The sequence below is a fragment of the Rhodococcus sp. MEB032 genome, assembly GCF_030208925.1.
GTDB classification, from domain to species: Bacteria; Actinomycetota; Actinomycetes; order Mycobacteriales; family Mycobacteriaceae; genus Rhodococcus_F; species Rhodococcus_F qingshengii.
This window is the reverse complement of sequence record NZ_JARVSY010000002.1, coordinates 57,672-114,082: the sequence shown is the minus strand read 5'-3', so window position 1 is coordinate 114,082 and position 56,411 is coordinate 57,672. Positions and strand designations below refer to the sequence as shown.

Here is a 56,411-nt window from a genome sequence, read left to right as displayed (position 1 = left end):
CGCCTCATCGCTGCACACTCCGCGACCGTGGACTGGCTCACGACTGTCTTGGCCGAAGAGGCACTCGGTGGACCGGCAGCTTTGCGCCGCACACCGATGCAAGCTGCCACCGGCGCGGCGATACGGCTGGTCAACGTTCCGGTCTCCTGGTCCACCCGCAGTCTCGACCGTGCCATCGACGCTGTTCGCACCTCACCGCCGGTACTGGGTGAGCTGATCAGCTGGGGCGCATATGCCGGTGACGTGACTGTGAAAACACTCTCGGCCAGTAGGGATGCGGCCATCGCCACGGCTGAGAAGGTCACTCGCCGAGAAGGTGCTGACGGTGCCGCCGACGTCTTCCGTTCGGTACGGAAGTCGAGTGGGCTACTCGACCCCACTGAACTTCCCATCGAAGACTTCGACGAACTCAACGTCACCCAAGCCGTCTCCGCCGTGAAGGAACTGACCGACGCCGCACAGGTGCGGGACATCGTTGCGTACGAGGAAGCGCACAAGAACCGACACGGCGTCGTATCCGCTGCCCAGGCAAGACTCGCAGCGATCGCCCAGGAAGTCGTCGGAATCAACTAGAGCGTTCAATCGACATATCGAGAGTCCGACTCTCGGAACCGCGAGCACTGGACCTCGTGAAAGCGGGATTCGCGGCCAGGGGCACCCGAGACCGTCAAGAAGATGACAGCGGCTCTCGAAGCCCTCTGATCAGTTCGACGCGCGCGGAATCGAGAATTTCCTCGGAGAGCGGGGAACCCTTGGTAGCTCGCGAAAGAACCAGTGCACCGAGCATGGTGGAGAGCCGGAGGAGACCGACAGCTTCGTCGTCGGCAAGAGCTGCGGCAAAATCCCCCACTCCCTCCGTGTACACCCGACGGGCCTCGCTGTCTGCAGGCTCGCGCGCCATGTCGGCGGCGAGCGCAGCAGCGGGGCATCCGTCTGCCGGGTTGTCGCGATGCGCCACCGAGAGATAGGTATCGATCAAAGCTTTTCGGGCGGAGTCACGTTGCCCTGCATACTCTTCGAGTCCCGCAGAGTGCAGCTGAGCCAGTTCCTTGAAGGCGTGGGTGGTCGCTTCGTCGATGAGAGCGTCCTTGGACGCGAACTGCTTGTAGAAGCCACCGTGGGTCAGCCCCGACGCCTTCATCAGGTCGGCGACGCTGAGGTGAGTGCCCTTCTCTCGGAACAGTCGGGCTGCGGTTTCCACGACGCGCCGACGGTTCTCTTCCGCTTGTTGCTGCGATACGCGGCCCATCACAACGCCTTCCAGTTTGGATTTCACTTGACATCTATCCTAGCCGACACTTAGATTTGATTCATAATCTAAATGTCACGAGCAATCACAATACTGGGAGAATCATGGACCTGAACAAGACGGTTGCGGTCGTCACAGGAGCCAATCGCGGGCTCGGACGCCATCTGGCTGCGGGACTCGTCGAGCGCGGCGCAAAGGTGTACGCGGCTGCGCGCAATCCGGAAACTGTCGATCTACCCGGCGTCATCCCCCTGAGGTTGGACGTGACGGACGCCGAATCGATAACCGCCGCCGCGCAAATCGCATCGGATGTGACCTTGCTGGTCAACAACGCAGGTATCTCTACCTCGGCGCCCTTGATCGGGGGCGACATCGATGACATTCGACGAGAGATGGACGTCAACTTCTACGGCCCGCTCGCCGTGACCCGGGCGTTTGCTCCCGTCATCGAAAACAACGACGGCGGAACAATACTCAACGTTCTGTCGGTGCTGTCCTGGTTCCATCCAGCCGCGCTCGGGTCTTACGCGTCGTCGAAGGCAGCGGCCTGGGCGATGACCGACGCCGTTCGAGAAGAACTTGCGCCGCGCAAAATCTCCGTATCGGCACTGCATGTCGCATACATGGATACCGACATGGCCGCTGGCGTACCCGCCGAACAGAAGATCGATCCTGCCGACGTCGCCGCGCAAGCACTGGACGGTATCGAAAGCGGGCTCGCCGAGATCCTCGCTGACGACACCACCCGGTACGTCAAGGGGAGTCTGTCCTCGTCGAACTCCGAGTAAGCAAGGGACTGCAGACGAGTGACGCTTACCCCACCGTTTTGAGGCTGGCCAATCTGCTCAGGATCGGTGCCCGCCAAGCTGCGAGGTCTTCCGGACCGTTCTCTTCCCACAACTCGTACAACTCCGAAGTGTCACTGTCGGAAACTGCACGCTCGAGTGCGGCGAGGACCCAACTCTTCTGCTCCGGGCTCAAGGTGCTGACGTACCCGGCGGCGTCAATTCCATCCAGCTGCACAGGCTTCGGCGCAACGCCGTGCGCAACCGCAAGAATCTCGGCGACGGCAATTGCTGTTTGAGCATCATCGGCATCGAGATAACCGCCATCGGGGTGGCTAGCGTAATCGTCGATGTCGTAGTCACCCGCCTGTACTGCGCTGAGCAGGTCGCCCGCTACGTCGTTGTCGAAAGGTCCTGAACCCCAAGTCCCCATGCTGTCTCTCCGATCCGTACCCGGCGCACCTGTCGTAAAGATATTAGTGAATCACCGGCTTCGGCGAGGATCCTCGGGCTGGAAGTACTGCGTTCGCCGGAAATCGACATCAGCGCAACGGCACGCGAATGATGCGGTCATCACCGGGGTTGGGGTCGCCGCGTCCGTCGGTGTTGTTCGTCAGTATCCACAGCGACCCGTCCGGTGCGACTACAACATCACGGAGGCGCCCGTATTCGTCGACGAATTGCTCGTCGGCGGTCGCGGGATCGGTCAAGGGCACCGTGCGGAGTCGCTCACCACGAAGATTGGCGATGTAGATCGTGCCGTCGTGGATGGCGATTCCGCTGGGGCTGGCATCATCCGGTGACCATTGTTGGAGCGGGTCGATGAATCCGTCTTCACCCGCAATCCCTTCGACCTCGGGCCACCCGTAGTTTCCGCCTGCTTCGATCTTGTTGAGCTCGTCCCAGGTGTCCTGCCCGAACTCGCTGGCGTACATCGTGCCGTCCTCGGTCCAGGCAATGCCCTGAGAGTTCCGGTGACCGTAGCTGTAGACAAGCGAGTTCGGAAATGGATTATCTAGCGGCACATCGCCATCCGGAGTCATTCGAAGGATTTTCCCGGACATCGAGTCGAGGTCCTGAGCTCTGTCTCGACTACCGGCATCACCGACGGTCACGTACAGCATCCCGTCCGGGCCGAACGCGATGCGACCACCGTTGTGGTAGTTGGCCGAAGCGAGCCCGTCGAGAATCGTCTCGGCCGGCCCGAGCGCGAATTCCCCCGGAGCACCGATGATGTCGAAGCGTTCGATCCGGTTCTCCCCGTTCGCGGTGAAGTACGCGTACAGGCGGTTTTCACGTACTGCGATCCCTAGTAAACCGCCCTCACCTCTGGGGCTGACGCCGTCGACGACTCCCACCTCGCGGCTGTTTCCGCCGGCGTCGAGTTCGAGGATTCGCGCGCTGTCGCGCTCACTGACAAGTGGTGTGTCGCCGTGGAATGCGATCGACCAGGGCGCGTCCACGCCGTCGGCGACGGTCTCGGGTTCACCGAAGGCCGCGGCGGGCGCCGATCGTGTTGTCGCGCTTGCCTGCGGACGGGGCCCTTCAGGATCCTCGCTACCGCAAGCCGTCAGGAAGGCCGAGACGAGCACGGCGGCGCCCAGTCCTCGGATCTGTCGTCGTGTCATGGGCGCGTCTCCCGGGTTCAGGCAGTCTTTGCGCCGACGGTAGCGCGCAATCGGCCACACCGGGAGTCCCTTCGAGTACCCCCAACGACCGGGACTCCCTCGCAGGCGACGGGCGTGATGCCCTGGACGGGTGCGCCACGACATGCGCGTCGTCAACAGAAAGAGAACTGACCACCTCATGATTTCCGCCCCGACCGTCGAAGAAACCGGCCGCCTGCCGCTCGTGATCTACGTGCTGGCCGTCGGAGTTTTCTTGATGGGTACAACCGAATTCGTCGTCGCCGGCATTCTTCCCGAAATCGCGGGTGACCTCGGTACGTCGATCGCGAACGTCGGCCTGATGATCACCGTCTTCGCGATCGGAATGATCGTCGGCACGCCGGCGATGGCGATCTTGACACTCAGGGTTCCCCGACGCGTGACCTTGAGCTCGGCTCTGATTGTTTTCGCGATCGGACACGTCATCGTCGCGCTCTCGTCCAACTTCGGACTCATTCTCGGCGCCCGCTTCCTCACAGCCGTGGCGACGGGCGCCTTCTGGGCAGTCGCTGCAGTGGTCGGAGCAAAAGCGGCAGGCCCGGCGTCTTCCTCGCGCGCGCTCGGCATCGTCTTGGGTGGAGGCATGCTCGCGAACGTCATCGGTGTTCCGCTCGGCGCTCTGGCCGGTCAGACCATCGGCTGGCGCGGTCCTTTCTGGGCCCTCGCCGCCCTCGCACTCGTTGCCGCGGCCGTCGTGCACCGATTGGTACCCGCCGACACCGAATCCGGTGCGGTGCCGTCCTGGCGAGCGGAGATCGCGAGCCTACGGGACGGACGCATCTGGCTCGTTCTGCCCGGTTGCGCCGTCGTGTGCGGGTCGTCGCTGGCGGCGTACAGCTTCATCTCTCCGCTGTTGACCGAGAACACGGGACTTGCTGCGTCGGCAGTGCCGCTAGTGCTTGTCGGCTACGGACTCGGCGCGTTCGTCGGCTCCAATCTCGGCGGTCGACTCGGTGCGAAGCATCAGTACGGGGTCTTGTTCGTCTCGGCAGCGATGACGTTTCTCGTGCTCGGGGCGCTCTGCCTCTTCTCGCACAACGTGATCGTGACGGTGTTTCTCGTAGTCATGCTGGGACTATTCGGCATGTCGACCAATCCCATCCTGATCGGGATGGCTGTGCGTTATGCCGATCAGGCGCCGACGATGGCCTCTGCTCTCAGCACCTCGTCGTTCAATCTGGGCACGGCGGTCGGCTCCTGGATCGCCGGGTTTGCGTTCGCCTCGAGTCTCGGCGCCACTGGGCCGGTGTTGGTAGGCACCGGTGTTGCCGCTCTCTACTTTCTGCCGCTGATAATCCTGTTGCGCAAGGAACGCACGAAGCGCACCACCGTCGAAGTCGTCAACTGACGACCCGATCAACCGTCGCGCAGTTCGTCAGCCGTCCGTCAGCGACCGCTCCGACACGTGAGGCGAAGAGTCCGCATTCTCGCTGGCTGCCAACGAAGCGAGTAACTGCATCCGTTCCGCGGACGGCGATCCCGGCTCTGCGGTGTAGATCGTGAGCGTCAACCCCGGCTCGGCGGCCATCTCCAAACCTTCGAAGGCAAGCGTCAGCTCCCCCACGGCGGAGTGGTGAAATGTCTTGAATCCGGTGCCGTGATGGCGGACGTCGTGCGCGCCCCACCGACGCCCGAATTCCTCACTCCGAGTGCTGAGTTCACCGATCAGATCGTGCAATTCCTTGTTGTGAGGATCTCGCCCGGCCTCGGTTCGCAGAATCGAGACGGTCACCTCGGCAAACTCGTTCCAGTCCGGATAAAACTCGAAAGCCCTATCGTCGAGGAACGTGAAGCGCGCGATGTTCGGGGGCTGCCCCGGCATGTCGTAGAGGTCCTTGTAGAAAGCACGCGCGAGTGGGTTGACAGCAAGAAGATCCATGCGACCGTTCCGCACGAAAGCGGGTCCCGCGGTGACTGCATCGAGCGCCCACTGCAGGCTCTGATGGGGCTTCCAGCCCTTCGCATTTCGCCGACGCGGGGGTCTGGCTACCGGGCTTGCCGCGTGCGCGAGATCAAAAAGGTGGGCGCGCTCGGCGTCGTCGAGTCGTAAGGCCTTCGCGATACTGTCGAGTACACCCGGCGATGCGCCGCTGATCGCTCCGCGCTCGAGCCTCGTGTAGTACTCGACGCTCACGCCGGCGAGGGTTGCCACTTCACTTCGACGTAGACCGTCCACGCGGCGGTTCGATCCGGCCGGAAGTCCAACTTGTTCGGGCGTGACTCGGGCGCGCCGCGAGGTCAGGAATTCGCGTACTTGCGCTCGATCGTCCATGCCATCGAGCGTAAGTCAGTGACCGGTAGCGAGGGAGTCCCTCGCAGTACCACTATCGCGCGGGACTCCCGCACGCCGCCAAATCGTGATCAGGTTGAAGTGACACGAGAAAACCGATGGTGAGGAGCCACGTCATGCGCGCTGTCGTCATGCATGCCCCCGGCGACGTCCGGGTCGAAGAGATCGAAGCGCCGGTGATCGTCGAACCGACCGACGCGATCATTCGCGTTACAGCCACCTGCGTCTGCGGTTCCGACCTCTGGCCGTACCGCGGCATCGAAGAGCTGAATGGCCCGACGCCGATGGGACACGAATACGTGGGCGTCGTCGAACAGGTCGGCCCCGACGTCAACGACATCGAAGTTGGGGACTTCGTCGTGGGCTCGTTCGTCGCGTCGGACAACACCTGCGAAATCTGCGAGGCCGGCTTTCAGTCTCGCTGTATCCACCAGGTCATGATGGGCTCGGTCGGCACCCAATCCGAATACGCTCGCATCCCGCTCGCGGACGGCACCCTCGTCCCTGTCCACGGAGAGCCGACCGAGCGGCAGGCCCGCAGCCTCCTTGCAGCCTCCGACGTACTCGGCACCGGTTGGTTCGCCGCAGTAGCTGCGGAAGCCGGACCTGGCAAAACGGTCGCCGTCGTCGGCGACGGCGCAGTCGGACTTTTGGCGATCCTCGCTGCCAGACAACTCGGCGCCGAGCGGATCATTGCCATGTCACGTCACGCCGACCGGCAGGCACTCGCCACACAATTCGGCGCCACCGACATCGTCGAAGAGCGGGGCGACGCGGGCATCGCGAAGATCAAGGAACTCACCGGCGGCTACGGCGCCCACTCGACCGTCGAAGCCGTAGGTACCCAAGAATCGATGATGCAGGCTATCGGAGCTACCCGCCCCGGCGGACATGTCGGCTACGTCGGGGTATCCCACGGCGTCGAACTCGACGGCATGAACCTGTTCTTCGCGACGGTGAGCCTGCTCGGCGGTCCCGCGCCGGTCAGGCGATTCCTACCCGAACTGATCGAGCTCATCATGACCGACCAGATCGACCCAGGCATCGTCTTCGACCTCACTCTCCCGTTGGAGGACGCCGCCGCCGGCTACCGGGCGATGGACGAGCGGCGCGCCACCAAAGTGCTACTCACCCTCTGACCGATACCAAAGGCTCACGAGACAGAACTGGGCTCTACACGCCGGTCGAGGAACGTCTCGGCTACCAACGAGAGGCGCTCTTGGTCGACCGATCAGCATGTTCACTGATCACACCGAATGCGTATGATGCCGAAGGTGAGGACGGGCACTTCAATTGGTGCGCAGCTGCTTTGATCGTAGAGGACGCTACGCGACTGATATGCGCCCCCACCAGCGGAAACCAATTGTACGAGTGAATGTTTCATTGAGAGCGACTCGGCGCTACTTTGTAGCAACGGCACTCGTCTCTACCTACGGTTGCGTACTGAATTCCTTGTGGGGCAGGCTTTCTTGTGTACTGCTGACGAGCCGTATCTGCTGACGAATCGTATTGCTGACGAACCAAGGTCGGAGAACAATGGGTCACTACAAAAGCAACGTGCGTGATATCGAGTTCAATCTGTTCGAGGTGCTCGGGATCGGCGAACTGTTGGATGCCGGCGCTTACGGGGACCTCGACACCGACACTGTGCGCAACATTCTTGCGGAAGTAGCGAGACTGGCAGAAGGCCCGGTCGCCGCGTCCTTCGCCGACGCGGATCGGAACCCTGTCGAATTCGACGCACCCAATCACGCAGTTGTGGTCCCGGAACCTCTACGCAAGACGGTCGAGGCGGTGAACGAGGCCGGTTGGTCGCGACTCGGCCTACCAGAAGGCATGGGTGGTGTTCCTGCTCCTGCACCGTTGGTCTGGGCGATCGGCGAAATGTTGGTCGCGGCAAACGGATCCGCAAGCTTTTTCAACATGGGTCCACTGATGGCGAGCGTGCTCTACACCATCGGGAACGAACAGCAAAAACATTGGGCCAAAGAGGGATTCGAGCGCGGATGGGCCGGGACGATGGTGCTCACCGAACCAGACGCGGGATCCGATGTAGGCGCAGGCCGAACAAAGGCAATCGCGCAGGACGACGGCACGTGGCACATCGAGGGCGTCAAGCGGTTCATCTCCGGCGGCGACGTCGGAGACACGGCCGAGAACCTCTTCCACTTGGTGCTTGCCCGGCCCGAGGGCGCCGGTCCAGGAACCAAAGGTTTGAGCCTGTTCTACGTTCCGAAGTCCCATTTCAACTCGGACACACTTGAACTGGGAGAGCGCAACGGTGTGTACGTCACCGGCGTCGAGCACAAGATGGGCCTCAAGTCTTCCCCAACTTGCGAGCTCACCTTCGGAGCGACGGACGTTCCTGCCGTCGGCTGGCTCGTGGGTGATGTCCACAACGGTATCGCCCAGATGTTCCAGGTCATCGAGAATGCTCGAATGATGGTGGGCACCAAGGCTACCGGAACACTGTCCACCGGCTATCTCAACGCCCTCGAGTACGCAAAAGAACGAATTCAAGGCGCAGACCTCACCGAGCTGACAAACAAGACCGCGCCCCGCGTGGCCATTACGCACCACCCCGACGTCCGACGCAGCCTGGCGATGCAGAAGGCCTACGCCGAAGGCCTCCGAGCGGTCTACCTCTACACCGCCGCACACCAGAATGCCGATGTCGCCGAGTTGGTTTCGGGTGCGGATGCCGAATTGGCGGCGCGGGTCAACGATCTGCTGCTGCCGATCGTCAAGGGCGTCGGCTCCGAGAAGGCCTACGAACTGCTCACCGAGAGCCTGCAGACCCTGGGCGGCTCCGGTTATCTTCAGGACTACCCCATCGAGCAGTACATCCGCGATGCCAAGATCGACACCCTGTACGAGGGCACCACGGCAATCCAGGCGCAGGACTTCTTCTTTCGAAAGATCGCACGCGACCGCGGCGTTGCACTCGCTCACGTAGCCGGTCGCATACGAGAGTTCATCGACAGTGAGGCCGGGAACGGTCGACTCAAGGCCGAGCGAGTCCTACTCGAGACCGCCTTGACCGACGTGCAGGAGATGGCCGGGACGCTCACCGGGTATCTGATGGCTTCTCAGGACCAACCCTCCGAGTTGTACAAGATAGGCCTCGGCTCGGTGCGCTTTCTGTACGCGGTAGGCGACCTGCTCATCGGATGGCGCCTGTTGGTGCAAGCGGAAGTCGCGTTGGCAGCCTTGGACCGTGACGCGTCGGCAAAGGACCGGTCGTTCTATCGGGGCAAGGTGGTGATCGCGTCGTACTTCGCCAAGAACATCCTGCCCGTCCTGGCGTCGACCAAAGAAATCCTGGGTTCCCTCGACAACGAGATCATGGAACTCGAGGAAGACGCATTCTGACAACGTGCCATAGTGAAAGCATGTATCTGCCCGACTTCGACTACGTGGGAGTCTGGAGCTTTCCGATCATGGGGCCGGATGCACCAGACGACGCTCCCGCCAACGTCGTCGAGGCGTGCCAGGCTGTCGGCAGGGATCTGCAATGCCGCTGGCACGGCCCTGATACGTACATGCAGAACTGCGTGTGGACGGTGTCGATGCTCGATGACGGTCACTGCCACCTCGCGCTCGACGCTGGACCACGGCCAAAGGGCAAGAGTGCAGGAACCAGTCCCCTGATCGGCGTCAGGGTCGTCGGGCCGCACATCGAACAGCCTGTACAGGAGTTGACGGCCCTGATCGCCGGCGAAGTCCAGGACGAGCTGGCCGGCGGATTTCCCTTTGTGCACTGGCCCATCGAGAAGGACCGACTCTTGATGCCGACATTGCGTGGCGGACGCGCGGTATGGGTGGTTCGCAGCGCTGATCGCATTGTCTCCGAGATCGGCGAACTCTGCCCGAGATGAAAATGCTTGCTGCGTGATTCAAACGTGGTCGTGAACCGGCGACGGAATCTTGTTGGAACGATAAGAGTCTGCGCTCCGGTTCGGCCGCCAGAGACGCCAGTGTTTCGCGGACAACCGGAACGGGAGATGGTCTTGTAGGTGACGAGCACCGGACGACAACCGTTCGTCTGCAGGCAGGTTGAGCCACAGGGACAGTGAGGATGTCGCGTTGCCGAGGGTTGCGCGTATGCCTGACTCGCCGAGAATCCGGCCGTATCCATCCACGGCAAAGCGGCCGAACGCGTCGGGCGTGATGTCGGGATACGGCGCATGGGTGTCCGGGTCGATCAGGCGTACGGGCGCACTGTAGGTCAGTGCCGCCAAAGAACGTCCGTGGGTTGTGACCGCATCGGAACCAACGAGGGCATCGAGCGCTTCGTTGACAGAACCAGGTGGGACGTTCCATTCGGTATGGGTTTGCGCTTTGTAGCGGGGCCCACCGAGGATCCCAGTGGCAAGCTCTGTCAATTGCGCGGTCGGCGCGGGTGGCCCGCCCTGGCGGATCTCTAATGTCCACGACGGCAACGACACTGGTTCGATGCAGGCTTCCAGAAATGTCTGCAGGCGTTGAAATGCCACGTCGGGGCGCTTGACTCGAAGCGAGTGTGCACCACTGGGCAGCCCGTCGTATGTCACTACCTCGGGCAATGTGATGTCCGGTGTCCGCGCCGTCACAGGTTAGCCAATCGCGAAAGCACTACCCCGGCTGGTTCCTCCGTCGCGTGGCGATAGCCAGTACCGGCCCACAGGTGCATTCGCTCGGGATCTGCCTGCGCAACAGCGGCTTTGCGCATCGGGTTGGTCAGGTGATGGATGGCCGGGTACCCGATGGGCGCTTGTGCGTCGTAGCGATCGATGAACTCGTTCCGAAGCGCCCGTGCAGGACGTCCCGTGAAAGCTCTTGTGACGACCGTGTTCCCGCGGGACGTGTCGGCCAGAGCTGCCTTGTGCGGAGCCGAGGCACCACTCTCCTCGGTGCGCAGCAGCACAGTACCGACCACTGCCGCGTCCGCTCCGGCACGTAAGGCAGCAGCGACGTCGGCGGAGGTCGCCAGTCCACCGGCCGCCAATAGCGGAACAGAGGTGCGATGACGGATTTGTGCGATCAGTTCGGTGATCGGTGTTTCTGCCGGAACCTCCAGAGGAGTGAGCGTTCCGGAGTGACCACCGGCAGCTGACGATTGCACGACAAGCAGATCGGCACCGGCTTCGACGGCAAGGAGCGCTTCTGCCGCTGAGGTAACCGTCAACACGACCAGCGAACCGGCAGCGCGCAGCGCATTGACGACGACAGGGCTGGGAATGCCGAAGGTGAAGCTCACTACCGGAACCGGGCTGGCCAGAAGCAGGTCGATCTTGTCCGCGAAATAGTCGTCGTCTTCGACCGGCTCACCGTCAGCCAGTGTGATGCCATAGCGATCCGCCTCGACCTGGATCGCCCTGGCATAGGCACGGTAGGCATCGACATCGACAGGCACCGGGTTGGGCGCAAAAACGTTGACACCGAACGACACTCCCTCGGCGCGCACGGCGTCGATCTGTTCGGACAGAGCCTGAGGCGTCTTGTACCCGGCGGCGAGGAAGCCGAGACCGCCTGCGCGAGAGGCAGCAGCAACAAGTGCCGGTGTGGAAGCGCCGCCGGCCATGGGCGCTGCGATGACAGGGACCTTCAGGTCGAGATCGGTTGTGAGTGCGCTCATTCGAACATCTCCAGTCCTACGTCGGATAGTGCTCCGGCCGTTTCGTCATCTGACATCAAAAACTACCTCCTCAGTCGAGGTGGCTGTCCGAGGGTCCGCATCGAGATCGGAAGGGAATCGGAACCGCAAAACCGCGGCGGCCACTGCCGCGCCCAGAACGACGGCCGCACCCAACAGCAGAGCGTCGCGATACCCGTCTCGCAGCAACGGAGTGACAACGAGTGGGCCGAGAATCTGACCGACGCTGTATCCAGCGGTCAGCAACGCCACGGCGCGTGGGAACTGCAGGTGCGCGCCGATTGCCAACACAATTGACCCGATACCAAGGAAGGTGACACCGAACAGGAAAGCTGAAATCAGTGCGGGGCCGACGCCTCCGATCACAGCAGGAAGCGCTATGCCCACCGCCTGAATCAACAGGGCAACGAGAAGCAGAGTCGGCCTCGACCAACGCAGGCTGAGCCAAGCCCACAGGGCGCACGAGGGAAATGCGGCCAGACCGACCACTATCCAAGCGCCGCTGCCGACCCATTCTGGAGCGGCGAGATCGATTGCGGCAACAAGGAACGTGCCCGCGATGATGTAGCCGATGCCTTCCAGGAAATAGCTGATGAACAAGGCAGTGAACCCGCGTTGGGGAGTGGGAGTTCCCGGCGCGTCCGGTGTGATGACCGGACGCGGTTCCGGCGTCAATCCCCAGGCTGCGACCGCACACACCACTGCAAGGGCCGCAGATGCGAGCCAGGCTGTGCTCCAGGTACCGATGAAGCGGACGACGAACACGAGGACCCCGGACAGGGCGATACCCAGCCCAACTCCGCCGAATCCCCATCCGGCCAGGAATTGGGACTGCCCCCGAAGGTGCGCGTGCAAAGCGCTGACGGCGATCATGAACACGAGGGCACTGGCAATGCCTGCGACGAGCCGCAGGGCGAACCAGATGGATCCGTCGTGGGTAGTGGGCATGAGCGCCAAAGTCGCGATGAGGACCACCAACGACGTGCGCATCACCGCTGCCGAGCGCACCGCGCCGGGAATGAGGATTCCCGCGAGCGCGCCGATGAGGTACCCAACGTAGTTCGCTGTCGCCAGGGTGGCGCCGAGCGAGGCGGACAGACCGGCCTGCGTGTGCATCAACGGCAGAATCGGTGTGTACACGAATCGACCGATTCCCATGCTCGCCGCCAGCGCAGCGGCAGCTTGGACAGCGTGCGCTCGCGGGTCGACACCGTTGTGGACTGTGGTCATGGTCTTATCGTGTGCCCCGGCCGCACCGGACCGCCACGACCGCTTTCCTCCTGACTGATAGGCACAACCTCCCACCGCACGTAGCATGAAGGATCGTGGAGCTGCGTCAGCTGAGATACTTCGAGGTCGTCGCCGAGGAACTGCACTTCGGCCGAGCCGCGGCACGACTACTGATAGCCGGGCCGTCATTGTCGCAGCAGATCATGGCACTCGAGCGCGATCTCGGCGTCAAGCTGTTCGTCCGCGACCGCCGTTCCGTCGCTCTGACGCCAGCCGGCGCGGCGCTGCTCCCCGATGTCCGTGCGCTACTCGAGAGTGCCGAGAATCTGCGACGCCGCGCGGAGCGTCTGTCCGGAGCGGAGCCCGTCCGGATCGGCTACGTCAATTGGCTCCCCACGGATCTGATCGCGCGCACTTCAGGGGTCGCGCAACTGCACGTCGACGCCTGGGTGGTGCCTTCGCACGCGCAGGCCGCGCGGGTAGCGGACGGCAGCCTCGACCTGGCGATCGCCTGGGTGCGGAAAACCGATGTCGCCCAACATGCTCTGAGCGCAAGACTGCTCGGTGCGGATCGGCTCTACGCCGTCTCCACCGGAGAGGACACCACACCGGTGCGGGCACGCGACGTCGTCGTGCTCGTCGACGACGACACCACCTCCTGGTATTCGTGGAACGTCTTCGCCGAAGAATTCGCTCGCGATACCGGCGCACAGATCATGCGCATCAACGACGGTGGTATCACCGGCCCGGCATTCTTCGATCACGTCCGTGCCGTCGGCCGTCCGGTCGTCAACTCGCCCAAAGGGCAGACCATCACGCTGCCGAGCGATCTCACGGCACGCCCGATGATCGACCCGGCGGCAATCTGGACGTGGTCACTCCTGTGTCGTGAGAACGAAACGCGCCCTGCCGTTCTCGCGGCCGTCGACGCTCTCACCCGCGGCGTCACTGATCTCGGAATCCACGAGGACGGGAGATGGCTACCCATGGACGATCCTTACCGGAGGACTCGATGACACGACGCGCTATTCGAGTTTTCTGGGGACGACGGCCGGAATCGGCGCAGGCCGTGGCCTCCCGGTGGCGTCGGACGTTGGAGCAAGTCGAATTCCTGTTGCCCGAGGTGGTCGACGGGTCGTGGCAACAGATCCATTCCGCTGGACCTGCTACTGCCGTGACCGTCGACCAGTTGGCACAGGCCCTCGAGAACGCGCAGGCCGCCGAAGACTGGTCGGATCGTCTGGGAATCGGATTGAGGCTCGTAGCCAGTGGAGGGCCCGAATGGGGGCTCGAACTCTCCGGCTTGGCGGGCGGCGAACCTGAAATCGTCCTTCAGTCGATGATTATTGCCGTCAGCGCGCCGGACACCGCCGAAGTTCCTGAGACAGAACTACTTCGGATGCTCGCCGCGGTGTGGGAACCGGACTTCGGAGATGTCACCGACGACGACATCCTCGACGCTCTCGAAGACGAGTCCGACTATCGCGTCGGTGATCCCGTGATCGGCCGAGTCGGCTACCTCTCGTCCGCTCGCGCTGACGCGATCCCGGGTGACCTCGCAGCAGGCGTTGCCGCGTTACCGGGCGGCGTGTTGCTACAGATCGGGGCCGTCGATGGGGTCGTTCGGGCGTACGAGCGCCTGCGCGAGACCGGCGCACTCGATCCGCTTCCGCGTCCACTGGACCGCGCAGTCCTCTGAAGACGGTTACCGTTTGTCGAGTTTGGGTAGCCCGGGCGTCGGAACGAACTCTCACCGCGGCACTACCGCCGAAAAATGAACCGAAAGGCCCACCGCATGGTTGACGTCACCCGCAAATTCACCGCCGAGGTACCGATCGAAAAGGCTGCGGCGTTTCTCCGCGACTTCGCCAATGCGCCGACGTGGGATCCGGGCACCGAGAGCTGCACGCAGATCTCCGACGGTCCTGTCGGCGTCGGAACCCAGTGGCACAACGTGTCCAAGCTGTTCGGCGTCACCACGGAACTGACGTACACGCTGGTGACCGACGAGCTGAATCACGTTGTTCTCGAAGGAAAGAACAAGACTGCCACCAGTACCGACGACATCACCTTGACTTCGGTGGGTCCGAACTCGACCGAGATCGAATATCACGCGAACGTCGAGTTCAACGGTGCCGCCAAGATTGCGTCGCCTCTCCTGAAGGCGGGATTCGAAGCCAAAGTGGCACCGGAGACGGTGAAGAAGATGACGGAAGCCCTCGAAGCGCTCTGACAAGTCCGTCAGGTTCTTGTCACTGTGTGTTGCCGCCGCTCGCGCCACCGTTGCGAGCTTCGATGGCATCGATGGACTTCGTGAACGACTTTCCCAGCACTTGGGTGCCGACGAGTCCGAGTACCGACGCCAGGAGCTTTCCCTTGAGGTTCTTGCCGTCCCGGACCACGACGGCATCGACATCGGTCAGACCCGTCGGTTGCCGGGTCAGCGTGTAGGTATGGCTCGACGCCCCGCCCCACAGGTTGGAGTCGGTGGTTGTCATCACGACGCGGTGCGGGTCGGTCCAGTCGTAGTGCAGACGCTCCCAGATACCACTGGAGCCCTCGGTGACATCAGCATCGTGGGGTCCTTGTTGGTGCACTTTCAGGTAGCTGTCCGCACTGCGGCCGAAGATTTCCTCACGGCCCGGGCCGAAGTCGGTCAGGCCGGCAAGGACCTGTTCGGGCGTCGCAGTGGTCGTCTTGTGAAGATGGATCGTGGTCATGGCGCCTTCTTTCAACTGTGGATGATCCGGTGCTGAAAAAGCCGGGAAGTGACTCATCCAGCACACCACTCACACGAAATGAATGAAAGAGAATTGCTCGCCCTGTCTCGATCCGCTGTCTCGATCCGCTATTCGACGCCGCGCCGGCTGGCAGTGATTGCGCCGTGCGGCCTGTAGCCGCTCCCCGTCCGGGTATGGGTCTCGATCACGTCGAAACCCGCTGTGACCAGCACCTCGGCAAGTTCGGTCACCGGCCATCGATAACCAGTCGTCGCGGCATGATCAAAAGGCTCTACCGTTGTGCCTTCGAAGAAGCCCACCAGCAACCCACCACCTGGGCGGATCACGCGCGCGAATTCAGCGAGCGGTGCCTCGATATCTTGCGGGTGATGGTGAATGAGCGAGTACCAGGACAGCACGCCGCCCAGTGAATTCGTTTTCGCGTCCAACGCCTCGAAGCCCCCGACCTCGAAGGAAAGATCCGGGTATTGGTTGCGTGCTCGTTCGACGAACTCGGGCACTAGATCGATCCCGCTCACAGCCAGCCCGCTCTGGGCCAGGAAGTCTGTCCACTGCCCCGGCCCGCACCCGGCGTCGAGCACGGGGCCGGTCAAAGTGGCAGCCCAGCTGGTCACCAGGGCCCGATCAGATACGTGCGTCGAATCCATCGAGCCGAAGAGGTCCGTGTACTCCTGGGATCTGGCCGAATACGACTTTCGGACTACGTCGCGGCGCGTTGCACTCGAATTCTCCACGCCGTCAATGATTATCGATGTGCACCATTCCTTCGCCACAACTCGCCGAACCGAAGGTTCATACTCTGTTGAAGGCCTACGGTCACGACCGGAAACTGAGGTCACACGGTGGAAGAGAAAGAACTGGCGGCGAAGATCCGCGAACTACTCAGTGCCCGATCGGCCGAGTCGAGCATCTGCCCCTCCGACGTGGCCCGCGCAGCAGCACCCGACAATTGGCGTCCGCTGATGGAACCCGTCCGAGAGGCTGCCCGCCACATGGTGGCCCACGGCGAAGTGCAGATCACCCAAGGCGGCGAAGTCGTCGACCCGGAATCCGTACGAGGTCCGATCAGGATTCGGTGGGCTCGTTGATCAACCGCGTGACTTCTGGCGGCACTGCTCTCGCAGCGTGTATCAGCGGAAACGGTCCAGATGCTCACGCAGGAACGCATCCAGGCTTCGTGGCTCACGCCCCAGGACACGTGCCACCGTGTCGGTGGGTGACTCCGGGCGCGAGACGGCAAGTTGCTGGATCTCCAGAATGTGCTCGGCCAGCCACGGAGGCATGTGGGCATGATCGACGAGGTTTTGCCGAAGTTCGTGCGGTGGCAGGTCGATATATTGGACGGGGCGATCGAGCATGCGGGTCAGAGAATCGGCGATGCCGCCGTAGCCGACTGCCTCGCTGCCCGTCAGGACATAGGTACCGCCGGCGAGGTCGGCGCGTGTGAGCACGGCCGCGGCGACGTCACCGATATCTCGGCAGTCGATCCAGTTGCACGGCGCGTCCCGCATCGCGCCCAGAATCACCCCTTGCGCAGCCACCGCCGGAGCCAGGAGCAACAGATTCTGCATGAACGCATAAGGGCGGAGCAGAGTGTGGCGGATCCCGGATGCACGCAGGTGTTCGCCGACGGCGTGGTGGCCGCGGGAGAGAGCGATGGGGGAGTCGGCCGCGGCGGCGGGGTCGGAGATCTTGACGATGTGTTCGACGCCGCTCTCGGCGGCTATGTCTATCACACGCGTTTCGAGCTCGACCTGTTCGAGGCCGTTGGCCATGGCGAGGAAAAGTTGTTCGGCCCCTTCGAAAGCCGTGCGCAGCGAAGTTGAGTCTGCGGCATCGGCCGGCACTACTTCGACCAAACCGTCGGCCAAGTCGCCGAGGTGGGCGCGCAGCCTGTCCGGGTCGCGGGACAGCGCTCGGCTCGGCACACCCGAGGATGCGAGACTGTGTAGCAACGCGCCGCCTGTGGTTCCGGACGCTCCCATGATGACGATCATCGTGTTCCTTTCGGTCTTCCCCGGGAAGCCGGGGATCGTTGACATGTGTTGTCTGTCAGGGATTCTGACGGCGCCATCGCCAGCTGACGATGACGGCAGCGACAGCGGCAGATATCGGTAGATCGAGTTGCAGGCGAGCAAGCCAAGCAGTGTCGACCACGCTCGTGTGAGCTGGTAGCCAACGGGAGGCGAACCACCCGACGAGACCAGCAATCACAGCGGCTCCGACGGCAAGAATTGCCGCCACCATGATGCGAGGCAGGGCCGTGGTCCATGGCCGTGACCTCCCGCGACGCTGCAGCCAGGAGCCGATCAGCAACGCCACCACTGCCGACGTGCCCGCGATGGACGTAAATGCCGCCATCGTGAGGCCTGATTGGCCGGATGCGACTCCGCCCGCACCCGCCATCAGCGCAGGGGCAAGGTAGGCGACCAGCACCTCTCTCCACAGGATGAAAGTTCGTGCGCCGCGACGATCGGCAACCGGGTCGAGTCGATTGGAATCGGTTATCTCCCTTTCGTTTTCGCGACGGATCGGTGGGGTGAGTCCGGACATGAAGGAGACCAACTTTCCGATTATAATTAGGTGACTAACTATTTGGGTATGAAAAGAGAAGTCTCTGTCGAGAATTGACGACGATTCGAATCGCTACGCGAATACTTGGAATCCCAGCCGACTACTCCGCAGTCAGCGCACCGATACCGCGAACGACCCGCGAGAGCAGATCCAGAAAGACCGCTCGCTCGTCGACAGTGAGCTCGTCGACCATTTCCTCGAGACGAGCAAAGTGCTCGGGCGCCATGTCACGTAACCGCTGAGCGCCACGAGCAGTCAGGACGACCACCGCACCACGCCCGTCCTCCGCGGACGGACGTCGAGCGACCAAACCCTCCTGCTCGAGCCCATCGACCAGGCCGGTGACCGTGGCCCGCGAGACGCCGAGATCAGCGGCCAGACGTGAGGGAGATTTCTCCCCGTCGTGGTCTTCCAGATCCGCAAGCAGTCGGTAACGGCCGGTCGACAGCCCATACCTCGCGAAGTGAACCTCAGTCGCTCGACCGAGTCGCGCGCCCGCCGAGATCAGCCGCACCGCAACCAGCACCGCCTGCGGATCGGACCCGAGGCCGTAATGCTCCAACTGCCGCCGCGCCTGATCCAAAGTGGGTGAGTCGTGATCGGTTCCGTCCACTGCCATGCAACTAATATGGCACCTAACTACATTCTGGTCAACCCTCCACCAGAGCTAGCTTCAAACGCCGAACAATACCTGCGGGGCCGCATGGCAGTCCGGGTGATTGCCGGGATACGGCAGGACCTTCTCGAGGGCGAGCCCAATCGCAAAGGCCGTCTGGTCGTCGTACGGTCGCGTAACTATCTGTGTGCCCGTGGGGATTCCGTTCCGAGCGAAACCTGTGGGGATTGTCAGCACCGGGCAGCTACTCAGGATGTTGAAGGTGATGGCCGGTACAGCCTCGAGGTAGAACTCCAATTCTGTTCCAGCCACATTGATTCCGCGTTCGACGTAGTCGTCGCCGGCAAGAAAGCCCTCCGTCGCCACTGCCGGAGTGATCAACGCGTCATAGGTATCGAACAGGGATCCGATCGATGAATACAGTTCGGCTTCGATCGCGAGCCCGTCGAGGAAAGTCGCATCACCACGAGTGCGACGTGCCCATCGCGCGAATTCCTTCGCGTACTCCGTGACCTTGTCGGGGTGCGCGGACGCTTCGGCAGAGATCGAAGCACCGAACACGTGGTCGTAGTGAATGGCGGCCGCGCGCATGACGGCAGTGCGGGACAGGTCGACTTCGATGATCGCCGCGCGTGCGCCCAGCGCAGTGAGGGTGTCCACCAACTTGGCGGTGTTGGCGGCAACGTCCGGATCAACCGGCCAGTCACCCAACGCGGGGATCACGGCGATACGCATTCCTGTCAACGAATGCGTTGCGAGGCCGGACAGCGGCGATGCCGGTACATGCGAGGCAATGTCAGTGGAGGTCGGTCCCGCGATGACCGACTGCATTGTGAGGCAATCACTTACGGTGCGAGCCATCGGACCGCAGTGGCAGTAGTGATCGAGATTGAAGGGCGGATCAACGGGGACACGGCCATGCGGTGGCTTGAACCCGACAATTCCGTTGAACGACGACGGAGTTCGGATCGATCCTGCAACATCGGAACCGGTAGCCAAGTGCGTCATACCGGTGGCAAGTGCGACTGCCGATCCACCGGAAGACCCACCGGAGGAGTATTTCGGGTTCCACGGATTGCGAGTGACGCCCCACAACTCGGACTGTGTGAACGCGGCCGAGGAGAATTCGGGCGCCGTCGATCGCGCGTGGACGATGGCACCGGCGTCGATGATTCTCTGCACGAAAGTGGAAGTGTGAGTGGCGATCACATCCTCATAGACCTTGGACCCTTGAGTCCAAGGTTGTCCTTGCACCGGTTCATCCTCTTTCACCACAACGGGAACGCCGGCGAGCGGAAGGCTGACATCCGAGCCGCGGGCGTAGTGGCGTTCCGCTGACTTCGCTTGTGCTCGTGCGGTATCGAAGAAAGTGTGTCCCAATGCGTTCAAGGTTGGGTTGAGCGCCTCGATACGTTCGATGGTGGACTCGAGCACGTCCACCGGAGAAAGCGATTTGTCCCGGTAGCGTTCGAGCATCTCGGCCACATCCATGAATGCCGAAACGGGTGTCTGGTGCATATCTGTGGTCCTGCCTCTATAGAGGTTTGTGTGGGCGACTAGTTTGTCAGTTCGCGCTCTGCCACGACGGGACTGCGGAATGTCGCGAGCAGCATTGCGAGAGTGGCAATTCCCGCGGCTGTCCAGAAGACCGTTTCGGAACCGGAGTGGTCGTGAATGCGTCCGCCCGCGAACGCACCGAGCGCGATGCTTGCATTGAAGACTGCAACCCACAGAGCAGAAGCGGCCTCGCGGTGAACGGGAGCGGCTTGTGCGATCCATGTTTGAGTACTCACCGATACACCACCGTAGAAGAGGCCCCAAGCCGCCATGAGCAGAGCAGCTGCGATCAAGGTGGTAGCCGAGATCGGAAACAGGGCGAGTGTGACCGCTACTCCCGCACTGAGGATGACGACCACAGCCTTCGGGGACTTTGCAGCGGATGGCCCGGCGATGAAGTTGCCGACGACGCCCAGAACCCCGTAGATCAAGAGCATCGTGCCGATCTGTGCAGGGCTCAACCCTGCGAAGAACTCCAGCCCCGGACGCACATAGGTGTACGCCGCGAAATGAGCGGTGACGATGAGCGCGGTAATCGCGAATCCGACCCGGACTCCTGGGTTCCGAAAGGCCGCCACGAGACTCCCGAGCGACAAGGCCCGATCAGCTGGCATCGTGGGTAGGACAGCGATCATGGCGATCGCGATCAGCGTCGCCGCGCAGCTGAGAGTCCAGAATGCCACGCTCCACCCGGCCGCTGCTCCGATATACGTCCCCGCGGGGACACCGAGAACTGAGGCGACCGCGATTCCGCTGAAGATGATCGTGGTCGCCAACCCGACGGATCTGGTCTCCACCAACCTGGGAGCCAGGCTTGCGGCGAGCGCCCAGACTCCACCCATGCTCACGCCTAGAAGGACGCGAGCCACAGCGAGGACAACGAAGCTCGGAGCAAGGGCCGTGAGGGCGTTCGCCGCTGCGACTAACAGCATCAAGACGATGAGCGTCGACCGACGATCGAAGCGCCGGGTCACGATGGGCACAAACGGGGCAGTGGCCGCTGCCACCAATCCGGTAATGGCCAGTGAGAGCCCGATGGTCCCTTCGCTTTCCACCAGGTCAGCACCGATCGGGGTGAGTAGCCCGACCGGCATCATCTCTGCCGCGACAACGATGAAGGTGGACGCTGCGATCAGCGCGACCGCAGCCCAGTGGTTCTCAATGGTGTGTGCGTGGGTTGAGGACGTGGACGCAGGGCTGTTCTGTACAGATGCGGAGTGGGGCATGTAACCAGAGAAGCTCCTGCACGCCGATGGATCAACGGCGAATCGCTCATCCAACCATTAGCTCAATTCATCGATGAGCCATGATGGAGTGGTCGAATGAGTCCAGGGTCGGAGTGAATATGTCGGAGCCCCCGATGCGTGAGATCGAGTGCTTCCTCGTTCTCGCTGAAGAACTGCACTTCGGTCGCACCGGCGAGCGGCTGTTCATCTCCCAGAGCCGAGTGAGTCAGCTGATCAGCGCGTTGGAGCGTCGTATCGGCACCAGCCTGGTAGCGCGGACCAGTCGCCGCGTTCACCTGACTGAGTTCGGCGCCGAATTTCTTGCGTCGTTGGCTCCCGCCCATCGGGCGCTCGTCGGAGTAATCGAGGACGCTCAATCGAGAGCACGCAACACGCCGACGCCGTTTCGGGTGGGTTTCCAAGGAGCAATTTACGATTCGATTGCGGCTGCTGTCTCTCGTTTCGAGATACAACATCCGCAAACATGCGTGACCATCAAAGAGTTACCCCTGGGTGATCCGTTCAGTGATGTACTCGCCGGGCGAATCGATGCGGCAGTGGCCCTTCTCCCCGTAGATGAGCCGGAACTGACAACCGGGCTCGTCTTTTCTCGACAGCCCCAGACCCTCGCCGTCTCAGTCCATCACCCGTTCAGCGAACTGGGCGTGATCGACGCCGAGCAGTTGGCGCAGATCTGTCTCGTACCCATCACCGGCCCCGCCCCCGACTATTGGCAGCGTGTGAATTCCCCGAGCACGACGCCGGGCGGAGCCACGATTACCACGCAGGGTGGGGCGAGCACCGTTCAGGAAGGCCTGTCGCAGGTCGCATTCAGTCAGGTCGGCCTCATCCTCTGCGCTGCAACCGCTGCATACAGCCAGCGCTCGGACATCACATTCGTACCGATCAACGGATTACCCGAATCTGCTTTGGGTCTCGTGTGGCGTACCGATCTCGAAAGCCCACGACTTCGCGCTTTCGCGAAAGCGATCGAGGAAGCACACACCTGTCCCTCCTGACGTCGATCAGTAAGTCGCGGAAGGAGTCCGGGGCATTGAGATGCATCGTGTGTGAGATGATCGCGCCATGTCTGCGATCACCGACTACTTCACCGCGCGCACGGATGAGCATGCCACCTCTGCCCTCGAGGGACTCGTCGACTTGGAACCAGAGGTGATGGAGGCGAACGCAGCTTCTCGCCCGCGGATCCAGTTGGCTGCGAGTGGGACTCCAGTTCTGCAGGCGAAAGGCGTCGATCCAGTTGTCGCGCTCGGCCGACTGGAAGCAGCCCTCACCGCTCGCCCCTACGACGAAGTTGCAAAAGGTCCACGCTGCGGGAAACTCGTCGCGATGAGCGACGACGGCGACACCCTCGTGCTCACGGTTACCGACGAATTGCGTGATGCACTAGCGGAATTGAACGCAGAAGGCGTCGCGGCCGCTGCGGCCGCCTGGGCGATCGACGAGACCAGTGAACCGTCGGAGGACTCAGTGCCGTTCCTGACCGCCTTCGTCGAACTAGCGACCAGAGCTGTGGCTCAGGGCGAACGAATGTACGGCTACGTCGTCATTTGAGCTTCGCAACTCCGCCGATCTGAACAGACAGGTCGATCGTCTTCGACTCCCGACTTACCGTCAGCCCGGGATCTGCCGGGCCAGATCGTTGCGGTCGAAGTCGGAGAACTGCTGGGTGTCAGTGCAGTATCCACAGCTCGCTCCGAAGAACTCGGTGCGAGCGTTCGGATCGTCGAGTAGCCAGTACCGCAGCCACGCCGTGCTCGGCCCGCGCATATCGCCGCCGTTGATCGCCGTACCGAAGTGCGTGGCGCCGCGCAGTTCCAGATACTCGGCAGGCACGTGGTCTGCGTCCTCGTACATCGCCCGCACGATCGCCGGCCAAACGATTGCGTCGGCCTGGCCGGCCAGATAGAGAACGGGCTCGTCGATGAGATCGACATCATTGAGCGGGCCTGGTTGGATCGCGACGGCGGTGTCGACGCGGTCGTCGATCGCCGCGTTGATCGCCGCAGACCCGCCCTGCGAGTGCCCCACCGCACCAATATGTTCCAGGTCGACTTTGCCGAAGAAGACGCTCGACGGGCTGGCCGCTTTGTCCGCGATGAGGTCGATTCCCGACCGCATGGTGATGGCGAAATTGCTTGCCGGGGTATTGGCGGCGACCACGATGAATCCGTGGCTGGCGTAGTGGCGCAGCAAAGAGGTGTACGCACCGGGGAGCACACCGGTCCCGTTCCCCCAGATCACAACAGGGTGCTTCTCGCCGCGCGCGCCGAGCTGGCGCGGGTAGTACAGAGTGTGCACCAGCCCGATCGAGACGTTCGGCGTGTACGGCCCTGCACTCGCCCAATCGTGCCCGACGCTCGGGATGCCGGGCGCATCGGCAGCCGCTGTTCCGGTTGCGCCCGTGAGTCCTAGCGTCGCGCACAACGCAACCGCCGCTGCAGCATTCACGAAATGTTTCAGAGACTTTCGCATGAAAGTCAACCTTTCGAAGTTGATCCGGAGTGACGTGTATTACATATTCACGGGAAGGCAACCCGTCGGCTTTGTTTCAGGAAACGGACTATCCCAGAAGTGTTGTGTCTGTGGACAAAATCATCGTTCTCGGTGGATGCCCGGGCGACGCGAATACCCAGAGCGCAAGGTCGAGATCGCCTCGGCCTACGGCTTCCGCGCGGATTGCTCGGCACACAGCCGTAGGAAATGTTCGACGATCTGCGTGTTCTGGCCGTCCCTTGCCACGGCTGCGATCTTCCGTGGGGGCAGTTCGAATATCTCGCCCACAGTGCACCCGCGTTCGGATGCTCGCTCGGCACTGGAGAGTTCGAGGATGACAGCACCGATCCCTTCGTACGCGAAATCCGCGAAGGCATCGCGGTGCTGTGACCTCATCACGAATGCGTGGTCGATTCGCGGTTCGATCGACCGCAGATGGCGATAGACATCGGAAGTTTCGAACCGTGGTGCGACAACCAAGCCGATGCGCATGAGATCTTCGCCGATGAATACCCCGTCCACCGGTGGCGGGGTACCGGGCGGGCAGACGAGCCGCAACTTGTGGTCCGGAAGGCGCACCGTGCGCGTCCCGGGAACACCGGTGGGCAGCGACTCCATTATTGCCACGTCAGCGGTGCCTGCCATGACCGGGTGAATCGCATCGGCCACGGACGACCCAGGCGGATCCGAGATGGTGATCCTCAGGTTCGGCACCTCCGTGCGCAGCGCTCCGAGCAGTACCGCTGCGGGATCGTCCGCAAGGCTCGCTGTCGTGGCAACACTGAGGTGGGGGACTGCTGACAGTAAGAACTCGCGCTCGACCACTAATCGGTCGAGCGCGGCCAGCGCTTCGCGTGCTGGATCGATGAGATTCCGTCCGCGCGCAGTCAGCGTCGCGCCGGTCCGGCCTCGATTGAAAAGCCGTCCTCCGACGCGTCTTTCGAGCCGCGCAATTGATTGAGAGACGCTCGATGTTCCCGTGAACTGATTTGCCGCTGCCGCCGTGATACTGCCGTGTTCGACGACGGCAAGGAAGTCTTGTAGCTGCCGCGGATCGATTCGCGGGGTGGCGGACTCTCCGAACTTGCTCATCCGGCGTTCCCCATTCCACCTTCGTCACGTAATCGGCTGGTCGTCTCGATAAACGCTTGTGCCGCAGGCGATGGCGTCGAACCGTGGAACATCCAGATATCACGAGTGAGAGGGGGCCGAGTACGACACAGCACCACACCTTCTCCGACTGTATCGGCGACAGATTCGGGAAGGAAAGCGACGCCGACTCCCGCGCGTACAAGTGGGATCATCGAAGCCACAGAGATAGTCTCCGCAACCACCGCCTCGTCCACAGTGCCTTCGCCCAGGCGTTCCGCCAACAGTCGCCGAGTGACATCGTCACGCGGGCTGGTGATCAATCCGATTCGCAACAGATCCGTCAACGCCGCTGCCCCCTCGCCTTCACTTCGTGCGGCCGGCACCAGCGCAACGATTTGTTGCCGGCCGAGAAGGATACGTTCAACGCCCTCGTCGAACACCTCGTCCACCCCGAGGCCGATATCAGCCTGACCCGAGGCGACCACCGTTCCGATTCCGTCGGTGTCATTGCTGAGCATCGTCACCGCAACGTTCGGAAATTTGCTTTTGAACGCACCCAGGGCCGTGGCCGCTGGATCACGCGCCAGTGTTCGCGGACACACGACCGTCAGCCGACCCCGCTGCACGACGTTCAATGGATGCAAAGCGTGATCCAAATCCCGGTATGCCCGAAGTACTTGGGCCGCCGGACCTGTGAGATCGCGTCCAGCGTCGGTCAGGGTGACTCCCCGCGAGCCACGGCGGACGAGCGTCAGGCCGCACTCTTTCTCCATTCTGGCGAGAGCCTCCGAGATTGTCGGCTGGCTGACCCCCAGTCCGCGAGCCGCAGCGGAAATGCTGCCCCGATCAGCAAGGGCGAGAAAGTATTCCAGATGACGCCGGTCCATTCGGGGTTCCCTTCTCGTGGCAGTCCTCGCGCGCGCCCGATTTTGCGCCCGTCAGGCATAGGGAAACCCTATGGCATACCTCTCGAATGTAGCGTAGACGGGAAGAAGAATCCCGTGATCTGCTTCACATATGAACGCAGTGAGCAACAACCCGGGGAGCTTCGACCAGAGGCACCCGTCTGCTTTTGTCGAGCACCTATCGCCGCCTGCGAGCACCACGGAGGAGGCGCCGAAATGACCGAAACCATCACCGCAAGTTCGCCATCCGGTGCTACGTCACCCCGTTCTGCGAGGCGGGCACGCTCTGAGCCGAAGCCCGCTCGACAGCGTCGATCCGGTACGCGACTCACCATCGGGGTACGACTGGCCCAGGTCGCGCTGCTTCTGGTCCTACTCGGAGCGTGGCAGCTCGTCGCATCGCAAGGTTGGATCGAGCCAGTTCTGGCCAAAACGCCAGGCGAGGCCTGGGCCTACTTCACCGCAGCGGTGCAGTCGGGCGAGATTTCGTCGAACTTGCGTGCCACGATGACTGCCGTCGTGATCGCGTGGATCCTCGCTAGCGCAGTCGGGGTGGCGGTCGGACTCTCTCTCGGACTGCTTCCGACCCTCGAACGCATCATGAGTCCGTTCCTGGATGCGGCGAATGCCATGCCACGTCTTGCGCTGGCGCCTCTGCTTATCGTCATCTTCGGGATCACGATGACGGCGAAGGTCGCTCTCGCGTTCACACTCGTCTTCTTCATCGTCTGCTCGAGTGCACGAGCCGGTGTGAAGTCAGTGGACGACGAATGGCTCCGACTATCCACTGTCCTGAATGCCAGTAAGACACAGGTGTTCTGGCACATCCTCCTCCCCGTCGCAACACCTGGCATTTTTGCCGGTCTTCGGTTGGGGCTGATCTATTCGCTACTTGGCGTTGTCGGTTCGGAACTGATCTCGTCACGGGACGGGCTGGGCCAGCTTGTGTCGATCTACTCGGCCCAGTTCCGGATGGAAGCGGTCTACGCGATCCTCATACTTCTCGCAATCGTCGCAGTCGTCCTCAACCAGGTCATGAACTTCGCCGAGCGCTACCTCCTTCGGTGGCAGCCGCCGGCTCGACGATGACAGGAATCATCATGGATACCAACGTGATTACACCCGCCGTACAACTCGACGGACTGACGATATCCTTCCCCTCACCCGACGGGTCGACGAAAACTGTGGTCGACAATCTCGACCTCACCATCCCTCGCGGACAGTTCGTGAGCTTGGTCGGCAGGAGCGGTTGCGGAAAGACCACTCTGCTCAACGCGCTCGCTGGATTGGTAGACGCAACAGAAGGGAAGACCGAGGTCCTCGGCACAGCGCCATTCGACGCCCGTTCCCGGATGGGCTTCATGATGGCCCGAGATGCGCTGTTCCCGTGGCGAACAGCGCAGAAGAACGTCGAATACGGTCTCGAATTGAGGGGAGTACCCAAGGCGGAGAGACGAACTCAATCCGCGCGCTGGCTTGCGGCCGTTCAAATGTCCGAGGCGTCACGGCTGTGGACTTGGCAACTCTCCCAAGGGATGCGCCAGCGTGTCGCGTTGGCCCGAACGTGGGCACTGGATCCGGACATCTTGTTGATGGACGAACCCTTTGCCGCCCTCGATGCGCAAACCCGAGTCGAAGTACAGCGAGAATTCCTCGAGCTTTGGCAGTCCGAGGTCGGCCGGACGGTCATCTTCGTAACCCACGACCTCGGCGAAGCCATCTGTCTGTCCGACCGCGTTCTGCTGCTCGGGGCCGGCCGGGTGATCGACGACGTCAGCATTGACATCGAACGCCCCCGCGAACTCGAAACCCTCACCGCCGAACCTCGATACATCGAAATCTTCAACCGGCTGCGTGGTCAGCTCGACCACTGATGTGCCCAGCCAACTCAGATTGATTTCTGATGCGCCCAGCCATCAAGGAACAGGAATCCCATGAAACTTCGACCTTTTGTCGGCACAGTCATTGCAGCGTCCCTACTGCTTTCCGCGTGTGGAGGGGGAGGGCGTCCGAACGACGGTAGCGTCGCCATCGGGGTCTACCCTGCGAGTGCTTTGTCCCTACCTGTCTACGTCGCCGTCCAACAAGGAATGTTCGACAAGGAAGGCCTCCACGTCGAGCTCATCGACGGAAAGAACGGGCCCGAACTCATCAGCGGTCTCATCGGCGGTACAACCGATCTCGCGGTCGGTGCACCCGGAACCGTCGTGCCGGCCATAGAGCAAGGGCAGAGTCTGCGGCCACTGTCCCCGTACGGGTCGATCGATCTTGCGATCGCCGTGACGAAAGACAGCGGCATCACCACCATCGAGGATTTGCCCGGCAAGCGGATCGCCATACCGTCACGTGGCGGCGCGGCCGAGCAATTCGTCAATCAGCTTCTCGCAGAACGACACATCGACGCCTCCACGGTGCAATTCATCGCAGCGGCACCTACCGCGAGTCAGATACCACTCGCACGAAAGGGCGACATAGATGCCGCCGTTCTCACCGCTGCCAGCCAGGCCGTATTCGACGCTCAAGGAATACCGATGACGGCGATTACAGAAGTAGACCCGGTGGGCTCTGACGGCGTGAGTTCATACGGCCTGGGCACGGTGCTCGTCACGACAGCCACATTCGCTGAATCCGATGCTGCTGCCCCCGTGTGTGCGGCGCTCGAGGCCGCAGCAGGGTGGATAGCCGATCCCGCGAACGAGCAAGCAGGAGCTCAACTTCTCACCGAGCGAATGAATGTTCCTGCTGACAAAGCCAACCAGGTGTGGGCTTCGCAGAAGACCCTCTGGCCGGTCGAGATTTCAGCCGACCGATGGACCCAGAACGTCAGATGGGTGAACAACCAGACCTCGGGCAAGTCCGACGCAGACGTCCCTTTCGACCCCTCTGCTGACCAACGCCTCCCATACACAATCCAGTTCGTCTACCACGAGAGAGAAGAAACGATGACACAACTCGCTGACCAGTCAACACAATCCGAGTCCCAGCACGATCGCCGGCAGCTCACCGAGGCTTGGTCTGCAGTCACCGACAGCCTTGCGACATTCGGTTCGACCGCTGCCGCTACCGGATCGCCGCTGGACAGCGCCGAAGGTGTACGGCACGCACTTCGCCTGTTCGGATACCTCGCCGAGATGAACATCGAGCGCCAAGACGTGCTCCGGCCTGAACTCTTCACCCTGATGTCACCGATGCGAAAGTTCTGGGGAGACGGCATCGACGTCGACTACTGGACTGCGATGATCGACCCCAACGAGACATATCGCATTCACGGTAACCGTGGCACAGTGCCCTACGTCGCCGTCCTCGCCAATCGTGTGGGCGCGTCTGGGACCGACAGGGTCGCCGACAACATCGTCATCGACGACAAGGTGTGTGACGCGGACGGCAACTTCGAGATCTTCGTCGCACAAGAGCTGGAGGGGCGCAGCGGCATTCGGCTGGATGAGCGCTGCTTCGACGTTGTAGTGCGTGTGTATCACAAGACGCGTAACGCGGAGATCGATCCCGTTCTCCACATCGAGCGCCTCGGTCCGCCGCCTGGTGCACGCCCCGATCTCGACACGGCGTGGCTGGCCCAGCGCCTCACGAAACTTGCTCGTGGCATGGACGTGAGCCTTCGACGCAGTCTTCAGCTCATCGAAACACTCAGTCAGTCTCCCAACGAGATTCGCGTGACCTCGGAGCAACGAGGGTGGGGAGACTTCTACGGCACCAGCTCCAACCAATACATTGCCGGCTGGTGGTCACTGAAAGACGCTACTGCCGTCGATATTACATTCACTCTCCCGGACTGCACCTACTTCGGAGTGATGCTGTACAACCACTGGTTCGAGTCCTTCGAGTACCGCGACCACACCGTCAATCTCAACGACGCGCACTTCGAGCGCAATGACGATGGAACCGTGACAATCCGAATCGGGGGAGTAGAAGGTGACAGAAATCGATTGAACCCCTGCAACCACACCGAAGGCATCTTGTTGGCGCGCTGCCTGGAGCCCGCTGAGGATGTCACTTCGCCTCATGTGGAGATCATTCGATGACCGACGAAGTAGACCTGCCGTTGGCAGGTGTCCGAGTAGTGGAGATCGGTCAACTGATCGCAATACCCAGCGCCGGGCAGCAGTTGTCCGATCTCGGCGCCGAGGTCATCAAGCTCGAGCCTCCAGGTGGTGAACCGGCCCGACAAATCGACGCCGACTACGCGCGCGGCATCTTCTACGGGTACAACCGTGGAAAGCGTTCAATCTGCCTCGACCTCAAAGACTCCGCCGATCTGCAGCGAGCTCGGGATCTGATCGCGTCGAGCGACATCTTGCTGCACAATCTTCGCCCGGGAACCCTCGATCGATTGGGATTCTCCTCTGCCGAACTCCAACGCCTGCGACCGGAAATCATCGCCGTCTCGGTGAGCGGGTACGGGGCGGAAGGCCCGTCCGCCACCCGCGCGGGGCTCGACATCGCTGCGCAAGCAGAGAGCGGACTGATGTCGGTGACGGGTGAGGCGGATAGCCCGCCACAACGTGTGGGCGCACCGGTCATAGATCATGCAACGAGCTACGTTGTCGCTCAAGCGGTACTGGCAGCGCTACTTCGACGTGAGCGCACCGGCAAAGGATCGTCCGTCCGAGTCTCCCTGCTGGACGTCGCAATCCACTTGCAGACCGCCAACTGGATCGAGTGGCAGGTATCCGGAAAGCCCATGAGTCGCAAAGGGAACGGACAACCGAGCGTCGCACCGGCGGCAGACGTCTTTCGTGCCGTCGACGGCGAGCTGGTGATCAGCGGATACCAACCGCAAGCCTGGATTGAACTGTGCAAGGCAATCGACCTGCCGGAGTTGGCCGACGACCCGCGGTTCACCACCAACGCGCTGCGCGTGGAAAACCGTGCAGACCTCGTCGCCACGATCGAGAAGCAGCTTTGCCATCGCAGCGCCGCTGAGGCAGTAGAGCATCTCACTGCGGCCGGAGTGGTTGCCGCAGTTGTGCGTGACTACGACCAGGTAATTTGCGCCGACGATGTGATCGCGAACCGTACCTTCATCCCCGGCACCAACGAACATGGCGAACAGTATTTGACGCCTGCCATGCCCTATCGCGCCGAACCTCCGATGGCACGAACTGAACTTTCACAGGTTCCGGCCTTGAACGAGTGGACAACATCGACGCGCTGAATGCGCCGTTCGGGTCGAAATTGACTTTGCACCAACGTAACTGACAAACAGATAGCCATGCACCATCGAGGAGATGTCCAGTGCTGACCACCGCATTTACCGAGACGTTCGGAGTTCGCCACCCAATCGTGCAGGGCGGCATGCAATGGGTGGGGAGAGCAGAACTCGTAGCGGCAGTTGCAAACGCCGGCGCGCTCGGCATGCTCACTGCCCTGACACAGCCGACACCTGACGATCTTGCCCGAGAAATATCCCGAACGCGCGAGCTCACCGACCAACCGTTCGGAGTCAATCTCACAATCCTCCCCACGATCACGCCCCCGCCCTACGATGAGTATCGCAACGTGATCATCGACTGCGGAGTGAAAGTCGTCGAGACAGCCGGATCGTCTCCCGCGCCCCATCTGCCGCACTTTCACGGCGCAGGCATCAAGGTTCTCCACAAGTGCACCAGCGTCCGCCACGCGGTCAAAGCCCAGGCCCTCGGTGTCGACGGCATCAGCATCGACGGGTTCGAATGTGCCGGGCATCCAGGGGAAGACGACGTACCGGGTCTCGTCCTCATCGCTGCAGCAGCAGAGCGGATCAGCATTCCCATGATCGCGTCCGGTGGATTTGCCGACGCGCGAGGATTGGTGGCCGCCCTGGCGCTCGGCGCCGACGGCATCAACATGGGTACCCGGTTCATGTGCACCGAGGAGTCTCCGATTCACCGCAACATCAAAGAGGCGATAGTCGCTGCCTCGGAGGTCGACACGGAACTGATTTTCAGGTCACTACGCAATACCGCACGGGTAGCACGCAACAGCATCAGCGAAGAAGTTGTCGAAATTCTCTCCAGTGGTGGCAAATTCGAAGACGTTCGACATCTTGTGGCCGGTGCGCGGGGCCGAGCGGTGTTCGACAGCGGCGACCAGGAGGCTGGCATCTGGACGGCTGGCACTGTGCAAGGATTGATTCACGACATCCCCACAGTGGGTGAATTGGTGGAACGAATTGTCACAGAGGCCGAAGCACTGATTGCGGGTCGGCTTGCCGATCTCCTGGACCCTGTCAGCGCTTGACGCTGTCCGAACCCACTGGGCGCTACCGTCGGCCAGTTCTTCGCGAATGCCCCTGCCGTCACGCTCGCCGACCCGCATGCCGCCTACACCTCGTCCTCGATGCGTCGTGCGGTGACGGTGAGCTCTTCGCGATCGCCTCGCGGCTTGTCATCGCCGTTCGATCGTTTCGGGTGCATCCGGACGATCATTGACGTCAGGACGAGGAAAGGAGGTGTACTCCGAATTGCTTGGGGTCATCAGAGTGACGACCGCAAGGATTTCGATCGGCACCGAACACGATCTACTCGACGTTGTGGCCATGGGGCTACCAAAACATCACCGTCGGCCCGCAGCAGCTCCCCCATTACGTCCACCGACATTTCTTGGCTTCGACTGCATACAGCAAGGACGAGAGCCCGGCGCGCCCGTCCCGACTGTGCGATCGTCGAAGTCGTCTCACAACCCTTTCAAGGCACCTAGTCCCTATGGCGCTAGGATCCCCGCAACAATCTTGCGCTTGACCGAATACTGGAGTCCCACGAGCCCGATAGCGTTCGCGATAGAATCCGATGTTTCGCTCGCATCGTCCGGGGCACACCGAAGGGGAATCAAGAGCATGCATGCGGTACCGACCCGGAGGGTGAAATTCGTTGCAGCGGGATTGATCATCGCTGTGGCTACTGCTGGTGCTATCGGTGTATCGAAGATCTTCGCTGCACGCCCATCCTCTGCGAACGTCGAAGAGACCATCACGAAAGCGGAACGTGGACGGCACAATCCAGCGTGTGAACCCATCCCGTCGAGGCCCGATGTGGCTGCGTTGCGTCGCTCTTCTGACGCGTCGGTTCGTTTGACGAACGTGGTACAGACTGCTGCGGAGCTCTTGCGAGTCAACGGAGCGGCTTGGGGGCCCCAAGTCGCTGTCGGTACTGAGCTATCCATTGATGAAGCTTTCGAGAACGCCGGTTCGATTCCCGGAGATGCGATAGTCGCAGAAGCGGAGTGGCTTCGTCAGGCGCAACGAGATGGACTCTACGACGACGCAGATCGTTCGCTCGATTCGCTTGTCCGACACATCGAGTCGACAACCATCACGGACGTCGACCTCGGCAGCCATCTGGGGCCGAATTGGCCCGCAGTAATCGATGTCGTCGGGACTGTCGCCGCGATCGGGTTCGAGGAGTACGTGAGCAAGGTGCGCGCGTCACCCCCGATGAGAGCAGCTGACGCGCTCGACCTTCGATCCGCGTTGCGGGAGAACACGGTAGCCCTCGGCCTGGAGGCGGAATGGGACGGTGCTCAGGAGTTGGTCGCTCTCTACTTTCAAGGATGCACTTCGGCCGCGCTGAGCCGGCGAGAAGCGAACCTTTCGGTCGAGGATTACATCCATGATTGGGACCTGGCGGAGGCTCTGGCACGCGACGCCGTAGCTGCTGCTTTCGCAGCAGATCTCACGAGCAACGAGAACCGTGGACGAGTCGAGATCTTGGCTCGAGGTCTTCAAATCATCCAGGCGCCAGACGAATTGGGTCCGAACGATCGGTTGACCCGGTCCGTGGATCCGAACGAAAACTTGCATCCGGACGAGGTCGCGCTTCTCGAACTGGAAGATCCATTGATCGAGGGCGAGTGACACGACCAGGGCCTCCGGCGAGGGTGGCGCGGCAAGCAGAAAAGGCGGTTGCCGATGTGACACCGCGCTCTTAGAACCGAAGTGACGCAACATCATCGTGATCTGCTCTTCGGGGCCCCTTGCTCACGCAGATAACGCAGCACCTCCTTTCGATACGCAGGTAATCGAACCCCGAAATCATGTCCTCGAGCTGACGGTCCATCCAGTCGAAAAACAGTTCGCGTCGTACGACAGCAGCGGATTTACCGTGGGTATGCCCAGTCTCGAAGCCCCAGCAGAAGCCGAGGGTCTCGACTAACTTTGCCGGACCGACTGCAATGGTCAGCTTCGGCGGAGTGAATCTCGGAAGAAGAACCTTCGTCCCCGATATGCAAAGTCTCTTTGCAGCGGGATCGGCCCGCGGCACGCCTCGCGATAATTGTTCACCTCAGTGCCGCTGTTCCGACCAAGGCGAGTTCGAGGCGTTTCTCCACGGCGAAGTCGATGCATGCCGCGCCGTCGACACCATGCACCTGAGTGTCGGGAAGGGTGCCGCACTGGATTCGGCGTCCGTCACCAGAGTGTCAGTGATGGCTACATCATCCCAGTACTCAACCCTCGCGCCATCACGCAATTGGTTCCAGAAACAGACAACCAACGGTTAGGTAGTTCGATAATTTGCGGATCGAATCCACCGTAACCGATCCTTGTCTGGCGCTGGAGATGCAACGGCGCTCTTTCATCTAAGCCGCGATGATTTTTAGATAGATGCAGATCAAGCCTGCAATGTCGTCCATGAACTCACCTCGCCCCGTGGTTTCGCCAGCCAAGCACACAATCGATTGTGGCGTGCGCCACAAATTTCCTATAGGGTAACCGTCGTTAGCCTGCGACGGGGTGCGAGACATTTCCCAGCGCCGGATCCACGCTCTATCCCACTCCTGAACAGACCGAGCGAGAGCTGAGCGCTCTTGACGACGTCGTGGTGGATTGAGGATCAAGAAAGAAAGATGGTATTGCCGTGCAGTCATCACTTGTCTCTCTGCCGTCCATGGAGAGAGTCCGCATTGGCGCTCCGGTCGCGGAGGCCGCGGCCCAGGAAGCAGAGTTGCTCGGGGCGAACCGAGTCTTCGTCGTATGTAGCGGGACGCTCAACTCGCAGACCGACGAGATCGCTCGGGTGATCGAGGCATTGGGTGATCGATTCGTGGGACTGTTCGATGCGGTTCGACCTCATGTACCGCGCGAAGACGTCATTGCTGCCACCCGAGTTGCTGCCGACGCCGTTCCGGACATGCTGTTGTGCGTGGGCGGCGGATCGGCGACGGACCTGGCGAAGATCCTTGCAATCACTCTGGAGCACGGAGTTCGCGAGGCATCGCAAATGGACGCCTACCACCTGCAGGTCAATCCCGACACATCGGTGACCGCCCCCACCTTCTCCGCCCCGAAGATCCCGGTAGTGGTGGCGCCCACGACCCTGGCGGGAGGTGAGTTCAACGCGTTGGCCGGGTCGACGGATGAGACGAGCAACGTCAAAGAGGGTTACTTGCATCCGGCGATGACCCCGAAGGCTGTCATCCTCGATCCTGCACTCACGCTGCACACTCCGGAGTGGCTGTGGCTGTCGACCGGGGTTCGCGCACTGGACCACGCCTTCGAGACCCTGGGCTCACTCGAATCGAACGGGTACTACGACGGGATGGCGATGAATGCCATACGACTGCTCTCCGAAGGACTCGTCCGAGTGAAGGAGAACACCGACGACGTGGATGCGCGGCTGATGTGCCAGGTCGGTGCGTGGTCGTCAATGGTCGCGATCGTCGCAGGCCTCGACATGGGCGTCAGCCATGCCGTCGGGCATGCACTCGGCGGTTCGTTCAACGTCCCACACGGGTACACCTCCTGCGTCATGGCGCCCTTCGCGCTCGAGTACAACCGCGAAGTCAACGAGCATCGCCAGGCGCTGATCAGTGCGTCCTTGGGTGCGCCGCAAACGCCCGCACACGAGTTGGCGGACTCGCTCATCCGGCGGCTCGGCATGCCGAGATCGCTGGGAGAAGTCGGGCTGACCGAAAACGACCTCCCCAGTCTGGCTACGTACACGTTCAAGGACATCTGGTGCGGGACCAACCCGAACCCCATCGCGAATCCGGATGCTTTGGTTTCTTTGTTGCGGCGGGCACTCTGATCGAGCTCGAAAACAAGTGATCCCCCTCCACGTCGGGTGGAGGGGGATCACTTGTTTTCGGGCTGAACGGGCGTAACCGTCAGCTGGGCGTACCGCCGTTACCACTCTGCGTTCCGGGACGGTGACGGAGAATTCCGACGACGATGTAATCCACGTAGGTTGCCACCAGCGCCTCGATATCGTGGTCGTCTCGAAGCCACCAGCTCACGCCGTTCATGAGGTCGAGCACCGCAACAGCCGCACGCTGTGGGTCGGCGATCTCGAACTCTCCGGCGCGGACCCCGGCAGCAATCACATCGCGCACACGCCTCTGGTAGTACTTGCGGTACTCGAGCACCCTCATACGGTGTTCGTCGGTAAGCGCCGAGATCTCTCGTAGGCTTACCAGATGCTCGACCCTGTTCATCGCCAAATACCGCAGATGAACATCGATCAGCGAGGTGAGTCGCTCGACCGGAGTTCCAGTCTCGTCGAGGACAAGTAGATGCTCCTCGACCGGGTCCCGAGTCATCTTGAGCGCGATCGCGTAGAGGATCTCCTCTTTCGAGGTGAAGTGGTTGTAGAGGCTCGCGCCCTTGATTCCCACCGAATCTGCGATGCCACGCATGCCTGCCGAGTGGTAGCCCTGATCAGCGAAGTATTCGGCCGCCGCGGCCAGTATGTCGTCACGTCTGCTTGGAAGCCCTTCAAGCCGTGGTCGACCGGATCCGGGTGTCGCGCTGCTGGCAGGATCGATGTTCAGCGTTTCAGTCCTTTGCATACAGGCGGCGTAGTTCTCTCTTGAGCAGCTTCCCCTGAGGGTCCGTGGGCAGCTCATCCACAATCTTGATCGCCTTAGGAACCTTATAGCCTGCGAGCACGGTCTTGCAGTGGTCTCGCAACTCCTGGCCGGTGAGGTCGCTGCCGTCTATGACGATGACGAAGCCTGTGACCGCCTCGGACCAGTATTCGTCCGGAAGTCCCACGACGGCGGCGCGCGACACCTCGGGGTGGGCTTGTAGTACGCGCTCGACCTCCTGCGAGGACACGTTGTAGCCGCCCGTCTTGATCATGTCCTTGCTGCGATCGAGGAAGAACATGTTGCCCTCCGAATCGCGACGTACGATGTCGCCGGTGTGGACCCAACCACCGTCGAGGACAGCGGCGGTCTTCTCGGGATCCTTGTAGTAACCCAGCATCACCGACGGCGTGCGACAGAGGAGTTCACCTCGCTCTGCTTCATTTCCGTCGGCATCGACCACCTTGACCTCAAGATGGCCTACAGGCTTGCCGATCCAGGTCGGATCCTGATCGGGAATGTCCTCGAGTCGCTTGAACCAGCCGACGGAGCCCAACTGCGTCAACTCGGACTGACCCCAGTAGGTGCCCCACACCGATGCGGGCGCCGCGTGGTGCCATGCGTCCACCGTTCGCGGCGAGACCTGACCTCCGTAGGTCAGGCAGCGCTGGATGGTCCCGACAGTCTCAGGACCGAAGTCAGGATGATCTGCGAGCGAGATGAAGAACGTCGGGGTTTGAGCCAGGACGGTGATCTGCTCCGCTTTGATCATGTGCAAAGCGTCGGCAGGCGCGAGGCTGGCCGGGAGCACGAGCGTCGCTCCCAATAGCAGGAGCGAGGTCAGGGAGCCGATTCCGGCAATAGTGTGGAATGGCATGACGTAGAGCCAGACGTCATCGTCCAGGCATCGCAGTCCCCATGTGTACGCAGGTGCGGTGGAGACCAGGTAGTTGCGATGCGGCAGCATGACGCCCTTCGGAGCCGCCTCGGTTCCACTGGTGTACACGATCATTGCGAGATCGTGCTCGTCGACATCGCAATCCGGCTCTGTCGGCGACGAGGACTCGAGGAGTTGATCGAAGCAGTGGCCGCCGAACTCGTCCGTGCTGTCGAGAACAATGATTTCGGGGCGGGTACCGAGTCCCGCCAGCACTTCTTCCAGTACCGGCAGGAATTCCGCGGCCACGACCACAACCGCGGGCTCGAGGTGCCCGATCTGTTGAGCCACTTCGTTCGGTCCGAAAAGGACATTGATGCCGGAGTACACCGCCCCTATTTTGAGAGCACCGTAGTAGGCGACTATCGACTCCACGCGATTGCGGGCCATCACGGCGACCCGGTCACCGCGGGAAACACCGAGTCCGAGGAACATGTGGGATGCCCGGTTGGCATCCTGATTGAGCGCACCGTAGGTGGTCACGGTGCGTCGACCACCTGGGGCATACGACACGATCGCCGGCTTCGAGTATCGACTCTGCGAGTGGCGGCGTAGCTGGTCGCCCAACGTCGCTCGCCCTAGCGGTGACGACTGGGTCGCTGTGAGGGATCGGACAAGCGGACCTGAACTCCGTCGCACATCAGTGGCATCCGATTCGACACTTGTCGACAGATCCATGGTTCCTCAACTTCCTGAATGCTTACCGCGGTTAGTATGATGTGGCTCATACTGTCATCGGCATCCACGCGGGTCAAGCAGAGTTTCCAAGCAACAATGGGAATATCGAAATCACACTTGGTTGTGTCGCTAACGACTGTTAGCCTGCATGACATGACTATCGTCACTGACCTGGACCGTGACCACCTGCGTTCGGCGGTGTTACGGGGCAACGTTCCGACCATGCTCGCCGTGTTGCTGGAGCTGACCGCCGATGAGCGGTGGGTGGCACCCCGCTATCAACCCACGCGCAGTCGGGGCATGGATGACAATTCCACGGGAGGACTTCCGGAGGACGTTCAGTCCGAAATCCGGAGCGCGTTGATCGACGCAGTGGAACGCTGGTGGACGCTGGACGAGCCGTCCCGGCGGACGCTGGACAGCTCGGAAGTCGAGCGAATCCTCAACTTCACCTGCAGCGAGACCGTGCCGCCGGACTTCGCGCCGATGATGGCGGAGATAGTCAATGGTCCGCAGATCAAGCCTGCCACCGCCAAGTGCGACGAGCGACTCCACGCCATCGTGATCGGAGCCGGCATCGCGGGGATGCTGGCCTCCGTCGAGCTCACCCGCGCTGGAATCCCTCACGTGATCCTGGAGAAGAACGACGACGTCGGCGGATCATGGTGGGAGAACCGCTATCCGGGCGCCGGAGTTGATACACCGAGCCACCTTTACTCGATCTCGTCGTTCCCTCGTAACTGGTCGACCCATTTCGGCAAGCGCGACGAGGTTCAGGGATATCTCGAGGACTTTGCGGAGGCCAACGACATCCGGCGCAATGTCCGCTTCCGCCATGAGGTGACGCGCGCCGAGTTCGAGGAGTCGAAACAGAGTTGGCGTGTGTCCGTCCAGCGACCAGGTGAGGCGCCGGAGACCCTCGAGGCTCCCATCCTGATCAGCGCGGTCGGTCTGCTCAATCGTCCGAAGATCCCGCATCTACCGGGAATCGAGACCTTCCGTGGTCGCCTCTTCCACTCCGCCGAGTGGCCGAACGAGCTCGACGATCCCGAGTCGCTCCGCGGAAAGCGAGTGGGCATCGTCGGTACCGGAGCCAGTGCTATGCAGATCGGCCCGGCCATCGCGGATCGTGTCGGATCGCTGACGATCTTCCAGCGCTCACCACAGTGGATCGCACCGAACGACGACTACTTCACGACCATCGACGACGGCGTCCACTGGCTGATGGACAACATCCCCGGCTATCGCGAGTGGTACCGGGCGCGTCTGTCGTGGATCTTCAACGACAAGGTGTACTCGTCCCTCCAGGTCGACCCCGACTGGCCAGAGCCGAGCGCCTCGATCAATGCAACCAACCATGGTCATCGCAAGTTCTACGAACGCTATCTCCGCGATCAGCTGGGTGATCGAACAGATCTGATCGAGGCATCTCTTCCGGACTATCCGCCCTTTGGTAAGCGAATGCTGCTGGACAATGGCTGGTTCACGATGCTTCGTAAGCCCGACGTCACACTGGTGCCCCACGGAGTCGACGCCCTGACACCTTCTGGACTCGTCGACACGAACGGCGTCGAGCACCAGCTGGACGTCATTGTCATGGCGACGGGTTTCCACAGTGTGCGCGTTCTTTACCCGATGGACATCGTCGGTCGATCCGGCCGGTCCACCGGAGAAATCTGGGGCGAGCACGACGCGCGCGCCTACCTGGGAATCACAGTTCCTGACTTCCCCAATTTCTTCGTCATGACCGGACCGAACACCGGCCTGGGACATGGGGGGAGCTTCATCACGATCCTGGAATGTCAGGTCCGCTACATCATGGATGCCTTGAAGTTGATGCAATCGGAAAACCTCGGCGCGATGGAGTGCCGGGCCGAGGTCAACGATCGATACAACGAGGCCGTCGACCGACAGCACGCACAGATGGTCTGGACCCATCCGGCAATGGAGAACTGGTACCGAAACCCGGACGGTCGCGTCGTGTCGGTCCTTCCGTGGCGGATCAACGACTACTGGGCCATGACCTACCGAGTCGACCCGGCAGATTTTCGTACCGAGCCGGCACGCTCCGAGTCGGTCCCGACTCCGACCGCGCGAGGGTGATCATGCAGGACGAAGCCACCGGCGGAGTGCACGGCGGGCCGCTGTCGGGTATCCGGGTCATTGAAATGGAGGCCATAGGGCCGCTACTGCACGCCGGTCTGATGTTGGCAGATCTTGGCGCCGATGTCGTGCGCATCGTGCGCCCCATCTCGATGGGAGCAGATGACGGAATCGACGATGCGAATGCGGGGATGCTCCGAGGGCGGACCGAACTCACTGCAGATCTGACCAAGACCGAAGATCTCGCCAAGGTGCGCAGGCTGATCGGCCGAGCGGACGTCCTGATGGAGGGCTCTCGGCCCGGCACGATGGAGAAGCTCGGCCTGGGCTCCGAGATCTGCCTGCAGGACAATCCGGGGCTGATCTACGGCCGGATGAGTGGCTGGGGCCAGAAGGGACCGATGGCCCGAGAAGCCGGGCACGACCTGAACTACCTTGCGCTTTCGGGCGCGCTCGAACAGCTCGGACCGGCTTCCGGGCCGCCGTCACCGCCGCTGAACTACGTCGGGAACTTCGGCGGCGGATCGATGTTCCTGCTCGTAGGAGTACTTGCCGCGCTGCACGAAAGAGAACGCACTGGCCGAGGCCAGGTGGTGGATACAGCGATGGTCGACGGCGCCAGTTCGTTGACTGCGCTCGTCCGATCGTGGCAGCATGCCGGCCGCTGGTCAGCCCGTCGTGGAACCAACCTCCTCGACGGATCTGCCCCGTTCTACCGCGTGTACGAGTGCGCAGACCACAGGTACATGGCGGTAGGGGCCCTCGAAGACGTGTACTACGACCGCTTCGTGTTCGGACTCGGATTGGATCCCGCCTCGTTGCCGAATCGCTGGGACCAATCGACCTGGGACGACTTGTCCGAACACTTCGGCAGAACCTTCGCCACACACGATCGCGACGCCTGGGTCGACGTCTTCGACGGCCTGAACGCTTGTGTCACACCCGTGCTCACACTCCACGAGGCAACACTCCACGACCATGCAATACAGCGGACGGCCTTCGTCGATGCAGGAGGCTTTTCGATGCCCTCCGCCGCACCACGGCTGGACTCGTCACAGGGAGCAGCCCCACCACGGAGAAACGACGAACTGGACGCAACCGTGTCGCGATGGGAGATTGCCTCAGAGCACCTCGGGGGCAATTCCACTCGACATCGGTCCACTCGCATGGCTGTTGGTCCACAGACGTGGTGAGCGAGAGAACCGATGGCGCCAGGCGGGCTACGATTTCGGTATGCGCAGGCTGGCTGGATCGTTCGATCGTGACCTCCCCGGGTTGCCGCGTGGCCGCGGCCGACTGGCTGTGGACGAGGTCCAAGACGCGCAACGCGATCGCATTCTGCGTGCGGTGATCTCGTCGACGGCGGAGAAGGGGATCGCCTCGACCACGATCGCCGATGTCGTCGGGCGTGCCAGGGTGTCTCGCCAAGCTTTCTACAAGCAGTTCGAGAGCAAAGAAGCGTGCTTGATCGCGGCGATCGACGCCGGCATCGAGGTGATCGTCGCCAACATCACCTCGACACAAAGCTCGACCGCCAATTTATCTCTACGCGAACAGCTTTCGGCTGTCATCGAGAAGTATCTCGAGACGTGTTCGTCCGAACCGGAGTTCGTGCGAGCCTGGGTGGTGGACCTACCTGTGGCCGGCCCGGCCGGGGTGGCGAAGCGCAACGAGTACGTGGAACTGCTCGCCGATGCATTGCTCGTCGGCTACTCGTCCAAGTCTTCAGAAGCCCCGGAGCGTGAAGTGTTTCTCGCGGCGATCGGCGGTTGCAACGAGTTGTTCTACCGCCAGGTGGTTGACGGGTCGAATTCGTACATGAATCTTCATGCGCCGATCATGTCCTTCCTTGAACGGGTACTGGATCTCTCGTCCAACCCTTCGTAGTCCGGTGTTGACAAGCCAAGGGTAGATCGCCATGCTCATTCATAAGTACTGTTGCGTACTTATGAACGAGGAGTGGTCATGCGAATTACGAGTGGACTGACACAGAGTCCGATCGCACCGCCCGGCCGGGTAGCGATCCGTCCGCGGCGAGTCGATTTCGACTGGGAGAAAGCGCCTTTGGTGTGGTTGCCGAACGAGCCGATCGCCTCATACCTCCTCAGCTCGATGAACCTCGTCATCCCGGAGGGCGAACGGATGATGATCCAGGCCTTCGAGCAGGCCCTCCCGGACGTGCACGACGAGAAGCTTCGCGAGGACATGCTCGGTTTCATGGGTCAAGAACTGCTGCACGCAGAGGCGCATGACGAGGTCATGAATCAGGTGTTCACACGGCACGGGATCGACCCGGCCCCGTTCAACCGCCAGATGCAGTATTTCTTCCGTAGAACTTTGGGCGTCGGTGACGACCCCGATCCGCGGGCCATCCGGCAGCGTCTGATCGAGCGTCTCGGGATTTGCGCGTCTTCGGAGCATATGTTCGCGTTCGTGGGCGACTGGGCGTTGAACGCGGACTTGGAGAAATTCGGCGCGGATCCGCAGATGCTTGACCTCTATCGGTGGCATGGGGCCGAAGAGGTCGAGCATCGTGCCGTGGCACACGAGGTCGCCACGTACTTCGGAGTCGGCTACTTTCGCCGCTGTATCTCCATGATCATCACGTGGCCAATCTTTTTGGGGTGGTTGCTCCGTGCTGCGATGTATCTGAGTCGCAACGACCCCAACACGCCGAACATCGGTTATCCACGATTGCTACTGGAATTCGTCCGCGCCGGACGCCGCGGACTGGTGCCTGGTGTATCGAAATGGTTCTGGAGCGGTGTGTCGACGTTCGTGCCGGGATTTCACCCCGACAGTGTGGGGTCCACCGCCCAGGCCCTCGCCTACGTCGCGCAATCGCCAGCGGCCAAGCGGGTCAACACATGACACCCAACGCGCCCGAACTCACACAGCGGTGGCCGGCCCCCCGCGAGATCCCGGTCGACCTACGTCGCGGCAAGCGCCGCGACTCGATTCTGCGCATTCTGGATGTCCTGGTCTCCACGCAGGTCAAGTTGGCGGTCTTGATTCATCGCGACGAGCCACCGGAAAACCGGATCGACAAGTACAAGACAACGCTCACGGTGTCGGAGCGCACGACGGTGGCCACCGACAACGACGTGGTCAGTCTCGAACTGCGAGCACCTGACGGCAGCGACCTCGAACGGTGGTATCCCGGGGCACACCTCGACCTGTACCTGCCCTCGGGACGGATACGTCAGTACTCGCTGTGCGGCGATCCCGCCGATCGACGCTGCTACCGGATCGCGGTACGCCGGATTCCTGATGGTGGCGGCGGATCGAACGAGGTCCACGACGAGTTGCCAGTCGGTACCGTCGTCGGCGTTCGCGGTCCACGCAACGCATTCGGGTTCGTCGAACCCGGGCGAATCGAGCGCGCGAAGCGCGTTCACTTCGTGGCGGGTGGCATCGGCATCACACCGATACTGCCGATGGTCCGCGAGGCGGAGCGCATGGGCCTGGATTGGTCGCTGATGTACGTCGGTCGCGAGCGCCGCACACTACCGTTCCTCGAGGAATTGTCGCCGTTTGGTGATCGGGTCACCATCCGCACCGACGACGAATACGGCCTACCCGCAGCGAACGATCTTCTCCCGCCGAATGTCCGCAGCGGCGACGCGATCTACTGTTGCGGTCCCGTCCCGATGATGGACGTGATCACAGCTAGTGTGCGCAACGAGCCCGGTGTGGAAGTGCACGCCGAACGCTTCTCCGCCGCACCGGTCGTCGATGGACGACCCTTCCGCATCCAACTGGCTCGCACCGGTCAGGTCATCGATGTCGCCGCCGACCAGACCGCACTGGACGCGGTGCTGCGTGTGAACCCGAAAGCCCCCTATTCATGTCGTCAGGGCTTCTGCGGCACCTGCATGGTCCACGTCAGCGACGGCGACGTCGATCATCGTGACAATTCGTTGAGCCCAGCCGAGCGCGCCGCCGGCAAGATGCTCCTGTGCGTTTCGCGGAGCAACAGTCCCTGCCTGACGGTCACCACATGAATCCACCGATGAGAAAACACAATTCCCGACAACCGGAGTACCTGTTGAACGACGATCAACTGACATCGCGGGTGGTGGACCTGCTGATCGCACTGGAAGAAATGGACGCCGATGCCGTGCGCGCACTCGTCGATCCCGACATCGAATGGCGCAATACCGGCCTGCCCAGCGTGCGTGGAAGCAAACGCGTCGAACTGGCGCTCACGATCGTCTCTCGCCTGATCACCAGGTACGAGGTCGTGGAAGTGCTCACGATGACCACCGACCACAACACCGTGTCCTCCCGGCGACGAGAGATCATCCGCATCGGATGGTTTGCCATGCACCTCGACGTAGACGGCCACTACACATTCGCAAACGGCCTGCTTCGCATTTGGGACGACCGCTTCTCCTACCGCCGACTGCTCCGCGGATTGCGATTCGGCCCAACCACCTGAAGTAGCGACGTTTTGTGTCGCATTTTGCCGGGGAGTCCTCACCAGATGCTGAAATCTCCCCCTGCAGCTTCTCGACTGCATCCTCGGTTCAGGAGTTCGGCCGCTGGTGCGGAGAACTCTCGCCGAGTCTACGTTCGCGCATGTGACCAGCTCGTTGTTCCTTTGGACTGCAACGGGATTGGATACCGCTGATGGATTCTCGACAATTGTTCGCCCTCGGCGCGCTCGGTACCGGGATGTTGTCGCTGGCCTTGCAGCTGACCCCGCTGTGTCTCGGCGCCGAGGATGCGGAGCAGTACGTCTTTGTTCGCGCCGCCAATGCCACCGCGGTCCTCAGCCTTGCTCTGCTGTCCGCCGCGTTTGTCTTCTGGCCGACGGCTGGATGACTTTCCGGGCGCAACATGTTCACGAATAATGGAGTTTCGGTGAATCCACCCATAAACCACTACCGCCGGCGATCGGTGGAATCGATCCTCTTCGGCGGAGCCCTTGCAGCACTGCTGCTCTCGGGATGCACGATAAGTTCAGCAGATCCCACTACCGAGGGCAGGCAGTCGTCGAAGATGCCCACCGACTCCGAGCAGATCACCACGGTGATCCGATCTCACCTCGATACCCTCAGTACGACTCGACCGAGGTGCAACGAGAATTGTCGACGGGTCGGGGCATCCAGGGGTCGGTATCGAGCCGGCGGTCGACGGGTGCTCAACTGACGGGTAGTTCCGTAACTTTCTTGAGAGGGCCCCACTAATGCGTATTGGAGTATCCGGCCCGCACGGGACCGGCAAGAGCACGCTGGTCGACGAGTTGTGTGGCCGCCTCGCGGGACACATTCGGGTCGATGAACCGTATTTCGTGCTCGAAGAGGAGGGCCGCGAGTTCGAGTTTCCACCCTCGGCTGATGATTACCGTGCGCAGCTTCGTCGTTCACTGCGCTTGCTGACTACACCTTCTTCTGGTGTTGTATTCGATCGCACGCCGCTCGACTTCCTGGCGTACTTGTCGGCGTGTGGTGTCGATCCGGAGGCAGAAGTCGAGGCGGCGATTGTGAGGTCCGCGCTACGTACTCTCGACGTGCTGGTCGTGGTGCCGATTACCGTCGAAACAGTGCAGAAGTTGCCTGCGGTGGGGATGCCGGAGCTGCAGCGCGCGGTGAACGACGCGTTGCTGGATTTGGTGTACGCCGATCCGATGCAGGTGTGTGACTCCCTGGTAGTTGTCGAGCTTGACGGCCCACTCCGTGGTCGGGTCGACACGGTTCTCTCGGCTTTGCAGTGACACCGGAATCGTCGAGCTGGGTGCGTTCGAAAGATGCTGGCACTGATCGTTACTCGTGAAGATCGACCTGATGAAACTTCGATTTGTGGGCTGGCCGGTCTCTAAAATCGCAAGGGATGTACGTCTTCTCGGGTGAACTGGTGCTGACGCCCCTTCAGTTTGCCGCCCCGCAGAGCGCTGCTCACCAACGCGCGTTCCCGGACTCACTCTCTGGCGGAAGGTATCGAAAACAGGCATCTCGTGGCTCAGAGTGAATTCCGAGAGCCGGTTGTCCTGGCAATTCTCGCGAAACCGAGGAAACGGAAGTCCAGCGTGACAGGTCGCCACGTACCCATCCTTTCTGTTGCGATTCTCGCTACGGCCGCACTTTTCGTGGCCGGATGATCGTCGGGCTCCGAGACTGATTCGACAAACACCGTAACCGCTCGGCAGCCGCCCAACATCGACATAATCGCTGGTGCTCGCCCCGAATCCCACCACGACCGATTCTTGTCCCACCTTCAGGCGATGGCGGCAGCCACTATCCCCGGGCCATGTCGACAAACTTGGAGAGGTGAAGCTGGTGCGCCACAGTGATTGTCGCGGTCGGGCCGTTACGGTGCTTACCCAGAATCAGGTCGGCTTCACCGCCACGGGGATCGTCTCGCTCGGTCGCGTCGGGGCGGTACAGCAGAATCACCATGTCGGCGTCCTGCTCGAGCGATCCGGACTCACGAAGGTCGGCGACCTGCGGACGCTTGTCGGTTCGCTGCTCGGGACCACGGTTGAGCTGACAGATCGCGACAACCGGAACTTCGAGCTCCTTCGCCAAAAGCTTTAGGCTACGTGAGAATTCGGAGACTTCCTGCTGACGGGACTCGACCTTTTTACCGGAGCTCATCAGCTGGAGGTAGTCGATGACGATCAGGCGAATGTCGTGTTTCTGCTTGAGCCGCCGCGCTTTTGCGCGAATTTCCATCATGGTGAGGTTGGGGGAGTCGTCGATGAAGAGCGGCGCCTCGCTGATCTCACTCATACGACGCGCGAGCTTGGTCCAGTCGTCGTCGGTCATCTTTCCGGAGCGCATGTCGCCGAGCTTGATCTTTGCCTCTGCGGACAGCAGACGCATGACGATCTCGGTTTTGCTCATTTCCAACGAGAACATGACGCTGGCCATGCCGTGCGTGATGGAGCAGGAACGCAGGAAATCCATTCCGAGCGTGGAATTGTGCGTCGGGACCATCGAATGACCGGCCAGGTACATGTGGTCGGCGTTGTCGACCTCGACGCAGCGAACCGGAACACTCGCAATTGGTCGAACATCGACAATGTAGCGCGATCCGCTGCGCGCAGTGCTTTTACTCGCTCGACGCTCCTTGTGCAGCATCGCTTTCCGCGTAAGACCGAACACTTCGTCATCAGTCGAGAAGGTCAAGGTGAATGCAGTCGACGAAGCCTCGGTGCGACCGTTGACTCGCTTTGTGCTCATTTGGCAGCGATAGCCAAGACTGACCACTAATTCCTGGGCATCGCGGACGAGGCGCTCGTTGGTTACCGAAAACTGAACGGAGCCACCGGCAGTCACAGTTCCATCAGTGTCGAGAAGCCCCGCAAGAACCGCACGACGCTGCGCCTCGGACCCACGGAGATACTGGACAGGGATGTGCTTGTTGCCCAGAACACCGACCGTACGTAGGCGTCCTTGAACCGTGCCGTACTCATTGCGGCACTTCTGGCACAGTCGCAGCCCGATCGAAGGTCCACCACAGTGTGAACAAGTTGGCGCAGGTACAGGGTCAGACATGAAACGTGCTTTGCCGCCGCATGATTGACCGCACGTTCGCACCTGACTGGTGAACGGCACGAAGCTCTTTCCGCACACAACGCAATCGCGCGGAGCGACGGGATCTTCCGGGGCTAATTGAAGGCTGTAGCGCAAATGCGCCGACTTGGACGGAACTGCAACCAGGCCTTCGGCCTCGATCAACATGATGATCTCAGGATCAGCAGTGGTGAATTGTGCGCAGGCAGTAGAACCGTCACCTAGCCAAGCGCCAAGTGTGTAGGGCGGGACAAGGAGATCCTGCGTTGGTAGGTCGAGCGGCTTGGCATTCACGACAGAGTGATTAACGCGGCCATCCGCCGTTGCGCATCGCACCGTCGATGCGATCTCCGCCGTGGTTCGGACCTCGGCGAATGTCTTTTGATTCTTATAGCGGTTGTAACCTGTCTTGGCGTTCTGCGCTGAACGGCGCGAAGCACGCGTCTCCGTCAACCACTGATGCTGCTCGTCGGCCACCAACACTGTTCCATCGGAAAACTCGACCTCGTAGCAAGGACGGTCAACCATCACGTCGGTAGCGGCAACAACCCGCGTCGGCTTGCCGTGGTTGTCGATCAACAGATCGCCGACAGCAACGTCACCCATCGTGGTCCAGCCACTGGGCGTCGCGAGGGGAGTATCGAGGGCAAGCGCCTTGCCCACACCAGGACGGGCCGCGACGATAATCATCTGACCAGCGTGAAGGCCGTTGGTGATCTCGTCGAGATCCTTGAATCCGGTGGGCACACCGAGGGAAATTCCACCGCGGCTGGCGATGGAGTCGATCTCGTCCATCGTGGGCTGGAGGAGCTCGGTGAGGGGTACGAAGTCCTCGGTGGTTCGACGCTCGGTGACCTCGAAGATCTCGGCCTGCGCGCGGTCGACAACCTCGGCCACGTCCTGACCCTCGGTGCCGGCGTAGCCGTACTGGACGATGCGAGTACCGGCGTCGACCAGACGACGCAGCACGGACTTCTCGGCCACGATCTCGGCATAGAAGGCGGCGTTGGCGGCTGTGGGCACTGTCTGGGTCAGCGTCACCAGGTAGGCAGCACCACCGATACGGCGGAGCTCACCTCGACGGTCGAGCTCGGCGGAGACCGTCACCGGGTCGGCGGGCTCGCCACGGCTGTAGAGGTCCAGGATCACGTCGTAGACGGACTGGTGGGCGGGCCGGTAGAAGTCACCCGGACGCAGTACCTCGAGGACGTCAGCGATGGCGTCCTTGCTCAGCAGCATGCCGCCGAGCACCGACTGCTCGGCAGTCATGTCCTGAGGTGGCTGGCGTCCGAACTCCTGGTCGGGCTCGGCCTCGGGAGGGCCCGGGTAGTCCGGCCCCGAGAAGTCGGAAGGTCCTCGATCATCTACAACAGCCACAAGCGAGACCTTCCCGTAAAACACTCGACGACACTGCCAGAAACCGCAGCGCCCTCATCATTTGTACCTGCCCCCACCGACATCCCCTAGCCGCATTCGGCCGGGCTGTAGATAGACGCCGAGATGACGTTAGGGACTAGTAGGTCCGCATACAAACCGGACTGTGGATAAACCTGTGGATGCTTTGTGGAAACTCCCGCCCCACGGTGTGCACCGCCTGTGGAGCATTTGGGGACTACTTTGCCTAGTAGCTACAAAAGACCAGGTAGATGGCTATCCCTAATTTCACAGGCCTGTTGATGAAAATAGTTTTTCCACAGTCGGCGCGTCGGCGTGTCGGGCGTGTTGCCTCGCCCGATTCGTCACTGATCACCAAGTCGAACATCACAGTGTGAGAGTTATCCCCAGGTCCGATTCGGGACGCTGACAGGCGGCACACCGCACCCCGAAACAAACGTCGGGCCCCGCACACCGAAGTGTGCGGGGCCCGGCGAGACGAACAGTCGACTATGCGCCGACGACGTTCAGGTTGAACTTGGCAACCACATCGGGGTGCAGGTTCACGACCACGGCGTGCTTGCCCGTGTTCTTGATGTGAGCCTTCGGCAACACGATGGAGCGCTTGTCGACAACCGGTCCACCGGCAGCCTTGATCGCAGCAGCGACGTCAGCGACGGTAACCGAACCGAAGAGCTTGCCCGAGCCACCGGCGGTCTTGACCGTCAGCGTTACGGACTCGAGGCCCTCGATAGCTGCCTTGAGCTCCTTGGCGTGATCCAGGCCGCGCACAGCGCGCGCTTCCTGTGCACGACGGATGCCCTCGACCTGCTTCTCGGCGCCACGGGTGGCGACGATTGCCAGTCCGCGGGGGAGCAGGTAGTTACGGCCGTAGCCGTCCTTGACCTCCACGGTGTCGCCAGGCGCACCGAGGTTGTCCACGTCAGCGGTGAGGATGAGCTTCATGTTCTTTCCTCCCTTTCCTTAGCGAGCCACGGTGGCGTAAGGCAGCAGTGCTACCTCACGTGAGTTCTTGACGGCAATGGCAACGTCGCGCTGGTGCTGGACGCAATTGCCGGTGACACGGCGAGCACGGATCTTTCCGCGATCGCTGACGTACTTACGAAGCAACGTCGTGTCCTTGTAGTTGATCTGCGTGTTCTTCTCTTTGCAGAAGGTGCAGACCTTCTTCTTCATAACCTTGTCGCGCAAGGGCGGCTTCGGCATGTCTTTGCTCTTTTCTGGATGTTCCTGATCAGGTACGGATCAGAAGGGCGGTTCGTCGCTGCCCGCACCACCGAAGGAGCCCGAAGCCTGAGGCGCACTGCCCCAAGGATCGTCTCCACCCGAAGGTGCAGCGCTCGGACGTCCGCCACCCGATCCGCCGGAGGAACCGCCGAAGTTGCCGCCTCCACCGCCGCCACCACGGTTGGCCTTGTTGACCTTAGCCGTGGCGTACTTCAGTGAAGGACCGATTTCATCGACTTCGAGCTCGACGACAGTTCGCTTTTCGCCCTCGCGAGTTTCGTACGAACGCTGCTTGAGCCGGCCGCTCACGATTACTCGTGAACCACGGGTCAAGCTCTCCGCGACGTTCTCGGCTGCTTCGCGCCAGATGTTGCAACGCATGAACAGCGCATCGCCGTCTTTCCATTCATTGGAATTACGGTCGAAGGTGCGGGGCGTGGAAGCAACCGTGAAGTTTGCAACCGCGGCACCCGCCGGGGTGAAACGAAGTTCAGGATCAGCCGTCAGGTTTCCGATGACGGTGATGATGGTGTCGCCAGCCATGTGGTTCCTCCTGCATTGATGTAAGACCGTTGGGCGCGAGAGTAGAGCTCGCTACCGACAGTAATTACTTGTTGTGGCGCAGAACCTTCGTGCGCAGAACCGACTCGTTCAGACCGAGCTGACGATCGAGCTCAGCGACGGTGGCGGGAGTGGCGTTGATGTCGATCACCGCGTAGATACCTTCAGCATGCTTCAGGATCTCGTAGGCGAGACGACGCTTACCCCAGACATCGACCTTGTCGATCGTGCCGCCGTGCTGGCGCACAACATTGAGGAACGTATCCAGTGAAGGAGCGACAGTGCGCTCGTCCAGGCTGGGGTCAAGGATGACCATCAATTCGTAATGACGCATAAGACCTCATCACCTCCTGTGGACTAAGTGAAAACGGCCACGGACTATCCGTGGCAGGAGGGTCGTTGCGTCAGCAACCCTCGTAGGTTACACGAGGGGCCTTGACCAGGGAAATCGTCCCGGCCCTCCGGGAAGACCACCGGGTCGATGCGCGACGCGTGGTGCAGACGCATCACCCCGCGAGCCACTGCGCCCCCTTAGGGTGAGAATCATGCGAACAGACCGCAAGACCTCGGCGTCGATCCTGGCGTTGGTCGTCGGATTGTGCGGGCTGACGATGGCGCTGGGCTATTTCAACAAGGCCAGATGCGGCGGTGCACCGTTCGCGCCCGACGGACGAAGCCTGAACTTCGACGTCAACAAGAACATCGACGTCTGCTACTCCGACATTCAGTTGCTCTGGCTCGGACGAGGTATCGATCAGCATCTGTTCCCCTTCGTCACCGGAGGGATAACGCCCGAAGGATTCCTGACCGGCGGAACCGTCGAATACCCGGTGCTCAGCGGAATTCTGATGTGGCTGGGCGGTATCGGCTCACACACCGACACCGATTTCCTTCTGCACTCGGCCCTGATCCTGGCTCCTTTCGGACTGCTCACGGCGTGGATGCTCGGCAAGATGAGCGGCGCGTACGCGCTCGTGTGGTCGGCGACTCCGCCCCTGGTTCTGTACGCATTCCACAACTGGGAGCTCCCGGTGGTGGCCACCAGCGTCGGCGCGATCTTCCTGATGACGTTCGAGCGGATCCCGCTGCGAACTCGCGCGGTTCTGGCGGCCGTCATCCTGGCGATCGGTTTCTGTTTGAAGCTGTACCCGGGAATGTTCGTGCTGCCGCTCATGGCCTACGTGCTTCTACGCGGCACCGAAGGCAAGCGCTACGACGTTCGTGGAGCGCTGATGACGGCGGGCGCGGCGATCGTCACCGTCGTCCTCGTCAACCTGCCGTTCGCCCTCATTTCCTACGAAGGCTGGCGCGCGTCGTTCAGCTTCCAGGAGAAGCGAAGCGCGGACATCACCACCAACTCGGTGTGGTTCTGGGGTTTGCGCCCCTTCTACGGTTTCGGAGTTCGCGAACTCAACGCCGACTACGACGCACTGGTGAGCATCCTGTCTCCGGTGATGATCCTGTTGTCGTTCGCGCTCGCGATGTATCTGGGTTGGCGCCGCTACGTCCGCGACGGCTACTTTCCGTGGATTGCAGTCAGTGCCGCGATGCTGTGCGGATTCGTGTTGCTGCACAAGGTCAATTCACCGCAGTACACACTGTGGATCCTGCCTTTCCTCGTACTGTTCAAGATCCGGTGGTTCTGGATCGTCGCCTATCTGATCGCCGACGCAGCGTTGGGTATCGGCATCTTCCGGTACTTCTACCAACTGGACATGAATCTCGATCCGAGCAAGTACGAGGCCGTCGTCCAGGCGAGCGTGTGGGGCCACGTCATCCTGCTCGCCGTGTTCTTCTTCTTGTTCCTGCGAGTCCCGTTGCGGTATCCGCTTGCCGGTGGGACCGATCAGATTGCCAACTCCGACAACAACCTTCCGACTCACTCACGGGAGCACGCCTGATGACTGCATCATGGTTCGAATCACCGACGCTGACCGGTGATCGTGTCCGACTCGAACCCCTGGGCGTCGCGCACACCGACGCTCTGCTCGCTGCTGCCGACGACCCGGCGATCTTTCGTTGGACCGCATCGCCCATCACCGATCGGGAACAGGCACAGAAGTACATCGCTGCAGCAACCGACGACCCTAATCGGATCGCCTTTGCGCAGGTGAACATCGTGACGAACGCCGTGGTCGGCACCACGTCCATGTACCAGATCGACCCGGTAAACCGCAGTCTTGCAATCGGATACACGTGGTTGTCGCGATCGGTTCAGGGAACCGGGATCAATCCCGAATCGAAGCTGCTCCTGCTTCGTCACGCCTTCGACCAGCTCGAAGCCGTACGCGTCGAGTGGCACACGGACGAGTTCAACGAACAGTCCAGGGCCGCGATCGCAAAGCTCGGCGCTCAGTTCGAGGGCCTGCTGCGCAAGCACCGACGCCGTGTCGACGGCAGTTGGCGTACAACAGCGCTGTTCGCGATGACCGACGACGATTGGCCGACCATCGCACCTCAGCTCGAGACACGTACCCGAAACTAGCCATCACCTGCACTCTTCGACGAAGTCCATGCCAAGATTCACCTCATGAGCGATCAGGGTGGGTACGGGTACCAGGGCAATCAGAATTGGCAACCGGCTCCGTACGGGCAGCCCGATCCGTACGGCAGGCGCCCGACGAACACACTCGCGGTACTCGCCCTCGTCTTCGCGTTCCTCATCGCGCCGTTGGGGATCGTCTTCGGGCACATCGCTCGCGGCCAGATCAAACGGACCGGCGAAGAAGGCGACGGACTCGCCCTTGCCGGACTGATCATCGGCTACATCTTCACCGCACTCGGCATCCTGGCCGTGATCGTGTGGATCGCGTTCTTCGGGCTGCTCGCCGCCGCTTTCGGCAACGCCGCCAATGAAGCGAGTTCGCGGAGTCTCACCTATACGACGCCGTACTCGTACTCCACGACCACGACTCGGGCGCCGAGTGCACCCACCACAGCGCCGAAAACGACGACGCCCCCACGCGTCACAACCTCGATCGGACCAGCGCCGACCGTCTCGGGCACCAACCGTCAGGGCTTCATCTCCGGCGGCCCCAGTTGCAACTCCACCAATCCTGCCGTCGCCATCGCCGTCACGACCGGATCACGAATCGTCATCTGCGAAACCGGAGTCGGGCGTTACTACTACAAGGGTCAACGGCTGAGCGACGGCGCCACCATCGAACTCGACGATCCGACGCCCACCGGCAACGGATTCACCGTCACCAACAAGGACGTGACGTACAAGCTCACCTCCGCCGGACTGGTGATCACCGGCAGCGGAGGCGAGCTGGGTCGGGAACCGGCGCTCGAGTTCTGGATGAACTGAAGCGCGTCAGCCGGCACACGGATCCTGATAGGGAACACCGGGCAGGTACCGCTCCCATTCGGCTTCCGTGATGGGAGATCCTGCGGTGCGGCACAATCGATCAACGACGCCGTCGGGGTCGATTCCCCACAAGCGAACGGTCTTGTCCGACCCGCTACCCGCGATCATGTCACTCTCGCCGGCGAACTGAGCGTCGTTGACGCGACCCGGGTAGGCGGACAGCGTCGCAAATCGTGTTGCCTGCGAGGGAGTCTCGATGTCCCAGAGCCAGACGGTTCCGTCGCCGACACCGGCAGCGAGCCGATCACCGGCGCGGTTGAACGAGATCGAATAGATTGCGCCCTCGGGGCCGACGAGACGAGCGAGTTCCTCGGGTGCCGACGGTGTGCGTACGTCCCACACGGCGACACCGTGATCCGCACTTCCAGCGGCCAACAGCGTTCCGTCGGCGCTGAAAGACACTGCTAATGCGTAGCTTTCGAATCCACCCACCGTCGCCGCCACCCGGGGCGACGCTGCGTTCGACACGTCCCACAGATCCACTTCGTTCTTGGCGTTCGCGATCGCCAAGATGTCGGTACCTGGCTGAAAGGCCATCATCTGCGGGTAGGAGCCGACATCGGTCGACGACAACAGTTTCGGAGCCGACGGGTCGGAAACGTCGACCAACGCAATACTGTTGTCGTCCTGCGAGGACACCGCCAGCAGATTTCCGGCGGGATTCAGCGCGACAACCGCCACGATGCCCTTCACATATACCGCAGGCTCGCCGTAGATACGTGGCGACGCCGGATCACTCAGGTCCCAAAGATATGCACCGCCGCCGCCGGTGCCGCTCACAGCCAGGTTCCCGTCTGCCGACACCGCCGACGCACCGCTGAAAGTTTCGGCCCCTTGCGGTTTCAACTCCGGCATCACCGCGGGGCGATCGAGATCCTCGGTGTTCCACGCCAACATCGCGCCACCCCTGGCACCGACGCCGGCCACCAGACGCGAGCCGTCCGCGGCAAAGGGACTGGTGAAGATCGTGTCCCGAGCTCCCGCCCAGACCGGACCCGGAAGAGCCCACACGCGAGTCACACCGTTGAGTCCCCCGGTGACCAGATTGCGGCCGTCATCGCTGTAGTCGACGGTGGTCACCGCCCCACTGTCCGGAAGTGTTTCGATCAATGCCCCGGTTCGGGGGTCCCACACGCGCACGGAGTTGTCGGAACTTCCTGCGGCAAGACGTGTGCCGTCTTTGCCGTAGTTCAGTTCGTTGACGTAGCTGGAAAATCCCGTCAGTGCCTGCAGGGGAGAGGGGCGCGCCGGATCGCTCATGTCCCACCGAACCACCTCCCTGCCAGTGGTTCCCGCCGCGAGCTCACGTCCGTCCGGGCTGAAGGCAACGCCGAGGTAGTGGACGGTGGTGCCGTTGGGCTCGGTCGCGAAGATCGGCGCCGATTCCTCACCCCACTTCGCGACGTCCCACACGCGCAGAGTCGCTTGACGCCCGCCCGCCACGAGGAAACGTCCGTCGGGGCTGAACGTCGCGGTGACAATGCCGTCAGCTGGATGCGGAAGAGCAGGCAAAGCAACGGCATTCGTGGAGGTGTCGATGTTCCATCGCAGGACGTCGGGCGTCGAGGTACCGGCGACCAGCTTGGTTCCGTCTGGGCTGAACTCCATGTCCTGCACTACGCGTTCACCGTCGACGGGAAGTGTTCCACGGACCGGATTCTTCGGGTCCGACACATCCCAGAGTGCAGCGCCGCCGGCACCACCGGTCGCAAGGAGCCGTCCGTCCGGGCTGTAGGCGA

At 61.8% G+C, this 56,411-nt stretch carries 55 protein-coding genes (2 of these 55 cut by a window edge); 30 read left to right on the top strand and 25 right to left on the bottom strand.

The window, feature by feature from the left end; all coding sequences use genetic code 11:
* On the top strand, window positions 1-573 hold the 3' portion of the coding sequence (locus QRN54_RS03290) for a DUF8129 domain-containing protein (protein ID WP_042448142.1). The gene continues 393 nt to the left of window position 1, outside the view; the window shows 573 of its 966 coding nt (coding positions 394-966); the start codon falls outside the window, past its left edge; its stop codon occupies window positions 571-573.
* A 94-nt stretch (window positions 574-667) separates the two neighbouring features.
* On the opposite strand, the gene QRN54_RS03285 is transcribed toward QRN54_RS03290, so the two are convergent.
* A complete protein-coding gene (locus QRN54_RS03285; protein WP_214660268.1) occupies window positions 668-1,276 on the bottom strand; it encodes a TetR/AcrR family transcriptional regulator in 609 nt (202 codons plus the stop codon).
* 77 nt (window positions 1,277-1,353) lie between these two features.
* Between QRN54_RS03285 and QRN54_RS03280 the strand changes: the two genes are divergently transcribed.
* A complete protein-coding gene (locus QRN54_RS03280) occupies window positions 1,354-2,037 on the top strand; it encodes an SDR family oxidoreductase (RefSeq protein WP_007735616.1) in 684 nt (227 codons plus the stop codon).
* 25 nt (window positions 2,038-2,062) lie between these two features.
* On the opposite strand, the gene QRN54_RS03275 is transcribed toward QRN54_RS03280, so the two are convergent.
* Together QRN54_RS03275 and QRN54_RS03270 are read right to left on the bottom strand one after the other, a co-directional pair.
* Window positions 2,063-2,467 (bottom strand): DUF4259 domain-containing protein, encoded by a 405-nt coding sequence (locus QRN54_RS03275; RefSeq protein WP_042448139.1) that lies wholly within the window; start codon window positions 2,465-2,467, stop codon window positions 2,063-2,065.
* Between the two features lie 109 nt (window positions 2,468-2,576).
* A complete protein-coding gene (locus QRN54_RS03270; RefSeq protein WP_285181573.1) occupies window positions 2,577-3,662 on the bottom strand; it encodes a PQQ-dependent sugar dehydrogenase in 1,086 nt (361 codons plus the stop codon).
* A gap of 178 nt (window positions 3,663-3,840) precedes the next feature.
* Between QRN54_RS03270 and QRN54_RS03265 the strand changes: the two genes are divergently transcribed.
* The gene (locus QRN54_RS03265) at window positions 3,841-5,049 is read left to right on the top strand and encodes an MFS transporter (protein ID WP_285181572.1); all 1,209 of its coding nucleotides are present in this window, start codon (window positions 3,841-3,843) and stop codon (window positions 5,047-5,049) included.
* Window positions 5,050-5,076: 27 nt separating this feature from the next.
* Here QRN54_RS03265 and QRN54_RS03260 read toward each other — a convergent pair whose 3' ends face one another.
* Window positions 5,077-5,973, bottom strand: a complete 897-nt coding sequence (locus QRN54_RS03260; RefSeq protein ID WP_285181571.1) for a helix-turn-helix transcriptional regulator — start codon at window positions 5,971-5,973, stop codon at window positions 5,077-5,079.
* A 134-nt stretch (window positions 5,974-6,107) separates the two neighbouring features.
* On the opposite strand from QRN54_RS03260, the gene QRN54_RS03255 reads away from it, so the two are divergent.
* The 3 genes from QRN54_RS03255 to QRN54_RS03245 all read left to right on the top strand — a co-directional run bounded on the left by QRN54_RS03255 (window position 6,108) and on the right by QRN54_RS03245 (window position 9,869).
* Window positions 6,108-7,130: a zinc-dependent alcohol dehydrogenase family protein gene (locus QRN54_RS03255; RefSeq protein ID WP_030537173.1), complete on the top strand. Its 1,023-nt coding sequence runs from the start codon at window positions 6,108-6,110 to the stop codon at window positions 7,128-7,130.
* Between the two features lie 397 nt (window positions 7,131-7,527).
* Entirely contained in the window at window positions 7,528-9,363 is a 1,836-nt protein-coding gene (locus tag QRN54_RS03250) for an acyl-CoA dehydrogenase (RefSeq protein ID WP_042922938.1), read from the top strand.
* Between the two features lie 20 nt (window positions 9,364-9,383).
* Window positions 9,384-9,869 (top strand): hypothetical protein, encoded by a 486-nt coding sequence (locus tag QRN54_RS03245; protein ID WP_285181570.1) that lies wholly within the window; start codon window positions 9,384-9,386, stop codon window positions 9,867-9,869.
* An 18-nt stretch (window positions 9,870-9,887) separates the two neighbouring features.
* Here QRN54_RS03245 and QRN54_RS03240 read toward each other — a convergent pair whose 3' ends face one another.
* From QRN54_RS03240 to QRN54_RS03230, 3 genes are read right to left on the bottom strand one after another with little or no spacing between them, the layout of a single operon-like run.
* Window positions 9,888-10,583 carry a hypothetical protein gene (locus QRN54_RS03240; RefSeq protein WP_285181569.1) on the bottom strand — a complete coding sequence of 232 codons (696 nt, stop codon included), beginning with the start codon at window positions 10,581-10,583 and terminating at the stop codon, window positions 9,888-9,890.
* A complete protein-coding gene (locus QRN54_RS03235) occupies window positions 10,580-11,608 on the bottom strand; it encodes an NAD(P)H-dependent flavin oxidoreductase (RefSeq protein ID WP_064443528.1) in 1,029 nt (342 codons plus the stop codon). The genes QRN54_RS03240 and QRN54_RS03235 overlap by 4 nt, the downstream gene beginning before the upstream one ends.
* Before the next feature lie 45 nt (window positions 11,609-11,653).
* Complete coding sequence (locus QRN54_RS03230; RefSeq protein ID WP_285181568.1) at window positions 11,654-12,856, bottom strand: YbfB/YjiJ family MFS transporter; 1,203 nt, start codon at window positions 12,854-12,856, stop codon at window positions 11,654-11,656.
* Window positions 12,857-12,951: 95 nt separating this feature from the next.
* Between QRN54_RS03230 and QRN54_RS03225 the strand changes: the two genes are divergently transcribed.
* The 3 genes from QRN54_RS03225 (at window position 12,952) to QRN54_RS03215 (ending at window position 15,089) form a co-directional block, all read left to right on the top strand.
* Entirely contained in the window at window positions 12,952-13,872 is a 921-nt protein-coding gene (locus QRN54_RS03225; protein WP_058227803.1) for a LysR family transcriptional regulator, read from the top strand.
* On the top strand, window positions 13,869-14,555 hold the full coding sequence (locus tag QRN54_RS03220; protein ID WP_058039373.1) for a hypothetical protein: 687 nt from the start codon (window positions 13,869-13,871) through the stop codon (window positions 14,553-14,555). The genes QRN54_RS03225 and QRN54_RS03220 overlap by 4 nt, the downstream gene beginning before the upstream one ends.
* Before the next feature lie 96 nt (window positions 14,556-14,651).
* Window positions 14,652-15,089, top strand: a complete 438-nt coding sequence (locus QRN54_RS03215) for an SRPBCC family protein (protein ID WP_007735601.1) — start codon at window positions 14,652-14,654, stop codon at window positions 15,087-15,089.
* Window positions 15,090-15,108: 19 nt separating this feature from the next.
* Here QRN54_RS03215 and QRN54_RS03210 read toward each other — a convergent pair whose 3' ends face one another.
* Together QRN54_RS03210 and QRN54_RS03205 are read right to left on the bottom strand one after the other, a co-directional pair.
* Window positions 15,109-15,576 (bottom strand): hypothetical protein, encoded by a 468-nt coding sequence (locus QRN54_RS03210; protein ID WP_020971317.1) that lies wholly within the window; start codon window positions 15,574-15,576, stop codon window positions 15,109-15,111.
* A 128-nt stretch (window positions 15,577-15,704) separates the two neighbouring features.
* Window positions 15,705-16,331, bottom strand: coding sequence for a class I SAM-dependent methyltransferase (locus QRN54_RS03205; RefSeq protein ID WP_007735599.1), 627 nt, complete (start codon window positions 16,329-16,331; stop codon window positions 15,705-15,707).
* 108 nt (window positions 16,332-16,439) lie between these two features.
* On the opposite strand from QRN54_RS03205, the gene QRN54_RS03200 reads away from it, so the two are divergent.
* Window positions 16,440-16,685 carry a DUF3253 domain-containing protein gene (locus tag QRN54_RS03200; RefSeq protein ID WP_021346052.1) on the top strand — a complete coding sequence of 82 codons (246 nt, stop codon included), beginning with the start codon at window positions 16,440-16,442 and terminating at the stop codon, window positions 16,683-16,685.
* A gap of 42 nt (window positions 16,686-16,727) precedes the next feature.
* Here the strand turns inward: QRN54_RS03200 and QRN54_RS03195 are convergent, their stop codons facing one another.
* The 5 genes from QRN54_RS03195 to QRN54_RS03175 all read right to left on the bottom strand — a co-directional run bounded on the left by QRN54_RS03195 (window position 16,728) and on the right by QRN54_RS03175 (window position 21,570).
* Window positions 16,728-17,639 (bottom strand): NmrA family NAD(P)-binding protein, encoded by a 912-nt coding sequence (locus QRN54_RS03195; protein ID WP_285181567.1) that lies wholly within the window; start codon window positions 17,637-17,639, stop codon window positions 16,728-16,730.
* Window positions 17,640-17,649: 10 nt separating this feature from the next.
* Entirely contained in the window at window positions 17,650-18,150 is a 501-nt protein-coding gene (locus QRN54_RS03190; protein ID WP_285181566.1) for a hypothetical protein, read from the bottom strand.
* Between the two features lie 121 nt (window positions 18,151-18,271).
* The gene (locus QRN54_RS03185; protein WP_003943230.1) at window positions 18,272-18,790 is read right to left on the bottom strand and encodes a MarR family winged helix-turn-helix transcriptional regulator; all 519 of its coding nucleotides are present in this window, start codon (window positions 18,788-18,790) and stop codon (window positions 18,272-18,274) included.
* A gap of 54 nt (window positions 18,791-18,844) precedes the next feature.
* Window positions 18,845-20,305: an amidase gene (locus QRN54_RS03180; protein ID WP_285181565.1), complete on the bottom strand. Its 1,461-nt coding sequence runs from the start codon at window positions 20,303-20,305 to the stop codon at window positions 18,845-18,847.
* Between the two features lie 38 nt (window positions 20,306-20,343).
* The gene (locus QRN54_RS03175) at window positions 20,344-21,570 is read right to left on the bottom strand and encodes an MFS transporter (RefSeq protein WP_064689060.1); all 1,227 of its coding nucleotides are present in this window, start codon (window positions 21,568-21,570) and stop codon (window positions 20,344-20,346) included.
* Window positions 21,571-21,704: 134 nt separating this feature from the next.
* Here QRN54_RS03175 and QRN54_RS03170 point away from each other — a divergent pair, with 134 nt between their 5' ends.
* Both QRN54_RS03170 and QRN54_RS03165 read left to right on the top strand, forming a co-directional pair.
* Window positions 21,705-22,589, top strand: a complete 885-nt coding sequence (locus QRN54_RS03170) for a LysR family transcriptional regulator (protein WP_285181564.1) — start codon at window positions 21,705-21,707, stop codon at window positions 22,587-22,589.
* A gap of 67 nt (window positions 22,590-22,656) precedes the next feature.
* Window positions 22,657-23,145, top strand: a complete 489-nt coding sequence (locus tag QRN54_RS03165; RefSeq protein ID WP_030537159.1) for a hypothetical protein — start codon at window positions 22,657-22,659, stop codon at window positions 23,143-23,145.
* A 60-nt stretch (window positions 23,146-23,205) separates the two neighbouring features.
* Here QRN54_RS03165 and QRN54_RS03160 read toward each other — a convergent pair whose 3' ends face one another.
* The 3 genes from QRN54_RS03160 to QRN54_RS03150 all read right to left on the bottom strand — a co-directional run bounded on the left by QRN54_RS03160 (window position 23,206) and on the right by QRN54_RS03150 (window position 26,066).
* Window positions 23,206-24,066 (bottom strand): alpha/beta hydrolase family protein, encoded by an 861-nt coding sequence (locus QRN54_RS03160; protein ID WP_047272388.1) that lies wholly within the window; start codon window positions 24,064-24,066, stop codon window positions 23,206-23,208.
* Between the two features lie 186 nt (window positions 24,067-24,252).
* Window positions 24,253-25,179 carry a LysR family transcriptional regulator gene (locus QRN54_RS03155; protein WP_050654935.1) on the bottom strand — a complete coding sequence of 309 codons (927 nt, stop codon included), beginning with the start codon at window positions 25,177-25,179 and terminating at the stop codon, window positions 24,253-24,255.
* On the bottom strand, window positions 25,176-26,066 hold the full coding sequence (locus tag QRN54_RS03150; protein ID WP_019746013.1) for a LysR family transcriptional regulator: 891 nt from the start codon (window positions 26,064-26,066) through the stop codon (window positions 25,176-25,178). Before QRN54_RS03150 ends, QRN54_RS03155 begins: the two co-directional genes overlap by 4 nt.
* A 234-nt stretch (window positions 26,067-26,300) precedes the next feature.
* Between QRN54_RS03150 and QRN54_RS03145 the strand changes: the two genes are divergently transcribed.
* The 7 genes from QRN54_RS03145 to QRN54_RS03115 all read left to right on the top strand — a co-directional run bounded on the left by QRN54_RS03145 (window position 26,301) and on the right by QRN54_RS03115 (window position 36,103).
* A complete protein-coding gene (locus tag QRN54_RS03145) occupies window positions 26,301-27,173 on the top strand; it encodes an ABC transporter permease (RefSeq protein WP_029256682.1) in 873 nt (290 codons plus the stop codon).
* Window positions 27,174-27,184: 11 nt separating this feature from the next.
* The gene (locus tag QRN54_RS03140; RefSeq protein WP_285181563.1) at window positions 27,185-27,958 is read left to right on the top strand and encodes an ABC transporter ATP-binding protein; all 774 of its coding nucleotides are present in this window, start codon (window positions 27,185-27,187) and stop codon (window positions 27,956-27,958) included.
* Window positions 27,959-28,018: 60 nt separating this feature from the next.
* The gene (locus QRN54_RS03135) at window positions 28,019-30,124 is read left to right on the top strand and encodes an ABC transporter substrate-binding protein (protein ID WP_285181562.1); all 2,106 of its coding nucleotides are present in this window, start codon (window positions 28,019-28,021) and stop codon (window positions 30,122-30,124) included.
* Window positions 30,121-31,257 (top strand): CaiB/BaiF CoA transferase family protein, encoded by a 1,137-nt coding sequence (locus QRN54_RS03130; protein WP_125052400.1) that lies wholly within the window; start codon window positions 30,121-30,123, stop codon window positions 31,255-31,257. The genes QRN54_RS03135 and QRN54_RS03130 overlap by 4 nt, the downstream gene beginning before the upstream one ends.
* Window positions 31,258-31,337: 80 nt before the next feature.
* A complete protein-coding gene (locus QRN54_RS03125; protein WP_285181560.1) occupies window positions 31,338-32,321 on the top strand; it encodes an NAD(P)H-dependent flavin oxidoreductase in 984 nt (327 codons plus the stop codon).
* A gap of 619 nt (window positions 32,322-32,940) precedes the next feature.
* Window positions 32,941-33,933 carry a hypothetical protein gene (locus tag QRN54_RS03120; RefSeq protein WP_285181559.1) on the top strand — a complete coding sequence of 331 codons (993 nt, stop codon included), beginning with the start codon at window positions 32,941-32,943 and terminating at the stop codon, window positions 33,931-33,933.
* Between the two features lie 1,000 nt (window positions 33,934-34,933).
* Window positions 34,934-36,103, top strand: a complete 1,170-nt coding sequence (locus QRN54_RS03115; protein ID WP_285181558.1) for an iron-containing alcohol dehydrogenase — start codon at window positions 34,934-34,936, stop codon at window positions 36,101-36,103.
* Between the two features lie 79 nt (window positions 36,104-36,182).
* Here QRN54_RS03115 and QRN54_RS03110 read toward each other — a convergent pair whose 3' ends face one another.
* Window positions 36,183-36,863, bottom strand: a complete 681-nt coding sequence (locus QRN54_RS03110) for a TetR/AcrR family transcriptional regulator (RefSeq protein ID WP_007735574.1) — start codon at window positions 36,861-36,863, stop codon at window positions 36,183-36,185.
* Window positions 36,850-38,496 carry a class I adenylate-forming enzyme family protein gene (locus tag QRN54_RS03105; RefSeq protein WP_252194665.1) on the bottom strand — a complete coding sequence of 549 codons (1,647 nt, stop codon included), beginning with the start codon at window positions 38,494-38,496 and terminating at the stop codon, window positions 36,850-36,852. The genes QRN54_RS03110 and QRN54_RS03105 overlap by 14 nt, the downstream gene beginning before the upstream one ends.
* Before the next feature lie 153 nt (window positions 38,497-38,649).
* Between QRN54_RS03105 and QRN54_RS03100 the strand changes: the two genes are divergently transcribed.
* The 8 genes from QRN54_RS03100 (at window position 38,650) to QRN54_RS03065 (ending at window position 46,318) form a co-directional block, all read left to right on the top strand.
* Window positions 38,650-40,599 (top strand): flavin-containing monooxygenase, encoded by a 1,950-nt coding sequence (locus QRN54_RS03100; RefSeq protein ID WP_051649580.1) that lies wholly within the window; start codon window positions 38,650-38,652, stop codon window positions 40,597-40,599.
* Between the two features lie 2 nt (window positions 40,600-40,601).
* Window positions 40,602-41,792 (top strand): CaiB/BaiF CoA transferase family protein, encoded by a 1,191-nt coding sequence (locus tag QRN54_RS03095; protein WP_285181557.1) that lies wholly within the window; start codon window positions 40,602-40,604, stop codon window positions 41,790-41,792.
* Window positions 41,793-41,832: 40 nt separating this feature from the next.
* Entirely contained in the window at window positions 41,833-42,486 is a 654-nt protein-coding gene (locus QRN54_RS03090; protein ID WP_099698645.1) for a TetR/AcrR family transcriptional regulator, read from the top strand.
* 78 nt (window positions 42,487-42,564) lie between these two features.
* Entirely contained in the window at window positions 42,565-43,470 is a 906-nt protein-coding gene (locus tag QRN54_RS03085) for a metal-dependent hydrolase (protein WP_030537143.1), read from the top strand.
* Window positions 43,467-44,603 carry a PDR/VanB family oxidoreductase gene (locus QRN54_RS03080; protein WP_118605791.1) on the top strand — a complete coding sequence of 379 codons (1,137 nt, stop codon included), beginning with the start codon at window positions 43,467-43,469 and terminating at the stop codon, window positions 44,601-44,603. The genes QRN54_RS03085 and QRN54_RS03080 overlap by 4 nt, the downstream gene beginning before the upstream one ends.
* A gap of 8 nt (window positions 44,604-44,611) precedes the next feature.
* On the top strand, window positions 44,612-45,040 hold the full coding sequence (locus tag QRN54_RS03075; protein ID WP_007735566.1) for a limonene-1,2-epoxide hydrolase family protein: 429 nt from the start codon (window positions 44,612-44,614) through the stop codon (window positions 45,038-45,040).
* 191 nt (window positions 45,041-45,231) lie between these two features.
* On the top strand, window positions 45,232-45,426 hold the full coding sequence (locus QRN54_RS03070) for a hypothetical protein (protein ID WP_193594744.1): 195 nt from the start codon (window positions 45,232-45,234) through the stop codon (window positions 45,424-45,426).
* A gap of 364 nt (window positions 45,427-45,790) precedes the next feature.
* Window positions 45,791-46,318 (top strand): AAA family ATPase, encoded by a 528-nt coding sequence (locus tag QRN54_RS03065; protein ID WP_042922064.1) that lies wholly within the window; start codon window positions 45,791-45,793, stop codon window positions 46,316-46,318.
* A gap of 520 nt (window positions 46,319-46,838) precedes the next feature.
* On the opposite strand, the gene dnaB is transcribed toward QRN54_RS03065, so the two are convergent.
* From dnaB to rpsF, 5 genes are all read right to left on the bottom strand, one after another.
* Window positions 46,839-49,496 (bottom strand): replicative DNA helicase, encoded by a 2,658-nt coding sequence (gene dnaB / locus QRN54_RS03060; RefSeq protein ID WP_257216880.1) that lies wholly within the window; start codon window positions 49,494-49,496, stop codon window positions 46,839-46,841.
* Window positions 49,497-50,003: 507 nt separating this feature from the next.
* Window positions 50,004-50,459, bottom strand: coding sequence for a 50S ribosomal protein L9 (rplI, locus tag QRN54_RS03055; protein WP_007735531.1), 456 nt, complete (start codon window positions 50,457-50,459; stop codon window positions 50,004-50,006).
* 18 nt (window positions 50,460-50,477) lie between these two features.
* Window positions 50,478-50,720, bottom strand: a complete 243-nt coding sequence (gene rpsR, locus QRN54_RS03050) for a 30S ribosomal protein S18 (RefSeq protein WP_003941245.1) — start codon at window positions 50,718-50,720, stop codon at window positions 50,478-50,480.
* Between the two features lie 39 nt (window positions 50,721-50,759).
* A complete protein-coding gene (locus tag QRN54_RS03045; RefSeq protein WP_003941248.1) occupies window positions 50,760-51,284 on the bottom strand; it encodes a single-stranded DNA-binding protein in 525 nt (174 codons plus the stop codon).
* A gap of 64 nt (window positions 51,285-51,348) precedes the next feature.
* The gene (rpsF, locus tag QRN54_RS03040; protein ID WP_003941237.1) at window positions 51,349-51,636 is read right to left on the bottom strand and encodes a 30S ribosomal protein S6; all 288 of its coding nucleotides are present in this window, start codon (window positions 51,634-51,636) and stop codon (window positions 51,349-51,351) included.
* A 211-nt stretch (window positions 51,637-51,847) separates the two neighbouring features.
* Here rpsF and QRN54_RS03035 point away from each other — a divergent pair, with 211 nt between their 5' ends.
* Genes QRN54_RS03035 through QRN54_RS03025 form a run of 3 tightly spaced genes read left to right on the top strand, consistent with a single transcriptional unit; the run spans window position 51,848 to window position 54,612 of the window.
* Window positions 51,848-53,203, top strand: coding sequence for a glycosyltransferase family 87 protein (locus tag QRN54_RS03035; RefSeq protein ID WP_285181556.1), 1,356 nt, complete (start codon window positions 51,848-51,850; stop codon window positions 53,201-53,203).
* The gene (locus QRN54_RS03030) at window positions 53,203-53,787 is read left to right on the top strand and encodes a GNAT family N-acetyltransferase (RefSeq protein WP_007735529.1); all 585 of its coding nucleotides are present in this window, start codon (window positions 53,203-53,205) and stop codon (window positions 53,785-53,787) included. Before QRN54_RS03035 ends, QRN54_RS03030 begins: the two co-directional genes overlap by 1 nt.
* A 45-nt stretch (window positions 53,788-53,832) precedes the next feature.
* Window positions 53,833-54,612, top strand: coding sequence for a DUF4190 domain-containing protein (locus QRN54_RS03025; RefSeq protein ID WP_030537127.1), 780 nt, complete (start codon window positions 53,833-53,835; stop codon window positions 54,610-54,612).
* A gap of 6 nt (window positions 54,613-54,618) precedes the next feature.
* Here QRN54_RS03025 and QRN54_RS03020 read toward each other — a convergent pair whose 3' ends face one another.
* On the bottom strand, window positions 54,619-56,411 hold the 3' portion of the coding sequence (locus QRN54_RS03020; protein ID WP_083058535.1) for an nSTAND1 domain-containing NTPase. 2,050 nt of this gene lie beyond the right edge of the window; the window shows 1,793 of its 3,843 coding nt (coding positions 2,051-3,843); its start codon lies beyond the right edge, outside the window — the gene reads right to left on this strand; its stop codon occupies window positions 54,619-54,621.

What these genes read in the sequence shown, in the direction of transcription:
- QRN54_RS03150 (WP_019746013.1), bottom strand. Translation starts at nt 26,066, where the DNA reads ATGGACCGGCGTCATCTGGAATACTTTCTCGCCCTTGCTGATCGGGGC.
- QRN54_RS03025 (WP_030537127.1), top strand. Translation starts at nt 53,833, where the DNA reads ATGAGCGATCAGGGTGGGTACGGGTACCAGGGCAATCAGAATTGGCAA.
- rpsR (WP_003941245.1), bottom strand. Translation starts at nt 50,720, where the DNA reads ATGCCGAAGCCGCCCTTGCGCGACAAGGTTATGAAGAAGAAGGTCTGC.
- QRN54_RS03270 (WP_285181573.1), bottom strand. Translation starts at nt 3,662, where the DNA reads ATGACACGACGACAGATCCGAGGACTGGGCGCCGCCGTGCTCGTCTCG.
- QRN54_RS03100 (WP_051649580.1), top strand. Translation starts at nt 38,650, where the DNA reads ATGACTATCGTCACTGACCTGGACCGTGACCACCTGCGTTCGGCGGTG.
- QRN54_RS03190 (WP_285181566.1), bottom strand. Translation starts at nt 18,150, where the DNA reads ATGTCCGGACTCACCCCACCGATCCGTCGCGAAAACGAAAGGGAGATA.
- QRN54_RS03185 (WP_003943230.1), bottom strand. Translation starts at nt 18,790, where the DNA reads ATGGCAGTGGACGGAACCGATCACGACTCACCCACTTTGGATCAGGCG.
- QRN54_RS03140 (WP_285181563.1), top strand. Translation starts at nt 27,185, where the DNA reads ATGGATACCAACGTGATTACACCCGCCGTACAACTCGACGGACTGACG.
- QRN54_RS03035 (WP_285181556.1), top strand. Translation starts at nt 51,848, where the DNA reads ATGCGAACAGACCGCAAGACCTCGGCGTCGATCCTGGCGTTGGTCGTC.
- QRN54_RS03155 (WP_050654935.1), bottom strand. Translation starts at nt 25,179, where the DNA reads ATGAGCAAGTTCGGAGAGTCCGCCACCCCGCGAATCGATCCGCGGCAG.
- QRN54_RS03245 (WP_285181570.1), top strand. Translation starts at nt 9,384, where the DNA reads ATGTATCTGCCCGACTTCGACTACGTGGGAGTCTGGAGCTTTCCGATC.
- rplI (WP_007735531.1), bottom strand. Translation starts at nt 50,459, where the DNA reads ATGAAGCTCATCCTCACCGCTGACGTGGACAACCTCGGTGCGCCTGGC.
- QRN54_RS03085 (WP_030537143.1), top strand. Translation starts at nt 42,565, where the DNA reads ATGCGAATTACGAGTGGACTGACACAGAGTCCGATCGCACCGCCCGGC.
- QRN54_RS03105 (WP_252194665.1), bottom strand. Translation starts at nt 38,496, where the DNA reads ATGGATCTGTCGACAAGTGTCGAATCGGATGCCACTGATGTGCGACGG.
- QRN54_RS03030 (WP_007735529.1), top strand. Translation starts at nt 53,203, where the DNA reads ATGACTGCATCATGGTTCGAATCACCGACGCTGACCGGTGATCGTGTC.
- rpsF (WP_003941237.1), bottom strand. Translation starts at nt 51,636, where the DNA reads ATGCGTCATTACGAATTGATGGTCATCCTTGACCCCAGCCTGGACGAG.
- QRN54_RS03080 (WP_118605791.1), top strand. Translation starts at nt 43,467, where the DNA reads ATGACACCCAACGCGCCCGAACTCACACAGCGGTGGCCGGCCCCCCGC.
- QRN54_RS03160 (WP_047272388.1), bottom strand. Translation starts at nt 24,066, where the DNA reads ATGCGAAAGTCTCTGAAACATTTCGTGAATGCTGCAGCGGCGGTTGCG.
- QRN54_RS03265 (WP_285181572.1), top strand. Translation starts at nt 3,841, where the DNA reads ATGATTTCCGCCCCGACCGTCGAAGAAACCGGCCGCCTGCCGCTCGTG.
- QRN54_RS03130 (WP_125052400.1), top strand. Translation starts at nt 30,121, where the DNA reads ATGACCGACGAAGTAGACCTGCCGTTGGCAGGTGTCCGAGTAGTGGAG.
- QRN54_RS03230 (WP_285181568.1), bottom strand. Translation starts at nt 12,856, where the DNA reads ATGACCACAGTCCACAACGGTGTCGACCCGCGAGCGCACGCTGTCCAA.
- QRN54_RS03110 (WP_007735574.1), bottom strand. Translation starts at nt 36,863, where the DNA reads ATGCAAAGGACTGAAACGCTGAACATCGATCCTGCCAGCAGCGCGACA.
- QRN54_RS03260 (WP_285181571.1), bottom strand. Translation starts at nt 5,973, where the DNA reads ATGGACGATCGAGCGCAAGTACGCGAATTCCTGACCTCGCGGCGCGCC.
- QRN54_RS03280 (WP_007735616.1), top strand. Translation starts at nt 1,354, where the DNA reads ATGGACCTGAACAAGACGGTTGCGGTCGTCACAGGAGCCAATCGCGGG.
- QRN54_RS03210 (WP_020971317.1), bottom strand. Translation starts at nt 15,576, where the DNA reads ATGACCACGATCCATCTTCACAAGACGACCACTGCGACGCCCGAACAG.
- QRN54_RS03135 (WP_285181562.1), top strand. Translation starts at nt 28,019, where the DNA reads ATGAAACTTCGACCTTTTGTCGGCACAGTCATTGCAGCGTCCCTACTG.
- QRN54_RS03045 (WP_003941248.1), bottom strand. Translation starts at nt 51,284, where the DNA reads ATGGCTGGCGACACCATCATCACCGTCATCGGAAACCTGACGGCTGAT.
- QRN54_RS03180 (WP_285181565.1), bottom strand. Translation starts at nt 20,305, where the DNA reads ATGCACCAGACACCCGTTTCGGCATTCATGGATGTGGCCGAGATGCTC.
- QRN54_RS03255 (WP_030537173.1), top strand. Translation starts at nt 6,108, where the DNA reads ATGCGCGCTGTCGTCATGCATGCCCCCGGCGACGTCCGGGTCGAAGAG.
- QRN54_RS03215 (WP_007735601.1), top strand. Translation starts at nt 14,652, where the DNA reads ATGGTTGACGTCACCCGCAAATTCACCGCCGAGGTACCGATCGAAAAG.
- QRN54_RS03095 (WP_285181557.1), top strand. Translation starts at nt 40,602, where the DNA reads ATGCAGGACGAAGCCACCGGCGGAGTGCACGGCGGGCCGCTGTCGGGT.
- QRN54_RS03235 (WP_064443528.1), bottom strand. Translation starts at nt 11,608, where the DNA reads ATGAGCGCACTCACAACCGATCTCGACCTGAAGGTCCCTGTCATCGCA.
- QRN54_RS03170 (WP_285181564.1), top strand. Translation starts at nt 21,705, where the DNA reads ATGCGTGAGATCGAGTGCTTCCTCGTTCTCGCTGAAGAACTGCACTTC.
- QRN54_RS03090 (WP_099698645.1), top strand. Translation starts at nt 41,833, where the DNA reads ATGCGCAGGCTGGCTGGATCGTTCGATCGTGACCTCCCCGGGTTGCCG.
- QRN54_RS03250 (WP_042922938.1), top strand. Translation starts at nt 7,528, where the DNA reads ATGGGTCACTACAAAAGCAACGTGCGTGATATCGAGTTCAATCTGTTC.
- QRN54_RS03070 (WP_193594744.1), top strand. Translation starts at nt 45,232, where the DNA reads ATGGATTCTCGACAATTGTTCGCCCTCGGCGCGCTCGGTACCGGGATG.
- QRN54_RS03275 (WP_042448139.1), bottom strand. Translation starts at nt 2,467, where the DNA reads ATGGGGACTTGGGGTTCAGGACCTTTCGACAACGACGTAGCGGGCGAC.
- QRN54_RS03065 (WP_042922064.1), top strand. Translation starts at nt 45,791, where the DNA reads ATGCGTATTGGAGTATCCGGCCCGCACGGGACCGGCAAGAGCACGCTG.
- QRN54_RS03165 (WP_030537159.1), top strand. Translation starts at nt 22,657, where the DNA reads ATGTCTGCGATCACCGACTACTTCACCGCGCGCACGGATGAGCATGCC.
- QRN54_RS03075 (WP_007735566.1), top strand. Translation starts at nt 44,612, where the DNA reads ATGAGAAAACACAATTCCCGACAACCGGAGTACCTGTTGAACGACGAT.
- QRN54_RS03145 (WP_029256682.1), top strand. Translation starts at nt 26,301, where the DNA reads ATGACCGAAACCATCACCGCAAGTTCGCCATCCGGTGCTACGTCACCC.
- QRN54_RS03195 (WP_285181567.1), bottom strand. Translation starts at nt 17,639, where the DNA reads ATGTCAACGATCCCCGGCTTCCCGGGGAAGACCGAAAGGAACACGATG.
- QRN54_RS03175 (WP_064689060.1), bottom strand. Translation starts at nt 21,570, where the DNA reads ATGCCCCACTCCGCATCTGTACAGAACAGCCCTGCGTCCACGTCCTCA.
- QRN54_RS03220 (WP_058039373.1), top strand. Translation starts at nt 13,869, where the DNA reads ATGACACGACGCGCTATTCGAGTTTTCTGGGGACGACGGCCGGAATCG.